Source organism: Bradyrhizobium sp. 76 (assembly GCF_023073025.1).
Lineage (GTDB): Bacteria > Pseudomonadota > Alphaproteobacteria > Rhizobiales > Xanthobacteraceae > Bradyrhizobium.
This window is the reverse complement of the sequence record NZ_JADPIS010000103.1, coordinates 112,376-170,046: the sequence shown is the minus strand read 5'-3', so window position 1 is coordinate 170,046 and position 57,671 is coordinate 112,376. Positions and strand designations below refer to the sequence as shown.

The 57,671-nt window shown below is 64.3% G+C and carries 48 protein-coding genes (2 of these 48 running past the window's edge); 18 read left to right on the top strand and 30 right to left on the bottom strand.

Annotation, left to right across the window (positions count from 1 at the left end):
• The 4 genes from IVB48_RS27160 to IVB48_RS27145 form a co-directional block, all read right to left on the bottom strand.
• A protein-coding gene (locus IVB48_RS27160; RefSeq protein ID WP_247404678.1) for an acetate--CoA ligase family protein crosses the window boundary here: on the bottom strand, positions 1 to 1,386 show its 5' portion. 834 nt of this gene lie to the left of the window's left edge; only the first 1,386 of its 2,220 coding nucleotides appear in the window; the start codon lies at positions 1,384 to 1,386; the stop codon falls past the left edge of the window.
• Positions 1,387 to 1,545: 159 nt separating this feature from the next.
• Positions 1,546 to 2,526: a glycosyltransferase family 2 protein gene (locus tag IVB48_RS27155; protein WP_247404675.1), complete on the bottom strand. Its 981-nt coding sequence runs from the start codon at positions 2,524 to 2,526 to the stop codon at positions 1,546 to 1,548.
• Positions 2,527 to 2,677: 151 nt separating this feature from the next.
• A complete protein-coding gene (locus tag IVB48_RS27150; protein ID WP_247404672.1) occupies positions 2,678 to 3,247 on the bottom strand; it encodes a class GN sortase in 570 nt (189 codons plus the stop codon).
• Positions 3,248 to 3,416: 169 nt separating this feature from the next.
• Positions 3,417 to 5,678, bottom strand: coding sequence for a marine proteobacterial sortase target protein (locus IVB48_RS27145; RefSeq protein ID WP_247404670.1), 2,262 nt, complete (start codon positions 5,676 to 5,678; stop codon positions 3,417 to 3,419).
• A gap of 183 nt (positions 5,679 to 5,861) precedes the next feature.
• On the opposite strand from IVB48_RS27145, the gene IVB48_RS27140 reads away from it, so the two are divergent.
• A complete protein-coding gene (locus IVB48_RS27140; protein WP_247404667.1) occupies positions 5,862 to 6,632 on the top strand; it encodes a helix-turn-helix transcriptional regulator in 771 nt (256 codons plus the stop codon).
• Positions 6,633 to 6,680: 48 nt separating this feature from the next.
• Positions 6,681 to 8,186, top strand: coding sequence for a hypothetical protein (locus IVB48_RS27135; protein WP_247404664.1), 1,506 nt, complete (start codon positions 6,681 to 6,683; stop codon positions 8,184 to 8,186).
• 47 nt (positions 8,187 to 8,233) lie between these two features.
• On the opposite strand, the gene IVB48_RS27130 is transcribed toward IVB48_RS27135, so the two are convergent.
• Positions 8,234 to 9,454: an ABC transporter substrate-binding protein gene (locus tag IVB48_RS27130; RefSeq protein WP_247404661.1), complete on the bottom strand. Its 1,221-nt coding sequence runs from the start codon at positions 9,452 to 9,454 to the stop codon at positions 8,234 to 8,236.
• Between the two features lie 83 nt (positions 9,455 to 9,537).
• On the bottom strand, positions 9,538 to 11,088 hold the full coding sequence (locus IVB48_RS27125) for a long-chain fatty acid--CoA ligase (RefSeq protein ID WP_247404657.1): 1,551 nt from the start codon (positions 11,086 to 11,088) through the stop codon (positions 9,538 to 9,540).
• A gap of 264 nt (positions 11,089 to 11,352) precedes the next feature.
• Between IVB48_RS27125 and IVB48_RS27120 the strand changes: the two genes are divergently transcribed.
• The 7 genes from IVB48_RS27120 (at position 11,353) to IVB48_RS27090 (ending at position 20,073) form a co-directional block, all read left to right on the top strand.
• Positions 11,353 to 12,489, top strand: a complete 1,137-nt coding sequence (locus tag IVB48_RS27120) for an acyl-CoA dehydrogenase family protein (protein ID WP_247404654.1) — start codon at positions 11,353 to 11,355, stop codon at positions 12,487 to 12,489.
• Positions 12,490 to 12,504: 15 nt separating this feature from the next.
• Positions 12,505 to 13,671, top strand: a complete 1,167-nt coding sequence (locus IVB48_RS27115; protein WP_247404651.1) for an acyl-CoA dehydrogenase family protein — start codon at positions 12,505 to 12,507, stop codon at positions 13,669 to 13,671.
• A complete protein-coding gene (locus IVB48_RS27110; RefSeq protein WP_247285245.1) occupies positions 13,668 to 14,324 on the top strand; it encodes a glutathione S-transferase family protein in 657 nt (218 codons plus the stop codon). Before IVB48_RS27115 ends, IVB48_RS27110 begins: the two co-directional genes overlap by 4 nt.
• Positions 14,325 to 14,505: 181 nt before the next feature.
• Positions 14,506 to 15,306, top strand: a complete 801-nt coding sequence (locus IVB48_RS27105; RefSeq protein WP_247404649.1) for an AraC family transcriptional regulator — start codon at positions 14,506 to 14,508, stop codon at positions 15,304 to 15,306.
• A 197-nt stretch (positions 15,307 to 15,503) separates the two neighbouring features.
• Positions 15,504 to 16,370 carry a 3-keto-5-aminohexanoate cleavage protein gene (locus tag IVB48_RS27100; RefSeq protein WP_027514515.1) on the top strand — a complete coding sequence of 289 codons (867 nt, stop codon included), beginning with the start codon at positions 15,504 to 15,506 and terminating at the stop codon, positions 16,368 to 16,370.
• 113 nt (positions 16,371 to 16,483) lie between these two features.
• On the top strand, positions 16,484 to 18,100 hold the full coding sequence (locus IVB48_RS27095; RefSeq protein ID WP_247404647.1) for a carboxyl transferase domain-containing protein: 1,617 nt from the start codon (positions 16,484 to 16,486) through the stop codon (positions 18,098 to 18,100).
• Positions 18,097 to 20,073: an acetyl-CoA carboxylase biotin carboxylase subunit gene (locus tag IVB48_RS27090; RefSeq protein ID WP_247404645.1), complete on the top strand. Its 1,977-nt coding sequence runs from the start codon at positions 18,097 to 18,099 to the stop codon at positions 20,071 to 20,073. Before IVB48_RS27095 ends, IVB48_RS27090 begins: the two co-directional genes overlap by 4 nt.
• Before the next feature lie 105 nt (positions 20,074 to 20,178).
• On the opposite strand, the gene IVB48_RS27085 is transcribed toward IVB48_RS27090, so the two are convergent.
• From IVB48_RS27085 to IVB48_RS27055, 7 genes are all read right to left on the bottom strand, one after another.
• Positions 20,179 to 21,174, bottom strand: coding sequence for a dipeptide ABC transporter ATP-binding protein (locus tag IVB48_RS27085; protein ID WP_247404642.1), 996 nt, complete (start codon positions 21,172 to 21,174; stop codon positions 20,179 to 20,181).
• On the bottom strand, positions 21,171 to 22,178 hold the full coding sequence (locus IVB48_RS27080; protein WP_247404640.1) for an ABC transporter ATP-binding protein: 1,008 nt from the start codon (positions 22,176 to 22,178) through the stop codon (positions 21,171 to 21,173). Before IVB48_RS27080 ends, IVB48_RS27085 begins: the two co-directional genes overlap by 4 nt.
• On the bottom strand, positions 22,178 to 23,071 hold the full coding sequence (locus IVB48_RS27075) for an ABC transporter permease (protein WP_018455966.1): 894 nt from the start codon (positions 23,069 to 23,071) through the stop codon (positions 22,178 to 22,180). Before IVB48_RS27075 ends, IVB48_RS27080 begins: the two co-directional genes overlap by 1 nt.
• Before the next feature lie 9 nt (positions 23,072 to 23,080).
• On the bottom strand, positions 23,081 to 24,028 hold the full coding sequence (locus tag IVB48_RS27070) for an ABC transporter permease (protein WP_027565975.1): 948 nt from the start codon (positions 24,026 to 24,028) through the stop codon (positions 23,081 to 23,083).
• A gap of 35 nt (positions 24,029 to 24,063) precedes the next feature.
• Complete coding sequence (locus IVB48_RS27065; RefSeq protein ID WP_027565974.1) at positions 24,064 to 25,662, bottom strand: ABC transporter substrate-binding protein; 1,599 nt, start codon at positions 25,660 to 25,662, stop codon at positions 24,064 to 24,066.
• Positions 25,663 to 25,924: 262 nt separating this feature from the next.
• Positions 25,925 to 27,475 (bottom strand): AMP-binding protein, encoded by a 1,551-nt coding sequence (locus IVB48_RS27060; RefSeq protein WP_247404638.1) that lies wholly within the window; start codon positions 27,473 to 27,475, stop codon positions 25,925 to 25,927.
• 18 nt (positions 27,476 to 27,493) lie between these two features.
• Entirely contained in the window at positions 27,494 to 28,648 is a 1,155-nt protein-coding gene (locus IVB48_RS27055) for an iron-containing alcohol dehydrogenase (RefSeq protein WP_247404636.1), read from the bottom strand.
• 392 nt (positions 28,649 to 29,040) lie between these two features.
• Between IVB48_RS27055 and IVB48_RS27050 the strand changes: the two genes are divergently transcribed.
• From IVB48_RS27050 to IVB48_RS27040, 3 genes are all read left to right on the top strand, one after another.
• Complete coding sequence (locus IVB48_RS27050) at positions 29,041 to 30,258, top strand: efflux RND transporter periplasmic adaptor subunit (RefSeq protein WP_247404633.1); 1,218 nt, start codon at positions 29,041 to 29,043, stop codon at positions 30,256 to 30,258.
• Positions 30,255 to 33,422 (top strand): multidrug efflux RND transporter permease subunit, encoded by a 3,168-nt coding sequence (locus IVB48_RS27045; protein ID WP_247404630.1) that lies wholly within the window; start codon positions 30,255 to 30,257, stop codon positions 33,420 to 33,422. The genes IVB48_RS27050 and IVB48_RS27045 overlap by 4 nt, the downstream gene beginning before the upstream one ends.
• Before the next feature lie 285 nt (positions 33,423 to 33,707).
• A complete protein-coding gene (locus tag IVB48_RS27040) occupies positions 33,708 to 34,901 on the top strand; it encodes an ABC transporter substrate-binding protein (protein ID WP_247404627.1) in 1,194 nt (397 codons plus the stop codon).
• Positions 34,902 to 35,078: 177 nt separating this feature from the next.
• Here IVB48_RS27040 and IVB48_RS27035 read toward each other — a convergent pair whose 3' ends face one another.
• From IVB48_RS27035 to IVB48_RS27020, 4 genes are read right to left on the bottom strand one after another with little or no spacing between them, the layout of a single operon-like run.
• On the bottom strand, positions 35,079 to 35,465 hold the full coding sequence (locus tag IVB48_RS27035; protein WP_247404625.1) for an MAPEG family protein: 387 nt from the start codon (positions 35,463 to 35,465) through the stop codon (positions 35,079 to 35,081).
• A gap of 27 nt (positions 35,466 to 35,492) precedes the next feature.
• A complete protein-coding gene (locus IVB48_RS27030; RefSeq protein ID WP_247404623.1) occupies positions 35,493 to 36,575 on the bottom strand; it encodes a lipocalin-like domain-containing protein in 1,083 nt (360 codons plus the stop codon).
• The gene (locus IVB48_RS27025; protein ID WP_247404620.1) at positions 36,565 to 39,027 is read right to left on the bottom strand and encodes an FtsX-like permease family protein; all 2,463 of its coding nucleotides are present in this window, start codon (positions 39,025 to 39,027) and stop codon (positions 36,565 to 36,567) included. The genes IVB48_RS27030 and IVB48_RS27025 overlap by 11 nt, the downstream gene beginning before the upstream one ends.
• Positions 39,024 to 39,677, bottom strand: a complete 654-nt coding sequence (locus IVB48_RS27020; protein WP_247404618.1) for an ABC transporter ATP-binding protein — start codon at positions 39,675 to 39,677, stop codon at positions 39,024 to 39,026. The genes IVB48_RS27025 and IVB48_RS27020 overlap by 4 nt, the downstream gene beginning before the upstream one ends.
• A gap of 145 nt (positions 39,678 to 39,822) precedes the next feature.
• On the opposite strand from IVB48_RS27020, the gene IVB48_RS27015 reads away from it, so the two are divergent.
• Positions 39,823 to 41,169, top strand: coding sequence for an MFS transporter (locus tag IVB48_RS27015; RefSeq protein ID WP_247404615.1), 1,347 nt, complete (start codon positions 39,823 to 39,825; stop codon positions 41,167 to 41,169).
• Positions 41,170 to 41,245: 76 nt separating this feature from the next.
• On the opposite strand, the gene IVB48_RS27010 is transcribed toward IVB48_RS27015, so the two are convergent.
• The 10 genes from IVB48_RS27010 to soxX all read right to left on the bottom strand — a co-directional run bounded on the left by IVB48_RS27010 (position 41,246) and on the right by soxX (position 48,955).
• Positions 41,246 to 42,454: an MFS transporter gene (locus IVB48_RS27010; RefSeq protein WP_247404612.1), complete on the bottom strand. Its 1,209-nt coding sequence runs from the start codon at positions 42,452 to 42,454 to the stop codon at positions 41,246 to 41,248.
• Positions 42,455 to 42,752: 298 nt separating this feature from the next.
• The gene (locus tag IVB48_RS27005; protein ID WP_197031101.1) at positions 42,753 to 42,926 is read right to left on the bottom strand and encodes a hypothetical protein; all 174 of its coding nucleotides are present in this window, start codon (positions 42,924 to 42,926) and stop codon (positions 42,753 to 42,755) included.
• Positions 42,927 to 43,012: 86 nt separating this feature from the next.
• Positions 43,013 to 44,050, bottom strand: a complete 1,038-nt coding sequence (locus IVB48_RS27000; RefSeq protein WP_027565962.1) for an MBL fold metallo-hydrolase — start codon at positions 44,048 to 44,050, stop codon at positions 43,013 to 43,015.
• Positions 44,051 to 44,322: 272 nt separating this feature from the next.
• Positions 44,323 to 44,778, bottom strand: a complete 456-nt coding sequence (locus IVB48_RS26995; RefSeq protein ID WP_247404610.1) for a hypothetical protein — start codon at positions 44,776 to 44,778, stop codon at positions 44,323 to 44,325.
• Complete coding sequence (gene soxB / locus IVB48_RS26990) at positions 44,775 to 46,526, bottom strand: thiosulfohydrolase SoxB (RefSeq protein ID WP_247404607.1); 1,752 nt, start codon at positions 46,524 to 46,526, stop codon at positions 44,775 to 44,777. Before soxB ends, IVB48_RS26995 begins: the two co-directional genes overlap by 4 nt.
• Before the next feature lie 54 nt (positions 46,527 to 46,580).
• Positions 46,581 to 46,886, bottom strand: coding sequence for a hypothetical protein (locus IVB48_RS26985; protein ID WP_247404604.1), 306 nt, complete (start codon positions 46,884 to 46,886; stop codon positions 46,581 to 46,583).
• Positions 46,883 to 47,746 (bottom strand): sulfur oxidation c-type cytochrome SoxA, encoded by an 864-nt coding sequence (gene soxA / locus IVB48_RS26980; RefSeq protein ID WP_247404601.1) that lies wholly within the window; start codon positions 47,744 to 47,746, stop codon positions 46,883 to 46,885. Before soxA ends, IVB48_RS26985 begins: the two co-directional genes overlap by 4 nt.
• Positions 47,746 to 48,057, bottom strand: a complete 312-nt coding sequence (soxZ, locus tag IVB48_RS26975) for a thiosulfate oxidation carrier complex protein SoxZ (RefSeq protein ID WP_027565957.1) — start codon at positions 48,055 to 48,057, stop codon at positions 47,746 to 47,748. Before soxZ ends, soxA begins: the two co-directional genes overlap by 1 nt.
• A gap of 15 nt (positions 48,058 to 48,072) precedes the next feature.
• A complete protein-coding gene (gene soxY, locus IVB48_RS26970) occupies positions 48,073 to 48,564 on the bottom strand; it encodes a thiosulfate oxidation carrier protein SoxY (RefSeq protein ID WP_247285267.1) in 492 nt (163 codons plus the stop codon).
• 37 nt (positions 48,565 to 48,601) lie between these two features.
• Positions 48,602 to 48,955 carry a sulfur oxidation c-type cytochrome SoxX gene (gene soxX, locus IVB48_RS26965; protein ID WP_247404598.1) on the bottom strand — a complete coding sequence of 118 codons (354 nt, stop codon included), beginning with the start codon at positions 48,953 to 48,955 and terminating at the stop codon, positions 48,602 to 48,604.
• Positions 48,956 to 49,213: 258 nt separating this feature from the next.
• Between soxX and IVB48_RS26960 the strand changes: the two genes are divergently transcribed.
• A complete protein-coding gene (locus IVB48_RS26960) occupies positions 49,214 to 49,885 on the top strand; it encodes a DUF938 domain-containing protein (protein ID WP_247357566.1) in 672 nt (223 codons plus the stop codon).
• Between the two features lie 114 nt (positions 49,886 to 49,999).
• Here the strand turns inward: IVB48_RS26960 and IVB48_RS26955 are convergent, their stop codons facing one another.
• Positions 50,000 to 52,069, bottom strand: a complete 2,070-nt coding sequence (locus IVB48_RS26955) for a prolyl oligopeptidase family serine peptidase (protein ID WP_247404595.1) — start codon at positions 52,067 to 52,069, stop codon at positions 50,000 to 50,002.
• A 218-nt stretch (positions 52,070 to 52,287) separates the two neighbouring features.
• On the opposite strand from IVB48_RS26955, the gene IVB48_RS26950 reads away from it, so the two are divergent.
• Together IVB48_RS26950 and IVB48_RS26945 are read left to right on the top strand one after the other, a co-directional pair.
• Entirely contained in the window at positions 52,288 to 53,535 is a 1,248-nt protein-coding gene (locus tag IVB48_RS26950; protein WP_247404593.1) for an MFS transporter, read from the top strand.
• A 141-nt stretch (positions 53,536 to 53,676) separates the two neighbouring features.
• Positions 53,677 to 54,909 (top strand): MFS transporter, encoded by a 1,233-nt coding sequence (locus tag IVB48_RS26945; RefSeq protein WP_247404590.1) that lies wholly within the window; start codon positions 53,677 to 53,679, stop codon positions 54,907 to 54,909.
• Positions 54,910 to 55,033: 124 nt separating this feature from the next.
• Here IVB48_RS26945 and IVB48_RS26940 read toward each other — a convergent pair whose 3' ends face one another.
• Together IVB48_RS26940 and IVB48_RS26935 are read right to left on the bottom strand one after the other, a co-directional pair.
• The gene (locus tag IVB48_RS26940; RefSeq protein ID WP_247404588.1) at positions 55,034 to 55,528 is read right to left on the bottom strand and encodes a VOC family protein; all 495 of its coding nucleotides are present in this window, start codon (positions 55,526 to 55,528) and stop codon (positions 55,034 to 55,036) included.
• 91 nt (positions 55,529 to 55,619) lie between these two features.
• Positions 55,620 to 56,165 carry a carboxymuconolactone decarboxylase family protein gene (locus tag IVB48_RS26935; protein ID WP_027565949.1) on the bottom strand — a complete coding sequence of 182 codons (546 nt, stop codon included), beginning with the start codon at positions 56,163 to 56,165 and terminating at the stop codon, positions 55,620 to 55,622.
• Between the two features lie 137 nt (positions 56,166 to 56,302).
• On the opposite strand from IVB48_RS26935, the gene IVB48_RS26930 reads away from it, so the two are divergent.
• The gene (locus IVB48_RS26930) at positions 56,303 to 57,517 is read left to right on the top strand and encodes an acyl-CoA dehydrogenase family protein (protein ID WP_247404586.1); all 1,215 of its coding nucleotides are present in this window, start codon (positions 56,303 to 56,305) and stop codon (positions 57,515 to 57,517) included.
• A 143-nt stretch (positions 57,518 to 57,660) separates the two neighbouring features.
• On the top strand, positions 57,661 to 57,671 hold the beginning of the coding sequence (locus IVB48_RS26925) for an acyl-CoA dehydrogenase (protein ID WP_247404584.1). The gene runs 1,129 nt beyond the window's last position; the window shows 11 of its 1,140 coding nt (coding positions 1–11); it begins with the start codon at positions 57,661 to 57,663; the stop codon falls past the right edge of the window.

Below are 57,671 nucleotides of genomic sequence, written 5' to 3'. Positions count from 1 at the left end.
ATGCGGCAGCGATTTGCGCAAGCTCTTGGTGAACTCGGTAAAGCCGATCGACATCGCGCTGATATAGATCACCGGCTTGCCGGCCCGGCTCGCCATCTCGTCGACGATGCGCAGATTGCGCTCGCGCAGCTCGTGCGGCGCTTTCGGCAGCTCGGCATCGATGATGACGATGTCGATATCGGGGTCGTCGATCATGAGTCCGATCGTTTTCATGTAGACGGAGGGATCGACCACCGCGGCAAAGCCAGCGTCGAGCGGGTTGCCGACGATCGAGCCCGGCCCGAGCATCTTTGCCAGCTCCGAACCGACGTGCGAGCTGAGCGGTGCAAAATTCAGGCCTTCTGCATCGAAGGCGTCGATCAGCATGCCGCGCTTGCCGCCGGATAGCGTCACTGCAGCGAGCCGGTCGCCCCTGGGCACAGCGGCGTGGACGAAGCATTCGGTGGTCTCGATCAGTTCGTCGAGCCCGCCGACCCTGATGACGCCTTCGCGCGTTGCAATGGCATCGAATGTCTCGATCGAGCCCGCGAGCGCGCCGGTGTGTGCCATCGCCGCCGCGCGGCCACCCTCGGACGCCCCGAGCTTGAGCGCGATCACCGGTTTGCTCGCGGCGCGGGCCGCCTTGCAGGCGTCCCGGAATGCCTTGGTGTTGCGCACGCCTTCGAGGTACACCACGATCACCTTGATGCTCGGATCCTCGGCGAAATAGCGCATCAGGTCCGGCGTCTCGAGCCCGGCCTCGTTGCCAGTCGTCACCATGTAGCCGACCCCGACGCCGCGATCTTCCAGGGCCTGGCGGATCGCCATGACGATGGCACCGGATTGTCCGGCAATCGCCACCGCGCCCTGTTCCATGGTGACGATACGGTCGTCGATATTGGTGAAGAGCTTTTCGCCGGCGCTCAAATTGCCGAGGCAGTTCGGGCCGGTGACCGCCAATCCCGTCTCGCGCACGGCCGCTTGCAGTTCGGCGGCGAGCTTCTGGCTTTCCTCGTCCTGCAACTCGCTGAAGCCCGAGGTGACGATGGTGGCCGAGCGCGCGCCGGCCGCGGCGGCATCGCGGATCACCTGCACGGCAAAGCGCGCCGGGACCAGCACCAGCACGTGGTCGGGCTTTTCCGGGAGGCTTGCAAAGTCCTTGTAGCAGGGGACACCCCAGACGGTGTCGCGTTTGGCATTGACCGGATAGAGCCCGCCTTCGTAGCCGTATTTGACCAGATTGTTCCAGATGCGCTCGGCATAGTTGCCGGGCTTGTCGGTCGCGCCTACCAACACGATGTTGCGCGGATGCAGCATGGCGTGGATGCCCTTGACGATGTCGCTGGCATCGGGCGGCGGAGACCATGGGCGCGATGAAGCGGATGCGGCAGATGCGCGAGCTTCCATGGTGTGACCTCACCTGTTGTTCTTGTTGGCGGTGCGTCGCTCTGTTCTATGGCGAGTTCTTCGGACTGGCAACCAGGTGGGCGGGTATGCCGTGCGGTGGAATGAGCGCGCGTCAAGCCCTGGAGATCGACATCCTCGGATCACTGCTTGCGCGGTCGTTCAATATCTCAGCATGCCGAGCTTGTAGGCGTAGTGATAGGCCAACTGCTTCGCCAGATAAGGAGCGATGGCGCGCCGGATCTGCATCTGTGTCGGATCGAAGCCGAGACCGCGCCGCCGCAGGATGCCCATTTCCCTGACGCCGACCGCATAAGTAGAGGCCGTCTTTTGTGCATCATGGATTCGGAAGCAGGCGAGAAATCGCGGCAAGCGTGCGAATTTGAATCCCGCGGCCTGCGCTCGCAGGATGAAGTCCCAGTCCATCGCGTAGTGCAAGCTCTCGTCGATCGGTCCGATGCTGTCCCACACGCGCTTGCGCCAGAACATCGTCTCTTGGGGAATGTAGTCGGCATATCGCAACGCCTTGCCGTCATGGGGCGGCAGCACGGCGCGGCCGACCTCGAGTCCCTCGCGATCGATGAAGATGCGATGGCCGTAGACGACGTCGACATGCGGATGTGCGATGAAGTAATTTGCGACGTAGGCAAGTGTTCCGGGCAGCAGGATGTCGTCGCTGTTGAGATAGGCCATGATCTCGCTCTCGACGCCGGCGAAGCCGAGATTGATGGCGCTGGATTGCCCCTTGTCCGGTACGCTGCTCCAGCTCAGGCTATCGCCGCGGCTCTTCAGGAGATCGAGCGTGCCGTCGATCGAGGCGCCGTCCTGCACGTGATAATACAGGTCCGGATAGTTCTGGCTGACGATGCTGTCGATCGTGGCGCCGAGATATTGCGCATGGTTGTAGCTCGGCGTGACCATCGCGATCCGTGGCGCGCCCGAATGGATCGCAGGTGCTGGCAGGAAAGCCGTCAGGTTGAGCAGGCGCGGCGGATATTGCTCGAAGGTCCACATCGGCGGGCGGCGCCAGAGGCTCCGAAGCGAGGAACGTCTTTGCCCGGCGGCAATGAGATCCTGATTCCTCTCCAGGAGCGCGACGCGGTTCTCGAGCTGTTCGAGACGCTGCCTGAACTCCTCATCCATCACCGTTCTTCTCGCAAATTGCAGCGAAAATGCCCAATGGGCCGTTCTGATAGTCTCCGGTCGACGGCGCCGGTTCAGCGGTTCCATCAAGCGGGATTGTCCCTACAGGTCGGGCGGATTCAAGAGGGGGGTGCGGATCGATTGCGAACCGCTATTCATCGGCTCCGATCAGGGTGGCATGCAGGATATAGCGCTCGGGGCCGGACGCGACGGCATCGAACGGCCAGCAGGTCGCGAGCACGAGTTCGGCAGTCCGTGCCGCAGGATCGATGCCGGAGGCATCGAAGCGAACCACAGCGGAGGAATCCGCGCGAAAACGAAAGTGCTTGCCATCACTGCGTGTAACATCGATCAGGTCACCAATGGCGACATTCCGCAGGAAGCGGAAATGAGTGTCGCGGTGCGCTGCATATACGGCAACACCCCGTTCGCCCGCGTCAGCCGTTTGGCGGATATGGCCGGGCCCGAAAGCGAGCGCCTGGCCGCTCGCGCCTTCCAGCACGATCGCGCTGGCGCCGATCCGCTTCACCTCGATTCGCGCGACCGGCCAGGTATCGGCCCATGACCATGGCCTGACCACTTCGCCGGTTGCAACGCTCCGGTCGAACGCGCGCTCCAGCAGCACCTGCGCGAGCCACGCTTTGGCATGGATGTAGGCGCCGTCGCCGAAAAGGATGATGCCGATCAGGGCGAGAGCCAGGGGAGAGATGAAGCGGGGCATTGTTTCCACACTCGTCATGCGAGCGAAGCGAAGCAATCCAGAATCTTTCCGCGGAGGCAGCCTGGATTGCTTCGCTGCGCTCGCAATGACAACAAAAAAGGCGCGCGCGGCCGTTGGTGTGGGACGGGCAGCCGCGCGCGCTAACAGAGGAGTTCGGGGGACTCCTCTCTCAAGCGGCGTCAGTGAGCAAGGTCTGACGCCGGTTGAACACGAACAGGAACAGGGCGAGCACGATCAGGATCAGGCCTGCGGTCATTTTCAGCTCTGCTGAGGTCGCGGTCTTGGGCAGGCGGATCGTATCCGGTGCAGCGGGCGTCGGCCGCCTCGTGGCCGGCTGGTTGCGTGCATCGGCGTGACGCTCGCGGAGCTGCGCCGGGACTTGCTGTCGTTCGCCAAAGACCTTCGCGAAATCCCAACCGGCCGGCAGGTTGATCGGCAACTCGCTGGGCTTGAGCGGCTCGCCTTCGGGACGGCTCGGCGTCTTGTCGACCGCGACGAGGCTGGTGAGCCGGGTGACGATCTGATGGTCGAGTGCCAGTGCCAGGATCGCCTTGTCGGAGTCTTCGGGCGTCATCTCGCGCAGGGTGCGCGCCACTTCGGCATCATCGATCTTGCGCTTGGCCCAAAGCTTCGACAGGCCTTTGCCTTCGGCCGCATTTTGCAGCGGCAGCGTCACCGACCATGGGCGGTCGCCGACGCGGCCCTTGATCTCGACCGAGCCCGCCAGCGTGTCGAGCTTTGCCGCCAGCACCAGCGGCTCGTCGCGATAGACGTCGGGAATGATCGTCGGTGTGACGTCGGCCTTGGCTTCGGAGAACTTGGCGCTCAGCCCGGTCACGGCCGGGTTCTCGAGCTTGGCAAACAGGACGCGCATGCGCTCCTCGACCTGCTCGACGGAGCCGATATGGGTGAAGGCGCCGCGGCCGAGCTCAGCGGCGCGCGTCATCAGATAGGTGTTGGGCGCCGACCCGATGCCGACCATGAACACGCGCGAGCGGCCGCGCATCGCCGTGATCGTTTCGAACAATTGCTGCTCGTTGCCGATCGCACCATCGGTCAGGAATACGACCTGGCGAACCATGCTGGCGTCGCCGAGCTTGTCGGTCAGCGCGGCCCGCATCGCCGGCACCATCTCGGTACCGCCACGCGCCTGCAACGCGCTGACGAACGAGGTGGCTTCACCGACACGCTCGGCATCCGCCGCCACGGAAGCCGGAAACAGCACGTCCATGGTGTCGTCGAAACGGATGACGTTGAAACGGTCGGACGGCTGGAGACGGGAGAGCGCGTAGGTGAGGCTCGCCTTGGCCTGAACGATCGACGTGCCGCCCATCGAGCCGGAATTGTCGATCACGAACACCACCTCGCGCGGCCGTGGCTTCTGCGTCGCCTGCTCGGCGGCGGGCGGGGTGACGAAGGCGAGCAGATAATCGGCGTCGCCGACGCGCTCGCGGAACAAGCCGACCGACGGCGCCTTCACGGCAGCCGGCTTCCAGGTCAGTTCAAAATCGCGGTCGGCAGGCACGGCACCGTCGGCAAGCGTGACAATTCGCGTCGTATTGTCCGGGCTCTCGACCTTGAAATTATGGTGGAGGCTCTTGACCTCGCCGAGCGCAAAGCCGGCGTTCAGGCGCACCGTGATGCTGGTCGGATTGACCGGCGCATTCCGGGCGGGATCCAGCACGGGTGACGAGATGCGGTCGCGGTCCGGCACCGGATCCGAATTCGTCGCGCCCCAGCCGGAACCGTCGTTGCGGAAATCGACGCTCTGGACGATCGGCGCCGGATTGTAGCGCGGCCCCACCACCAGCGGCAGGCGCAGGGAATATTCGTTGCCGGATTGGTGCACCGGTTCCTGATATTCGATCTGCACCAGCACGGTTTCTCCGGGACCGATATTGGCGACCGAGTTGGTGAAGATGTTCGGCCGTTCCTGTTCGGTGAGCGCGGCCTTCTGGCCGGCCCGGCGCGCCTCTTCGTAGATCACGCGCGCCTGCTGCCGCTCCTTGATGTCGCCCACGACGACGCGGTTGCCGACCACCATCTTCAGCGAATCGACGGCACCGCCGGCGGGGAGCGGATAGACATAGGTCGCCTCGACCCAATCCTTGGTCGGATTGCGGAAGATCTGGGTGACGCGGGCGCGCAGCGTCGGGCCTGATACCGTGATGTCGACGTCGATGCCGAGGCGGATCGCTTCCGTGTAGGCGCCGTCCTCCTTGAGGAGAAGAGACCCGGATTTGGCATCGCCGGGCTGGAGCAGGCTGGCCTGCTCCGTCGTCGCCGACCAGCCCGGCTCCAAGCTCACCAGCAGCGCCACGAAGGCGACCAGCATCACCGCGATGCCCTGCGCCAGAAGGAAAAGTCCGACCACGATCAGTCTGCCCAGCCAAGGGTGTTCGTTGCTGTCCATCGTGTCGTAGGTATCCATTTTGCCTGCTCCCGAGGATGTTTGCTGGCTATGAGCATCCGCCGGGACGGCCCGATTGCGCGAGCAGAATGATCGGCAATGATCCGTCGCGGCCGGCCCGCGCGGGCCGCCGCCGGGGGGCGAAGTGCGGTTTTGTGCTGGTTTGTCCGCCCTGCTAGGATGTCGTCCTGGAGCAGGGCCACGATGCAGACGCAGGACAAATTCACCGACAAGCAGCTTTCGGACGAGCAAAGTCGCGAGATCGCAGAGACCATTCGCGAGGAGCTCGCCAGGCGCCGGATCTCTCGGCAGGCGCTGGCCGAGCAGGCCAAGCTCAGCCTGTCGACTCTCGAGAAGGTGCTCGGCGGCCGACGGCCGTTCACGCTGGCGACCACGGTGCGACTGGAGCAGGCGCTCGGCGTCTCCCTGCGCAGAAGCGCCGCTGCGGTGACGCCTCCGGCCGCAAACGATGTCGCGCCCGACAGCCTCGGCTCCTATGCCCATCGCGCGGTGACCTGGCTCGAGGACGTCTACATCACGTTGCGGCCGTCGTTCGGCGACAAGGACGCGATCTTCGCCTACCGCACCGAGATCGTCTGGGAGCCGAAAGTCTCTGCACTGGTGTTCCGCGAGGGGGAACGGACCGATGCCGCCTATGAACACACCGGCGAGGTCGCCGTGCCGCATCAGTCCGGCTTCATCTATCTCGTCATCATCAAGCACGGCCAGCATCGCGTGATCACGGTGTCGCGGCCGACGGTCGCCGGCGAAATGTACGGGATCATCTCGACACTCCGCGCCGGCCCCGGCTCGCAGCTGACGCCGATCGCAGCGCCGATCGCCTATGTGCCGCTCCGAAACTTCGCGAAGCCCTCGCTGGGTCGGGTCGCGCCCGGCGATGCCAACCACGAACTGTACCAAAAGCATCTGCGCCGAACGGTGGAAGAATCGTTCGCGCTGTTTCTGTCGGTATAGTCCGCAAGAAATTAGCCGGAATGACGCAGCATGCGTCTATAAGGGGACATGCAGGACGCGCCCGCACTCGACGACGGCGAATCTCCGCTGTTCTCAATCATTATCCCGCTCGAATCTCACCGCGGGCAGTGGGAGCTGTCCTGGCTCGGCTGGACGTCGCAGACTGCCGACAAATCGCTCTACGAGATCATCTTGGTCGTGCCGCCGGATTTCACGGCACGCGAACAGTTGAAGGCGTTGGCCGGCAACAGGGCTCGCCTCGAATTCGCCGATTCCGAACACGACATCGGGCTCTGCGCATTCGGCGCGACGAAGGCGCGCGGCAGCTATCTGTTCTTCACGGAATCGCACTGCCGGCCCGAACCCGAGGTGATCGAACTCTGCATTCGCGCGATCGATGCTCATCCCGACTGGGCCGGCTTTTCCTGCCGTTCGATCCCGATCTGCCATAACCGGCTATCCGTGGCAGAGGCCGCCATGTACCAGGCCGACATCGAGTTCGGTATGAAGCAGCATCCCTGGCGCAAGATCCTGGATCAGTGTTTCGTGACGCGGCGCGACATCTACCGGGAATGCGGCGGCCTGCGCGAGGAGTTCGGTCATTTCGCCGAATGGGTGCTTGCCGCCGCCTATCACGCGAGAGGCTATTCCCTCGGCTATCTCGAGGAGGCGCGCTTCCATCACTACTATGTCGGCGAGCTCGACGAGCTGAAGCAATTCACGCTCGACTTCGTGCAAGGCGAGATTCGCTATCTGAGCGAGGCTCGCAACGATCCCGGCAGCGAGCTGCTCGACATTCCGATCGAGTGGAGCTCGCGGAGCGAGGCCGGCACGTCGCTCGCCCGCAATGCATTGAACGCGCTCCTGCGCTACAGCCTCGCTGGCGGCGGCTGGAGACGGCCTGGCGAGAAATTGCTGGCGTTGTGGCGTTGGTCCGTGCCGGCGCTGCTCGGCGATCTCGGCGCGCGCGGCTTCGCGCGGCTGGGGGCATGGCACGCGCTGGCCGTGCTGGTCGTTCTGACGGCCGCTGGATCGAGCGAGGCGATCGCGCGATGGATGCGGCGATACATCGCCGCGCTGATCCGGCATCAGAGACTCGATTGCATTCATCGTCTCGGGCGAGATGCGCGGTCTGCCGGCGGGCTTCTTGGGGAGCAGATTATCGCGCAGACCGGATTCCATGCCGAGGAGTTCTCCGCCGGTCACACGTTCCGCTGGAGCGAACCGGAGGCTGCCGTGCGGATCAAGGGGATGCCCGGCCGCACCATCGTCCGCGTTCGAAGCCCGGCGCTTCGCGCGCCGCTGCATACGATCGACGCGCGATTCTATCTCGACGGCAAGCCCGTCGCGCCCGAGGCGGTCGTGACCGGTTATGATGGCTACACGCTGAGCCTCGATCTGCCGCCGTCAGGCATCGTCACCCTCGCCTGGGCATGCCCCGCGTTCAGGGGCGTCGGCGATTCGCGTCGTCTCGGCCTGTCCATCGCGGGCATCGACGTCGGCCACGACATGATCGAGGTCGAAAGCGCGGGAATAGCGTCGTCGCTCGCTTGAAAGGAATAGCGGCCCTTCGGCCGCTATTCGGTGGTTTTTCAGTCGAACTAGCCGCCGGTTTCGGCGCTGATGATGTCGCCGAACAGCTCCCACTGGCCCTTCTTGAATCGCCACATCTTGAGCTGCTCGATCGGCGCGAAGTCCGTGGCCGAAGTGTTGATCTTGATGCCCGGGATCAGGGTGTCGGGGACGAAGTCCTTGAGGCTCGCTGCCTGCTTCATCACATTCTCACGGGTCAGATTGTCGCCCGCCTGCTTCAGCACCTGCACCATGGTCTGGGCTGCGGCATAGGCGTAAACCAGATTGGCGTCCGAAATATTTGCGCCGGGTATGTATTTGTCGACGAAGACCATGAACTTCTTCATGCCCTCATCATCCTTCCACTGCGGGTCCGACGCGTCCTTCAGATAACCGGCCGACAGCACGCCTTCGGATGCCTCGAGGCCGGCCGGCTTCATCACCGCGCCGATCGAGACCGAGACATCGGTCATGAGATGCATCGGCTTCCACTCCAGCTCGGCAATCTTCTTGATCGCCTGCGCCGCAAATTTCGGGGTCGCGATGTTGACGAAGACGTCGGCGCCGGTCCCCTTGAGCTTGACGATATGGGCGTCGATCGAAGGCTCCGACGTCTCGTAGCTCTCTTCCGCCACGATCATTTTCGATGCCCTGTCGCCGAACACGTCCTTGATGCCGGCGAGGTAGTCCTTGCCGAAATCATCGTTGGCATAGAAGATCGCAACCTTCCCGTCCGGCTTCTCCTTCAAAATATACTTGGCGAAGATCTGTGCCTCGACGCGGTAGCTGGGCTGGAAGCCCATGGTCCAGGGAAAATTCTTCGGGTCGTTCCACTTGCTGGCGCCTGTGGCGAGGAACAGCTGCGGCACCTTCTTGGAATTGTGATACTTCTGCACGGCGGTCTGGGTCGGCGTGCCCAGCGCGTTGAACACCAGGAAGACCTCGTCGCTCTCGATCAGCTTGCGGATCTGCTCAACCGTCTTCGGCGGCGAGTAGCCGTCATCGTAGGAGATCCAGTTGATCTTGCGGCCGTTGATGCCGCCCTGGTCGTTGATCATCTTGAAATAGGCTTCCTCGGTCTTGCCGATGACGCCGTAGGCGGAAGCCGGCCCGGAATAGGCCTCGACATTGCCGATCTTGATCTCGGTGTCGGTGACGCCGGTGTCGTACGCTTTTTGGGCATACGCGGAGTGGGTCGCAAACAGCGTCATCGCCGTTGCCGCGGCAAGCAGGGAGAGTTTCTTGTTCATGTAAATTCCTTGGGGCTTCTTTGGGGTTTCTTCTGACTTTGGCACTTCAAAAAAGAAAAGCGCCCGCGAGAGGGGCGCTTTGATCAGGCGTTGGCGGCTTTCTTGTCGACTTCGGAAGTGATCGAGAATTCCTTGCGCAAGGTCGGCTTGTGGATCTTGCCGGTGGCATTGCGTGGTAACGCATCGACGAAGCGGACCTGGCGCGGACATTTGAAGCGCGCGAGATTCGCCGCGCAGTGCGCGAAGACATCTGCCTCGGTCAACCGCTGGCCCGGCTTGGCCGCGACGATGGCGAGGCCAACCTCGCCCCATTGCGGATCGGGAATGCCGATCACGGCGGCTTCCGCGATGGCGTCGAGTTGGTGCAGGACGTTCTCGACCTCAGCCGGATAGACGTTCTCGCCGCCGGAGATGTACATGTCCTTCCAGCGGTCGACGATGTAGTAAAAGCCTTCCTCATCGACGCGTGTCGCGTCGCCCGTGTGCAGCCATCCGTCGGTGAACGACGTCTTGTTCGCCTCCGGCCTGTTCCAGTAGCCGGGCGTGATGTTTGGTCCCTTGACCCAGAGCTCGCCGAGCTCGCCGACATCGGCGTCGCTGCCATCAGGACGCACGATGCGCACTTCGGTGTGCAACACCGGCTTGCCGGCGGAGCCGGCTTTCCGTGCAGCATCCTCGCGGTCGAGCACCAGCACGGCTGGCGAGGTCTCGGTCATGCCGTAGCCCTGCTGAAGCGCGACGCCACGCGCCTCCCACACCTTGAGCAGCGGCACTGGCATTGGTGCGCCGCCGACACCGCCGACGATCAGCCGGCCGAGGTCGGTGGTCGCGAAGGCCGGATGCTGGGCCATGAACTGGTAGATCGCGGGCACGCCGAAGAACACGTTGATGCCCTGTGCGGGGTCGTTGATCAGGCCGAGCGCCGGGCCGGGATCGAAGGCGCGCATGATCATCACGGTGCCGCCGGCATGCAGCACCGGATTGGTGTAGCAATTCAAACCGCCGGTGTGGAACAGCGGCAGCACGGTGAGCAGCACCGAGGATGGCCCGATGCAGGCGGGGCCGCCGAGATTGACGCAATTCCAGAAGGTCATGCCATGGGTGATGGTGGCGCCCTTGGGATGACCCGTCGTGCCGGAGGTGTACATGATGGTCGAGACATCATCGAGGGTGACCTCCTCGATTTTCTCGAGTGGCTTTGCAGCGGCGATGCCGGCCTCGTAAGGCCCGCCGGGACCAAGCAGCAGGCTCGTCTCAATCCCACAGAGCTTCGCCACGGCAAGCGCCGTTTCGGCGAGATCGGTGTCGTGGATCATCACCTTCGGGGCGCAATCGCCGGTGATGAACTGGAGTTCGGGAACGGTGAGCCGGGTGTTCAGCGGCACGAAGATCGCACCTAACCGGCCGCAGGCGAATTGCACCTCCAGCGTATCGGTCGTGTTCAGCGCCAGCACCGCGACCCGCTCGCCGCGCGAGACCTTCAGCGTATGACGCAGAAATGAGGCGAGACGAGAGATGCGCGCATCGAGCTGCGCATAGCTGAAGCGGCGCTCGCTCGCGAGGTCGATCACCGCGACCTTGTTCGGCGTGCGGCGGCCATGGTGGGCGATCCAGTCGTAGTAACGAACGGCCAAAAATTCCTCCCTCGGCGGTCTGGTGCCGCCCGCGTCCCTATTGCCATGCACCATGCCCGGCATGGCCCTGAGGCCAGCCGGAGTTTGTGCACCACGCCTTTTTTTGATCCGGAGTTGGCGCGCGAGCGATGAAAATCGTCTTGCGTTGAGTTGCTAGAGCGAGCCTGCTTGGAGGGGAGCCTTGGCCAGCCACTCCGCGCAAGTGAGCTGTCAAAGTTCCGGCCATGGTGCACGAGACGAATCCGCCAGCAGGGCGAGAGTGCGATGATGAGCCCGTTCTATACCGCCGAACATGACGCCTTTCGTGACGTGATGCGCCGCTTTGTCGACAAAGAGATTGCGCCCTTCGCCCACGAGTGGGACGAGGCCGGCGAATTCCCCCGCGCCCTCTATCGCAAGGCGGCCGAGATCGGGCTCTTGGGGCTCGGTTTCCCCGAGGAATATGGCGGAATCGCCGCCGACCAGTTCATGAAGATCGTCGCCAGCCAGGAGCTGGCGCGGGCCGGCGCCGGCGGCGTCAGCGCCAGCTTGATGAGCCATACGATCGGTTCGCCGCCGGTCGCGCGGGCCGCGCGCCCGGAGGTTAAGGCGCGCGTGCTGCCTCAGGTGCTCGCGGGAGAGAAAATCTCGGCGCTCGCGATCACCGAGCCGGGCGGCGGATCTGATGTTGCGAGCCTCCGGACCAAGGCGCGTCGCGACGGAGATCACTACGTCGTGAGCGGCGAGAAGACCTTCATCACCTCGGGTATGCGCGCCGACTATCTGACCGTTGCGGTGCGTACCGGGGGTGAGGGCGCCGGCGGCGTCAGCCTGCTCCTGATCGAGGGGGATACGCCGGGCCTGTCCCGGACAAAGCTGAAGAAGATGGGCTGGTGGGCCTCTGACACCGCGACCCTGCATTTCGACGAGTGCCGCGTACCGGCGGAAAACCTGATCGGCGAGGAAGGCCAGGGCTTCAAGATCATCATGCGGAATTTTAACAGCGAGCGCATGAGCATGGCGGCTGGCTGCACCGCGTTCGCGCGCGTCTGCCTCGACGAAGCCATTGCCTACGCCAAGGAGCGCAAGACCTTCGGCAAGCCGCTCGCGCAGCACCAGGTGATCCGCCACAAGATCGTCGACATGGCGCAGAAGGTCGCCGCGTCGCAAGCGATGCTGGAGATGCTAGCCTGGCGGCTGGAGCAGGGTGAAAGCCCGGTCGCCGAAATCTGCATGATGAAGAACCAGGCGACCCAGACCATGGCATTCTGCGCCTCTGAAGCCGTGCAGATTTTTGGCGGCGCCGGCTTCATGCGCGGCATCAAGGCCGAGCGCATCTACCGCGAGGTCAAGGTCAACGCCATCGGCGGCGGCACCGAGGAGATCATGAAGGATCTGGCGTCGCGGCAGATGGGATTGTGACGACGAGAGGAAGCAATGCTGTTTACCGCCGACCACGACGAGATCCGTCGTTCCTTACAGAAATTCATTGCCAACGAGATCAATCCGCACGTCGATGAATGGGAGAAGGCCGACATCTTCCCGGCGCATGAGCTGTTCAGGAAGATGGGCAGCCTCGGCTTTCTCGGATTGAACAAGCCGGTCGAATTCGGCGGATCCGGCCTCGACTATTCCTACGCGCTGATGATGGCGGAGGAGCTTGGGGCCATCAATTGCGGCGGGGTGCCGATGGCGATCGGGGTGCAGACCGACATGGCGACGCCGGCGCTGGCGCGGTTCGGCTCCGACGAGGTGCGGCGCGAATTCCTGGCGCCCTCGATCTCTGGCGACTATGTGGCCTGCATCGGCGTCTCCGAGCCCGGCGCGGGCTCCGACGTCGCCTCGATCAAGACCAATGCGCGCGCCGACGGCGACGATTACGTCATCGATGGCGGCAAGATGTGGATCACCAACGGCACTCAGGCCGACTGGATCTGCCTGCTCGCAAACACCGGCGACGGGCTCGTTCACCGCAACAAGTCGCTGATCTGCGTGCCCATGAAGATCAAGGGCGTCACTGTCGCGCGCAAGCTCGACAAGATGGGCATGCGCTCGTCGGATACCGCACAAATCTTCTTCGACAATGTCCGCGTGCCCAAGCGCAACCGGATCGGCGAGGAGGGCAAGGGCTTTACCTATCAGATGATCCAGTTCCAGGAGGAGCGCCTCTGGGGCGCGGCCGCCTGCCTGAAGGCGCATGAATACATCATCAACGAGACCATCGAATACACCCGCAACCGCAAGGCCTTCGGGAAGTCGATCCTCGACAACCAGGTCGTCCATTTCAAGCTTGCCGAGATGCAGACCGAGGTCGAGCTGTTGCGCGCGCTGATCTACCGTGCCGGCGAGGCGCTGGTGGCGGGCGAGGATGTCACAAAACTGGCGACCATGGCCAAGCTAAAGGCCGGCCGGCTCGGCCGCGAGCTTACCGACGCCTGCTTGCAATATTGGGGCGGAATGGGCTTTACCAACGAGACGCCGGTCAGCCGAGCCTATCGCGACAGCCGCCTGACATCGATTGGCGGCGGCGCCGACGAGGTCATGCTGATGGTCCTGTGCAAGATGATGGGCACGCTGCCCGGCAGCAAAGGAAGTTCCTGTTGATCACGCTCTATCACTGCGACGGCGCGCGCTCGTTCCGTCCGCTCTGGATGCTGGAGGAAATGGGGCTTTCCTACGAGCTCAAGATGCTGCCGTTCCCGCCCCGGGTCTTCGCCAAGGAATACCTCGCGCTCAATCCGCTCGGCACGATTCCCTTCATGGTTGATGGCGAGACCAGAATGACGGAATCGTCCGGCATCTGCCACTATCTCGGCGTCAGACATGGACCGACGCCACTGATGGTCGGGCCGGAGGATCCCGCCTATGGCGCGTTCCTGAACTGGATGTATTTCAGCGACGCCACGTTAACCTTCCCGCAGACGCTGGTGCTCCGATACACCCAGCTCGAGCCGGAAGAGCGCCGCAATCCGCAGGTCGCCGGCGACTATGCCAAATGGTTCTTGGGCCGGCTGCGCGCCGTCGAGGCAGCCACCGCAAATACCGAGGCCTTGTGTGCTGGCCGCTTCACCGCCGCCGACATCGTGATCGGATACGCGCTCCGCCTCGCCGATACTATCGGGCTTGCCAAGGATTTTGGGCCAAATGTCGCAGCTTATTGGACGCGCTTGCAGCAGCGCGATGGTTTCAAGCGCGCGGTTGCTGCGGAGCAACAGGCCGGCGTCGAGCAGAACGTGGCGCCAAGAGTAAGGGCTTAACTGTCGTCCTGGCGAAAGCCGGGACGACGATATTGCCAGGAGTTCCGTCTCGTCCACCACCCTCGCGGGCTGCCGACCTTTTGCGCTTCATGATAGCGCTATCCCGCCGTGACAGCGCCCAGATTTCCGCTAAGGTGACCTCCGTCCGCAGCGGCCAAAGAGCCGCGCGAGGAGGATCCCAATGGAAGATAACGGTCGCGAATCCGACCATTTGATGCTGATCACGCCGGAGCGGGTATTCTATGCCGGCCTGCTCGGCCGCCCCCGCAAGCGGACCCCCGGCTGCTGTCACGTCTATGTCGCGGTCAAGGGCAGCCTGCATCTGACGATCGATGATGCCCTCGCCACTGGCGAGCTGTTCGTCACCCTGCCGAACCAGCGGCATTCCATTGCCAGCGACTACCGCACCGCGATCAGCGTCACGCTGGAGCCGGAGAGCATGCCTGATGGCGTGATCGAGGTCCTGGCCGAGCGGCTCACCGGACCCGACAAGGCCGTCTATGCCCGCAAGATCCTCGCCGCCTACACGCTGCTGCGCCAGCGCCGCTACGGCGACATCACCACCGCCGAATTCGACGAGATGTGTTTTGGCGAAGCGCTGCCGCGCCGGGTGCTCGACCCCCGCGTGACGCGTGCGGTCGCCCGTATCGGCCGCTTCACAGGTGAGCCCGTGACGGCGGACACTTGCGCGGCGGACGCCGGACTTTCCGCTTCGCGTTTCCTGCATCTGTTCAAGGAAGAGACCGGCATCTCGTTCCGCTCCTTCCGCGCCTGGAAGCGCGCGCGGCATCTGCTGCACTTCGCCAACCAGGACCTCAACCTCGCCCATCTCGCGCAGGACATCGGCTATCCCGATTCCACCCATTTCAGCCATTCGATCCGCCGCTTCTACGGCCTGAAGCCGCGCGCGATCTTCGTCGGCTCGCGTGATCTTGCGATTTATCGCAGCACCGAGACGGTGAGGCTCGCGGAGGCATCGTAGGATGCTCTCGTAGGGTAGGCAAAGCGCAGCGTGCCCACCATCTTCGATCCACGCTGAGACATGGTGGGCACGGCGCAAGAGCGCCTTTGCCCACCCTACGACATCTGGCCCATTCCAGCTTCTCCGCGCAAGAAGCCGCATGCCGCCCATCACATGATCGCAAGCGTTGAATTATCAACGTGCGAGACATTCAAGGCATGAGCGACAAGGCCGTCATCACCTGCGCGCTGAACGGCGTGCTCACCGACCCGAAGCAGCACAACGTGCCTGTGACGCCCGAGCAGATGGCGCGCGAGGCCAAGGCTGCGTTCGATGCCGGCGCGTCCATCATGCACATCCATCTGCGTCAGCAGGCGCCGGACAAGGGGCATCTGCCGTCCTGGGAGGTCAGCGTCAGCAAGGAGATCCAGCAGGCGATCCGCGAAGCCTGCCCCGGCGTGATCATCAACCACACCTCCGGCGTCTCCGGGCCGAACTACAGCGGTGCGCTGGATTGCATCCGTGAGACCAGGCCGGAGATCGCCGCCTGCAATGCAGGCTCGCTGAACTATCTGAAGGTGAAGGCCGACAACAGCTGGGCCTGGCCGCCGATGATGTTCGACAATGCGGTCGAGAAGGTGAAGGACTATCTCGACGTCATGAACGCGGTCGGTACCATCCCCGAATTCGAATGTTTTGACGTCGGCATCGTCCGCTGCGTCGGCATGTACCGCCAGGTCGGCATGTACAAGGGCCCGCTCGAGTATAACTTTGTGATGGGCGTCGCCTCCGGCATGCCGTCGGATCCCGATCTGCTGCCGATCCTGATCAAGCTGAAGCGTCCCGAGGCGCAATTTCAGGTCACCGCGATCGGCCGCGAAGAGATCTGGCCGCTGCACCAGCGCTGTGCGGAGCTCGGCGGTCATCTGCGCACCGGTCTCGAAGATGCCTTCTATCTCGCCGACGGCAAGAAGGTGACGTCGAACGGCCAGCTGATCGAGGCCATCGCCGCCTGCGCCCGCCGTGCGGGCCGCGAGATAGCGAGCCCGGCGGAAGCGCGAAAGATTTTTGGGACGAATAGGTAAATTATCGCCTCAACCGTCATCGCGAGCAAGCGAAGCAATCCAGAATCTCTCGATGGATGCAGCCTGGATTGCTTCGTCGCTTCGCTCCTCGCAATGACGAGCAGGATTGAGTTATGTCCATTCTCGAAAACGCCATCTCCCCCGGCAGCGCCGCCTACCGCGCCAATCGCGACGGCATGCTTGGCCTGATTGACCGCATGCGCGCGCTGGAAGAGCGCACGCGTGCGGCATCAGCCGCGGCGAAAGACCGCTTCCACAAGCGCGGCCAGCTGTTGCCGCGTGAACGCGTCGCGCTGGTGCTCGATCCCGGCGCGCCCTTCATCGAGCTGTCCACGCTCGCCGGCTTCATGTTCGACGTATCGGATCCGGACAAAAGCGTGCCCGGCGGCGGCGTCATCGCCGGCATCGGCTTCGTCTCGGGCATCCGTTGCATGGTCAGCGCCAACGATTCCGGCATCGATGCCGGCGCGCTCCAGCCCTACGGCCTCGACAAGACGCTGCGGGTGCAGGAGCTCGCGTTAGAAAACAAGCTGCCCTATGTCCAGCTGGTCGAAAGCGCCGGTGCCAATCTGTTGCGCTATCGCGTCGAGGATTTTGTTCGCGGCGGCAACATCTTCCGCAACCTCGCGCGGCTCTCGGCGGCGGGGCTGCCCGTCGTCACCGTGACGCATGGCTCCTCGACCGCCGGCGGCGCCTATCAGACCGGCCTGTCCGACTACATCGTCATGGTCCGTGGCCGCACCCGCGCCTTCCTCGCCGGCCCGCCGCTGCTGAAGGCCGCCACCGGCGAGATCGCAACCGAGGAGGAGCTTGGCGGGGCCGAGATGCACACGCAGGTGTCGGGACTTGGCGACTACCTCGCCGAGGATGACCGCGACGCCCTGCGCATCGCGCGCGAGATCATGGCGGCGCTGGAATGGGAGCGGCCGGGCAGGGCGAGCGCGGAATATAAGCCGCCGCGCTACGACCAGGACGAGCTGCTCGGCATCATGCCGATGGACCACAAGCGCGCCTTCGACATGAAGCAGGTGATCGCACGTATCGTCGATGATTCCGACTTCACCGAGATGGCGCCGAACTACGGCCCGGCCACCGTCTGCGGCCATGCCCGCATCGAGGGCCAAGCCATCGGCATCATCACCAACAACGGTCCGCTCGATCCGGCCGGTGCCAACAAGGCGACGCATTTCATCCAGGCGTGCTGCCAGACCCGCACGCCGCTGCTCTATCTGAACAACACCACCGGCTACATGGTCGGCAAAGCTTACGAAGAAGCCGGCATGATCAAGCACGGCTCCAAGATGATCCAGGCGGTGACGTCGGCGACGGTACCGCAGATCACCATCTATTGCGGCGCCTCGTTCGGCGCCGGCAATTACGGCATGTGCGGGCGCGGCTTCCATCCGCGCTTCTGCTTCTCCTGGCCCAACGCCAAGACCGCCGTGATGGGCGGTGAGCAGGCCGCCGAGACCATGGCGATCGTCACCGAAGCCGCCGCCGCGCGCCGCGGCAAGCCGGTCGAAAAGGAAAAGCTCGATGCCATGAAGGCGCAGATCGTCGGCGTGTTCGACGGCCAGATGGACGTGTTCTCGACCAGCGCGCGCGTGCTCGACGACGGCGTCATCGATCCGCGCGACACCCGCGCGCTGCTGTCGGAAGTGCTCGCGATTTGCCGCGAGGGCGATGCGCGCACGCCCCAGCGCATGCAGTTTTCGGTGGCTCGGCCATGAGGAACGGATCAACGCAGCACCGACCGTTCTTCAGGGTCTTGATTGCCAATCGCGGCGAGATCGCGTTACGGGTGATGCGCAGTGCGCGGAAGCTCGGGCTCGGTGTCGTCGCGGTCTATTCGGATGCGGATCGCGACGCGCTCCATGTGCAACAGGCAGACCAGGCCGTGCGCATCGGCGAGCCGCTGCCGAGGCAATCCTACCTCAACATTCCCGCAATCGTTGCGGCCGCAAAGGCCAGCGGCGCGGATGCCGTTCATCCCGGCTATGGCTTCCTCGCCGAAAACGAGGAGTTTGCGCAGGCCTGCAAGGATGCCGGCCTCGTCTTCATCGGCCCGTCGCCGCAGGCGATCGAAACAATGGGCAACAAGGCCGGTGCCAAGGAGATCATGAAAAAGGCCGGCGTGCCCGTCGTGCCCGGCTATCAGGGCGCCGATCAGGGCGATGAGGTCATGCTCGCGGAGGCGAGAGAGATCGGCTTTCCCGTGATGATCAAGGCGGTCGCCGGCGGCGGTGGACGCGGCATGCGGCTCGTGACGGACGCGTCGTCGTTTCCTGATGCGCTGCGTAGCGCGCGGTCCGAGGCGAAGGCGGCGTTTGGCGATCCGACCGTGATCCTCGAACGCGCCATCCAGAATCCCCGTCACATCGAAATTCAGGTGTTCGGCGACAGCCATGGCAACGCCATCCATCTCGGCGAACGCGATTGCTCGGTGCAGCGGCGCCACCAGAAGCTGATCGAGGAGGCACCGTCGCCCGCTGTGACGCCGGAACTGCGCGCGAAGATGGGCGACGTCGCGGTCGCCGCGGTGAAGGCGCTGCGTTACGAGGGCGCCGGCACGCTCGAATTCCTGCTCGATTCGAGCGGCGAGTTCTACTTCATGGAAATGAACACGCGCCTCCAGGTCGAGCATCCCGTGACCGAGGCGATCACCGGGCTCGATCTCGTCGAATTGCAGATGCGCGTTGCGCGCGGCGAGCCGTTGCCGGTGAAGCAGCAGGACATTCGCTTCACAGGCCACGCCATCGAGGTGCGGCTGTGCTCGGAGGACGCCGCGCATGATTTCATGCCGCAGTCCGGGCGCATGGCGTGCTGGCAGGTGCCGGATGGCATCCGCGTCGAACATGCGCTGCAATCCGGCTCCGAGATTCCGCCGTTCTATGATTCCATGATCGCCAAAATGATCGGCCATGGCGCGACACGCGAGGAAGCGAGGGGACGGCTGATCGTCGGCCTCGAACAGCTCACCGGTTTCGGCGTGACCACCAACCAGGCGTTCTTGATATCGTGCCTGCGTCATCCCGGCTTTGCCAAGGGCGAGGCGACGACGGCGTTCATTGGTGGGCATCGCGACGAGTTGCTGGCGCCGGGCACGGACGCCGCATTCGATGTCGCTTTGGCCGGCCTGCTGCTCTACGTCACGAACCCGCAGGCACCGTCGTGGCGCCGCGGACGGAGCCTCGCGGCAACGTTCCCGCTACCGGCGAAGATCGAGATCGCAGGCCGGGCGTATGAGCTAGAAGTCTGGCGCGAACGCGATGGCAGCTACGTTGTCGCCAGCGACGGCCGGCAGGACAAGTTCGAGATCGACCGGCTCGATCTCGACATGATCCGCTTCCGTCATGACGGCGTGATGGACAGGGCCAAATTCCTACGCGATGGCGACCGGCTCCACCTCCAGCGCCGCGGCATCCCGCTCGCGGCGTCCGATCTCACGCTCGCCGCGCCGAAGGCCGCCGCAAGCAACGGCGGCGACGGCAAGGTTCGTGCCGCCATGAACGGCCGCGTCGTTGCCGTCCTGGTCCAGCCGGGCGACCGCGTCAGTGCCGGTCAGCCGGTGATGACGCTGGAAGCGATGAAGATGGAGCACGTCCACAAGGCCGGCATCGACGGCGTGGTCGCCGCGATCGACGTCGCCGAGGGCGAGCAGGTGACGACGGGCCGGATCGTGGCCGAGATCGGGCCGAGGTAGAGCGGCAATCGTAGCTATCGTAGGATGGGCAAAGGCGCGCAGCGCCGTGCCCACCATCGTGCGGCAATTGCGATTGAATGGTGGGCACGCTTCGCTTTGCCCACCCTAGGGCATCGCATTTGGTCGCCCCGTCCCGTCATTGAGCAAACACGCGACCTGGTGCACCTCGCCCGCCTCCATCAACGCCGGCCGCTCCGTCCTGCATCGCTCCATCGCAAACCGGCAGCGGGTGTGAAACGCGCATCCCGGCGGCGGATTGACCGGGCTTGGCACGTCGCCGTCGACCAGCGGTACGAGCTTTTTGGCAAGCGGGTTGGCGACCGGCACCGAGGCGAGCAGGGCCTGCGTGTAGGGATGGCGCGGATTTGCAAACAGCTCGTCCTTGTCGGCAATCTCGACGATGCGGCCGAGATACATCACGGCGACGCGGTGACTGATATGAGCGACCACGGCGAGATCATGTGCGATGAAGAGATAGGAGAAGCCGTGCTCGCGTTGCAGATCGATCAGGAGATTGATCACCTGCGCCTGGATCGAGACGTCCAGCGCGGAGACCGGCTCGTCGCAGACGATCAGCCGCGGCCCCAGCGCCAGCGCGCGGGCGATGCAGATGCGTTGGCGCTGGCCGCCGGAGAATTGATGCGGGAAATTGCGCATCTGGTCGGGCCGCAGGCCGACCTGCTCGAACAGGTTTGCGGTACGCGCCTCCAGCGCTTTGCCGGTCGCGAGCCCGTGCACGAACAGCGGCTCGCCCACGATGTCCCCGGCAGTCATCCGCGGATTTAAAGAGGCGAACGGATCCTGGAACACGATCTGCATCGAACGACGATGTGGCCGCAACGCGGACTTGGACAGATGCGTGATGTCTTCGCCTTTGAGGCGGATCTGGCCCGAGGTCGGCTCGACCAGCCGCAGCACGCTGCGCGCCACCGTGGACTTGCCGCAGCCGGATTCGCCGACGAGGCCCAGCGTCTCGCCCACCCCAACCGAAAATGAGACGCCGTCGACTGCATGCACTGTGCCGATTTGTCGGCGCAACACACCGGCGCGCACCGGATAGTGCTTCTTGAGATCGGTGACTTCGAGCAGCGCCTCGGTCATGCCACCTCCGCCACTTCGGCCGCCCGCCAGCATGCCGCGAGATGGCCACCGCCCCAATCGGTGAGCGGCGGATATTCGGCCTCACAGCGCTTGATCGCGAGCTTGCAGCGAGGCGCAAACGCGCAGCCCTTGGGCAGCCGCACCAGCGACGGCACCGTGCCGGGAATTTCGTTCAGCCGTGCTGGCGCGGCGACGCCCGGCGCCGGCACCGACGGGATCGAGGCCATCAATCCGCGCGTGTAGGGATGTTTCGGCGCGGCGAACAGTGCCTCGACGCTCGCTTCCTCGACCTTCCGTCCCGCATACATCACGATGACCCGCTGCGCGGTCTGCGCGACGACGCCGAGATCATGGGTGATCAGCACGAGCCCGGTGCCGAGCTCTTTCTGAAGGTCCAGGATCAGCGCGAGGATCTGCGCCTGGATGGTGACGTCGAGCGCGGTCGTCGGCTCGTCCGCGATCAGCAGCGCCGGCCGGCACGCCAGCGCCATCGCGATCATGGCCCGCTGGCGCATGCCGCCGGACAGCTGATGCGGATATTCCCGCGCGCGCCGAGCCGGTTCGGGGATGCGCACCAGGCGCAGCATCTCGATCGCGATGTCCCGGGCCTCTTTACTCGACATGTTCCGGTGCAGCCGCACGGCCTCGACGATCTGGTCGCCGATCCGCATCACCGGATTGAGCGAGGTCATCGGCTCCTGGAAGATCATCGAGATGCGGTTGCCTCTGACGGCGCGCATCTCTGTTTCGTCCAGCGTCAGAAGATCAGTGCCTTCAAGCGTGACGGAGCCGCCGACGATGCGGCCGGGGGGATCAGGCACCAGCCGCATCAGCGACAGCGCAGTGACGCTCTTGCCGCAGCCGGATTCGCCGACGATCGCCAGCGTCTCGCCGCGCTTTACCGTGAAGGACACATCATCGACGGCCTTGAACAGACCGGAGTTGGTGAAGAACACCGTCTTCAGGTTTTTCACCTCGAGCACGAGATCGGATTTGTCAGTCATCAGCCGCGCTGCCGGGGATCGAGGATGTCGCGCAAGGCGTCGCCGAACAGATTGGCGCCGAACACCGCGAGGCTGATGGCGATGCCCGGGAAGATCACCAGCCAGGGCGCGGTGCGGACATATTCGGCGGCGGATTCAGAGAGCATGCGGCCCCACGACGGGTACGGCTCGGGAATGCCGAGGCCGAGGAAGGAGAGCGAGGCTTCGGTGAGGATGGTCGAGCCGAGCTGGGCGGTCGCAAGCACGATCAGCGGCGCCAGCGTGTTCGGCAGCACGTGACGGAGCGCGATGCGTACCTCGCTCATGCCGATCGACTTGGCGGCCTCGATGAATGGCAGCTCGCGCAGCGCCAGCGTGTTGGCGCGGATGACGCGCGAGACGGTCGGGATCAGCGGAATGGCGATCGCAATGATGACGTTCGGCAAGGACGGCCCAAGCGCCGCGGTCATGATCAGGGCCAGCACCAGCAGCGGCAGCGCCTGCAGAACATCGGAGACACGCTGAAACACGAGATCGACCCAGCCCGAGAGATAACCGGAGGTGAGGCCGACGATCACGCCGATGCTGCCGCCCAGCGCCGTCGAGCCGATGCCGACCGCGAGCGAGATCCGCGCGCCATGGATGATGCGGCTGAAGACATCGCGGCCGAAGGAATCCGTGCCCATCCAGTGTGCCAGGCTTGGACGCGCCAGTGCCCGGGCGGCATCGATCGTCAGTGGATCGTAACGCGCGATGAAGTCGGCGAAGATCGCGGTGAACACGAACAGGGTCATGATGACGAGCCCGGCCGCGCCCAGCACATGCCGCTGCGCCAAAAACAGCACGCGCCGCCAGCCGACGGTCGCGTGCGCCCCGGCGCGCCTCAGTTCAACGTCATAGTCGATTGCGGCCAACAGGTTCTCCTAATCCGTGTACCTGATGCGCGGGTCGAACACGGCGTACAGCATGTCGACGATGAAGTTCGCGCTTACCACGACGATGGCAATCAGCATCACCAGGTTCTGCACGATCGGATAATCGCGCCAGCGAATCGCCTCGACCAGGAAACGCGCGACGCCGGGGATGTTGAACACCGTCTCTGTCACGATGAGGCCGCCGATCAGGAACGCCGCCTCGATGCCGATCACGGTGATGACGGGCAGAATCGCATTCTTCAGCGCATGCTGGTAGTTCACGGCGGCATCCGATGCGCCCTTGGCACGCGCGGTGCGGATATAGTCCTGCCGCAGGACCTCCAGCATCGAGGACCGCGTGATGCGCATGGTCAGCGCCGCGCTGCGGAAGCCGACGGCGGCGGCGGGCACGGCATAGGTCGCGAAGGCTTCCAGCCAGGTCGCCGGATTCGGATTGAAGATCGGCATCTGGTTGAACATCGCGACCGAGGCGGTGAGGATAAGCAGGCCCAGCCAGAACGATGGCAGCGACAATCCGCTGAGGCTCACCACACGTAACGCGTAGTCGAGCCTCGTTCCCTGCTTCACTGCGCTGATCACGCCCAGGGGAATGCCGATGGACGCCGAGAACAGCAGCGCCAGCCCGGCGAGCCGTGCGGTGATCGGAATCCGTGGCAGGATCTCCTGGAGCGCCGGCTTCTCGGAGACGTAGGAGTAGCCGAAATCGCCGCGCAGGAAGCCGCTGATCCAGTGCCAATATTGCACCACCAGCGGCTGGTCGATGCCGAGCTCTTTTTCCAAATTGGCCTTGTCGGCGGGATCGACATAGCCGGCCGCGGCAAACAGGATGTCGACGATGTTGCCGGGGACGATGCGCAGCAGGAAGAAGATGACGATCGAGATCCCGAACAGGGTCACGAGCATCAGCAACAGGCGCCGCACCAGATAGGCAAACATACATCGCCTCCCGTCGAACCCGTCAGTCGCCCGCGCTACTTGTCCATCCAGACATCCTCGTAACGATAGCCATTGTAGGAGCTGTTGGACATCACCGTCACGCCCTTGACGTAAGGTTGCCAGCAACTGCCGGTCCGTGCGTGGAAGATGATCGGGCGGGCGACGTCCTCCTGCAACTTCTTGTCGATGTCCCACACCAGCTTCTTGCGCTTGTTGATGTCGGTCTCCTGGGACTGCACATCGAACAGCTTTTCGATCTCCTTGTTGCAGTAATTAGTGTAGTTGCGCTCGGAGCCGCAGGAATAATTCTCGTAGAAGGACTGGTCGGGATCGTCGACGGCATTGCCGGTCAAATTGAGCCCGAGCATGTAGTCCTTGCGCGCGATCTTCGGGAACCAGTTTGCGGTCTCGACCACGTCGAGCTCCCCGTCGATATAGATGCTCTTGAGCTGGTCGATCAGGATCACGGCGGGATCGCGATAGACCGGGATGTTGCGGGTCGAGACCTTGACCGCGAGATGCTTGTCCGGTCCGTAACCGGCCTTCTGCATCAGCTTCTTGGCCTCTTCGCGGTTGGCGTTGATGTCGGGGCCGTAGCCCGGAATGGTCTCGAGCATCTCCTTCGGCATGCCCCACAGCCCATTCGGCGGCGGCAGCATGGTCCCGCCGACGTCGCCCTGGCCCTCGAACATGATCGAGATGAAGGCCTTGCGGTCGAGCGACAGCGCCATGGCGCGGCGGATGTCGATATTGTCGAACGGCGGCGCAGACGAATTGACGATGATGTTGGTCGCGACATTGTTGGGTTCGACCACGCAGACCGCGTTCGGCGCCTGCGATTTGACGTCCTTGAGAAGCGGGATGCTCACTTCGGTCGGGAAGGCCATGTCGAACTTGCCGGCGACGAAGGCGAGAATGGCGGTCGAGCGGTTCGGGATGATGGTGAACTCGATGCCGTCGAGATAGGGCCGCCCCTTGCGCCAATAATCGGGATTGCGAGTCAGCTTGATCGATTCATTGGCCTTGAACTCGACGAACTTGAACGGGCCAGTGCCGATCGGGTGCGTGCGCATGTCGCCGGGTGAGACGTGGCAGGGATAGACCGGCGTGTAGCCCGAGGCGAGCAGTGCAATTAGCGAAGGCTGCGGCCGCTTCAGGTTGAAGGAGACCTCGAGATCGCCGTTGGTGGAGACATCGTTGACCTGTTCGTACCAGCTCTTGCGCGGGTTCTGCCGGAACTTCTGCTGCGACTTGCCCATCAGCATGTCGAAGGTGCATTTGACGTCCGCCGAGGTGAACGGCTTGCCGTCGTGCCACTTCACGCCCTGGCGCAATTTGAAGGTCAGTGTCTTGTTGTCGTTGACCCAGGCCCAGCTCTCGGCGAGCTCGGGCACGATGGTGTCCATGCTGTTCTGCGCCACGTCCTGCTTGTAGATGACGAGGTTGTTGAACACCGGCATGAAGGGAACGTTGAGCGAGTAGGTCGCGCCTTCGTGGATCGAGGCGTTGCCGGGACTGTCGCGGTGGTACATCCGCAAAATGCCGCCCTGCTTGGGCTCGCCGGCGAGTGCAATGGTCGAAAACGCAAGCAAAGATAGCGCCGCCGTCGCGGCGAGCGCTCGTACGCTCCGCATCCTCGTCCTCCCTGGACATCTTGTCTTTTAGGCCTTTTGCGGCCTGTTTGAGGGGACGATAGCGACGCGCGCGCGGTGAGGCAACCGGCAAGGTCTGCTACTCTCTTGGCAATTCGGATGACGGACGGCCGCAGGGGTTTTCTCTCACAAAGTGAGGGAGCCCAATCTCTGGCCACTAACTCCACCGTCGTCCCGGCCTAGTGCGCAATTGCGCACTAGGCCGGGACGACACCAAGTGTGTGGCGCGCGTCGGCCAAGCCCCTCACACGATCCTGGACGCCTTGTTCCCCCAATAGCGGTCCCGCAGCAGCCGCTTGTACAGCTTCCCCGTCGGCAGCCGCGGCAACTCCTTTTCGAAATCGACCGAGCGCGGCACCTTCTGCCGCGACAGCGACGCCCCGCAGAACGCGATCAGCTCTGCGGCGAGCGCCTCGCCCGGCACGATGCCGGGCATCGGCTGCACCACCGCCTTCACCTCTTCGCCGAGGTCGGGATTGGGCACGCCGAACACCGCGGCGTCCGCAACCTTTGGATGGGTGATCAGTAAATTCTCGCACTCCTGCGGATAGATGTTCACTCCGCCGGAGATGATCATGAAGGTCGCGCGGTCTGTTAGATGAAGGAAGCGGTCCTCGTCGACATAGCCGACGTCGCCGACCGTGCTCATGCTGCCGTCGGCCGATCGCGCCTCCTTGGTCTTCTCCGGGTCGTTGAAATATTCAAAAGGCGAGGCCGTCTTGAACCAGACCTGTCCTGGCGTGCCGGTGGGGCATGGTTTCATGGTCTCGTCGAGAATATGGAGCTCGCCGAGCAGCACCTTGCCGACGGTGCCGCGATGGGCGAGCCATTCCGCGCTGTCGCAGGCGGTGAAGCCAAGGCCTTCGGTTGCGCCGTAATATTCGTGGATGATCGGTCCCCACCATTTGATCATGTCGTCCTTCACCAGGGCCGGGCAGGGGGCGGCGGCGTGGACCGCGATTTCGAGCGACGACAGGTCATAGCGCGTGCGCACCTCCTCCGGCAGCTTGAGCATGCGCGAGAACATCGTCGGCACCAACTGGGTATGAGTAATGCCCCATTGCTGCACGAGCTGGAGGTAACGCTCGGGATCGAACGTTTCCATGATGATGACGGTGCCGCCCATCCGGATCGTGAGGTTCACGGCGGCCTGCGGCGCGGAGTGATAGAGCGGCGCCGGCGAGAGGTAGATCATGCCCTCGCGGTATCGCCAAAGCTTGGTCAGGAAATCGAACAACGGCAGATTGTGCTTTGGCGGCTCCTCCGGAAGGGGTCGCAGAATCCCTTTTGGCCGTCCCGTCGTGCCCGATGAATACAGCATGGCGGTGCCGAGCCATTCGTCCGGGATCGGCGTCTTCGGCAGATTGGCGGTCACCTCGGTGAGGCCGACGATGCGCTCGCTCTCGCCCGGGCCGTCGGCGACGATGCACAGTTTGATGTCGGGGCAGACCTTGATCGCCTCGCGCGCGATCTCAAGCTTCGCAACCGACGTGATCAGGATTTTCGACTGGCTGTTGACCAGGAGATAAGCGAGCTCGCCCGGCGTCAGGAACGAGTTGATGCAGGTGTAGTAGAGGCCGCAGCGCTCGCCCGCGCCGCAGGCTTCGAGGTAGCGCGAATTGTTCTCCATGAAGATCGAATAATGGTCGAGCCGCTTCAAGCCGTGCTTGCGGAACAAATGCGCCAGCCGATTGCTGCGCGCATCGAGCTCGCGATAGGTGATGGCCTCGCCAGTCGCCGCCATGATGAAGGCGGGCTGGAGCGGGCGCAGGCGGGCATGCTGACCTGGGTACATCGGTCCTCCGGCTTTAGATCATGCGGCAAGAAGCAGGATTTCGCGCACCTGCGCGGGGCCGTCGATCTTGCGCGGGTTGCGCGGAATCCAGTTCGTGCGCATCGCAGCGTCCGCGATGGCGTCGAAATGCTCCGGCGAGACGCGTACATCGGCGAGGCTGCGCGGCATGCCGAGCGAGCGGATGAAGGCATCCAGCACATCGGCCGCCTTGTGACCCGGAAAGCCCATTGCGGCCGCGACGATCATCTGGCGCTCGGCATTGTCGGGCGCATTCCAGCGCATCACGGCCGGCAGCATGATGCAGGAGGTGTAGCCATGCGGCACGTCGAAGGCTGCACCCAGCACGTAGCCGATGCCGTGGCTCGCCCCCATCGGCACGCCGGCGGCGAGCGCGCCCATCGACAGCCAGGTGCCGATCTGCGCATCCATGCGCGCGTCGAGATCGCCAGGGTCGGCCTTCACCCGCGGCAGCGCGTCGGCGAGCATGGCGAGGCCCTTCACCGACTGCGCGTCGGCATAGGGATGCGTCTCGCGCGAGCAGATCGCCTCGACGCAATGATCGATGGCGCGGATGCCGGTCGAGAGGAACAGCCATTCCGGCGTGTGCACGGTGATGGCCGGATCGAGGATGGTCGCCCGCGGAACGCTGAGCGGATGCCGTAGCATCTGTTTCACATGGGCGGTGCGGTCGGTGACGCCTGCGATCGAGCTGAACTCACCGCCGGCGATCGTGGTCGGGACGCTGATCTGACGCACGGTCGGCGCATTCATCTCAGGCGCGACGCCCTTGTGCACGCGGATACTCTCGATGCCGTCGACATCGTCGATGCCGTTGGCGAGGCAGAGCTGCACCGCCTTGGCCCCGTCGGTGATCGAGCCGCCGCCCACGGTGACGATCAGGTCGGCGCCCGCGTCGCGCGCCGCATTGGTGGCGGCGATCACCGCCTCGCGCGGTGTGTGCGCCGGCATGGCATCGAAGACGCCCGCGCAATTTGTGCCCAGGGCCTGTTTGATCTTGGCAATTTCGTCGGTCTGGCGGTTGAGCGTCCCGGAGACCATCAGGAAGGCGCGGCGCGTCCCCAGCCGGTCCATCTGCGCGACCACGGCTTCGGCCGCGGGATGCCCGAACACGACTTCCTCGATCGCGCCGTAAACGACACGTCCCTGGTGCACGCCTGTCCTCCCCGGACAATTCGACTTGTTTTTGTGGGGGGTAGTCTAGCCGCGCTGGCGGCATTCGTCATGCGTGAAGACGCTGGCCGAGAGGTCGTCATGCCCGGCTTGTCCCGCCTGCGCGGCCGAAGCCGCTTCGGCGAGGCGGGACAAGCCCGGCCATGACGCTGTGGAAGTGTCAATGCCCCAAGTTTTTTTGTCAGATGCAATAGCTCTCGCCGCAGGCGGGGAGAGGCGAAGAAGGACCTGTCAACCCATCATCCGGCTAGGGCATCTCGCCGAGCCTTGCGCGCGCTTTGGTCTTGAAGAGTTCATCATTGCGACCCATCTTGTGGCGCCCGCGGGTACAGGCGTACCCTGCTATTTCCGCGGTTTTTATGCGAGGACCTGGGATGACTGGACTGGACGGAAGCGAGCAGTTTGTCAAAAGGCACGATTTCGTTTCGCCTCGACCTCGCGTGATCGCGGGGCTTCTCGCCGCGGCATTCGGTCTTGCGGGCTGTGGCCAGCCGACCCCGCAAGCGGCCGCGCCGCCGCCCGCGCCGGTGACCGTCGCCCAGCCGGTCAAGCGCACCGTCACCGATTGGGACGAGTTCACCGGCCGCTTCGAGGCGATGGAGGAGGTGCAGGTTCGCCCGCGCGTCGGCGGGTTTGTCAACTCTGTCGAATTCCAGGATGGCGCCATCGTGCGTCAGGGCGATCTGCTCTATGTCATCGACCCACGTCCGTTCGAGGCGGTGGCCACGCAGGCGGAGGGGCAGCTTTCCGATGCGCGTGCCAAGGTGGAGCTTGCAAAGCGGGAGCTCGATCGCGGTTTGAGCCTGGTGCAGACCAGCGCCGTCTCCGAGCAGGTTGTCGATCAGCGCCGTCAGGCCTTGCAGGCCGCGCACGCTGCCGAAACACAGGCTGAGGGTGCGCTCAAAGTCGCCAAGCTCAATATCGAATTCACGCATGTGACGGCGCCGCTGACCGGCCGCGTCAGCCGCCATCTCGTCAGCCCTGGCAATCTCGTGCAGGGCAGCGATACCGGAACGTCGACGCTGCTCACCTCGATCGTGACGCTCGACCCGATCTATATCTATTTCGACATGGATGAGGCGACCTTCATCAAATACAGCAAGCTGTGGTTCGAAGGCCGCCGCCCGAGCTCGCGCGATACGGCGAACCCGGTGCAGGTGACGCTCGCCGGCGAGACGAAACCATCCCGTGAAGGCAGCATCAATTTCCTCGACAACCGCCTCGATGTCTCCACCGGCACGCTGCGCAGCCGCGCCGTGATCAAGAACACCGATCTGTCGATCCTGCCGGGTCAGTTCGGTCGCGTCCGCCTGATCGGCAGCGCGCCATATGAGGCGCTGCTGATTCCCGACGTCGCGGTTGCGACCGACCAGTCGCGCAAGATCGTGTTCGTGGTGAAGCCGGACGACACTGTCGAGGCGCGTCCCGTGACGCTAGGGCCGCTCGATGACGGCTTGCGCGTGATCCGCGAAGGGCTGAAGGCTGACGACCGCGTCATCATCAACGGCATCCAGCGCGCCCGTGTCGGCGCCAAGGTCGCCCCGCAGACTGCGCCAGCACCAGCCGGTGGCAAGCCCGGTGACAAGTCATGAATCTTGGCCGCCTCTCCATCAATCAGCCCATCCTGGCGATGGTGCTGTCGATCGTGCTGCTGATCGTCGGCGCGCTCGCGTACACCACGCTGCCTGTCTCCGAATATCCGCAAGTGGTGCCGCCGACCGTCGTCGTCACCACGCAATATCCTGGCGCCTCCGCGCAGACCGTGTCCGACACGGTTGCAGCTCCCATCGAGCAGGAGATCAACGGCGTCGAGGACATGCTGTATCTCTACAGCCAGGCGACCTCGAACGGCCAGCTCACCATCACCGTCACCTTCAAGCTTGGCACCGATCTCGACAAGGCCCAGGTGCTGGTGCAGAACCGCGTCGCAATCGCGCAGCCGCGTTTGCCTGAAGAGGTTCAGCGCAACGGCGTCACCACACGCAAGAACTCGCCCGACATTTTGATGGTCGTGTTCATGCTGTCGCCGGACGACACTTTCGACCAGCTCTACATCTCCAACTACGCGCTGCTCCAGGTCCGCGACCAGCTGCTCCGGATCGACGGCGTCGGCGACATCCAGATCTTCGGCGCACGCGATTATTCGATGCGGCTATGGCTCGATCCGGATAGAATCGCCAATCTCGGCTTGACCTCGGCCGAAGTGCTCGCCGCGATCCGTGCGCAGAACGTGCAGATCGCGGGCGGCCAGATCGCCGAGCCGCCGATCGCGGATCGCGCTTTCCAGCCGAACCTCACCTTTACCGGGCGATTGAAGGACCAGAAGCAGTTCGAGGACATCCTGATCAAGGCCGGCTCCGACGGCCGCACGGTGCGCCTGCGCGACGTCGCCCGCATCGAGCTCGGTGCTCTCGCCTACTCCACCAACAGCTTCCTGCTGCGCAAGTCGGCGGTCGCCATGCTGGTGACGCAGCGGCCGGGATCGAACGCGCTCGCGACCGCGAAGAACATTTCGGACACGATGACGAAGCTGAAGGAGACCTTTCCGAAGGGCCTCGACTTCAATATCGGCTACAACCCGACCGAGTTCATCGCGCAGTCCGTCCATGAGCTGATCAAGACCATCTACGAGGCCATGTTGCTCGTGGTCATCGTGGTCCTGGTGTTCCTGCAAGGGTGGCGACCCGCGATCATTCCGATCATCGCGATCCCGGTTTCGCTGGTCGGCACCTTCGCGGTGATGGCGGCGCTCGGCTTCTCCATCAACAATCTCACGCTGTTCGGGCTCGTTCTCGCCGTCGGCATCGTGGTCGACGACGCCATCGTGGTGGTCGAAAATGTCGAGCGGCATCTCGAGCATGGCATGAGCCGGCGCGATGCCGCGCTGAAGACCATGGAGGAGGTCGGCGGCGCACTGGTGTCGATCGCGCTGGTGCTCTGCGCGGTGTTCGTTCCGACTGCGTTTCTGGGCGGCATATCCGGGCAATTCTTCCAGCAATTCGCCGTCACCATTGCGGTCGCGACCGCAATCTCCTGTTTCTGCTCGTTGACGCTATCGCCGGCGCTGGCCTCGCTTCTCCTCGTCCCGCACGAGGAGAAGCGGCCGCCGGCGCGCTGGAATATCCTCGCCCGCGGCTGGAGCGCTTTCACGGGCGTCTTTAACCGCGTGTTCGACCGTCTGGCGCATGGCTATGCCGGCCTCGCCAATTTCGTGATCCGGCATTCCGCGGTGATGATCCTGATCTACGTCGTGCTGATCGGCAGCGCCGGCTGGCTGATCGCCACCACGTCGCAAGGCTTCATTCCGGCGCAGGACCGCGGCTACGTCATCATCTCCGTGCAATTGCCGGGCGCCGCTTCGCTGGCACGCACCACCGAGGTCGTGCGCGAGATCGAGCGGATCGCGCTGGATACGCCGGGTATCATCCGCGTCGCCGCTTTCGCGGGCTTCTCCGGCGCGACGCGGACGCAGGCCGGCAACGCGGCGGCGCTCTTCCCGGTGTTCGACGAGCCCGAGGCGCGGATCAAGAAGGGATTGTCTGCGAACGCCATCACGGTCGAGCTGCGCAAACGCCTGGCCGCGATTCAGGGTGCCTTCATCATCGTGATTCCGCCGCCGGCCGTGCCCGGCATCGGCACCGGCGGCGGCTTCACCATCCGCATCCAGGACCGCCAGGGCCGTGGGCCGGAGATGCTCGCCGCAGCTACTGACGAGCTTGTCGCCGCGGCGCGCAAATCGCCCTCGCTGCTCGCTCCCTCCGTGTTCTCTCCGTTCTCGGCCAATACGCCGCAGCTCTTCGTCGACATCGACCGCACCAAGGCGCAGAAGCTCGGCGTTCCCATCGCCGGCATCAACGACACGATCCAGACCTATTTCGGATCGACCTATGTCAACGACTTCAACCTGTTCGGTCGCACCTATCACGTCACCGCACAGGCGGACTTCCCGTTCCGGAAAGAGCCGAGCGACCTGTCGCGCCTGCGCACGCGGAACGCCTCCGGCGACATGGTGATGCTGGGCAGCGTGGTCGAGTTCAAGGACGTCTCGGGCCCCGACCGCGTTGCGCGCTACAATCTCTATGCGGCGTCCGAATTGCAGGGCGAGCCGGCGCCGGGCACCAGCTCGACCACCGCGCTCAACACCATCAAGAAGCTCGCCGACGATACCCTGCCGAGCGGCTTCACCTTCGAATGGACCGACCTGTCGTACCAGCAGATCACGGGCGGCAATGCGGGTCTCTACGTGTTCCCGATCTGCGTGCTGTTCGTCTATCTCGTGCTCGCTGCGCAATATGGCAGCTGGACCTTGCCGTTCGCGGTGATCCTGATCGTGCCGATGTGCCTGTTGGCCGCCACCATCGGCGTGCGCATCATGGGGCAGGACGTCAACATCCTCACCCAGATCGGTTTCGTCGTGCTGGTGGGGCTGGCGGCAAAGAACGCGATCCTGATCGTCGAGTTCGCCCGCGACATCGAGAAGGAAGGCAAGCCGCGGCTGGAGGCCGTGATCGACGCCTGCCGCCTGCGCCTGCGGCCGATCCTGATGACGTCCTTCGCCTTCATCCTCGGCGTGCTGCCGCTGGTGATCTCGTCCGGCTCGGGCTCGGAGATGCGGCAAGCGGTCGGCGTCGCCGTGTTCTTCGGCATGATCGGCGTCACCCTGTTCGGGCTGTTGTTCACGCCGATCTTCTACGTGGTGGTGAGGAACCTGGCCGAGGGGAAGAACGAGGGGAAGCCGACGGCGGTGGCTCCATAAGTATCAGTGGCAGCAACCGACGCTCCAATATTCACGCTGTCGTCCCGGCGAAGGCCGGGACCGATAACCACCGAACGTGGTTTGGCGAAGACTCGTCGTTCGGTGCTCCTGCCGAATGCAACCGATGGATTCCGCGGTATGGGTCCCGGCCTTCGCCGGGACGACAGCATTGGGTTGGACGCCGATCTTTCCTACTAACGGCCTAGGCCGAAATGGATGGGCACCGCCGGGGTTCTTCACTAGTATCCGCGCGATTTCAAAACAGAAAACTGCTGGGAGCAACCTATGAAATCAGCACTTTTGGCCGCTGTCGCAATTTCGGCCTTGCTGGCGGCCGCGCCGGCCTATGCGCAAGGCGTCAAGATCGGCATTCTCAACGACCAGTCCGGCGTCTACGCCGATTACGGCGGCAAATGGTCGGTCGAGGCCGCCAGGATGGCGATCGAGGATTTCGGCGGCGAGGTGCTGGGCCAGAAGGTGGAACTCGTCACCGCCGACCACCAGAACAAGCCGGATCTCGCGACCTCCATCGCGCGGCGCTGGTACGATGTCGAGAACGTCGACATGATCACGGAGCTGACGACCTCATCGGTCGCGCTCGCGATCCACGAGCTCTCCAAGGAAAAGAAGAAGATCGACATCGTGGTTGGCGCTGCGACCTCGCGCCTCACCGGCGATGCCTGCCAGCCCTATGGTTTCCACTGGGCCTATGACACCCGCGCGCTCGGCGTCGGCACCGGCGGCTCGCTAACCAAGGCCGGCGGCGACAGCTGGTTCTTCCTCACTGCGGACTATGCCTTCGGCTACGCGCTGGAGAAGGACACCAGCGAGATCGTCACCGCCAATGGCGGCAAGGTGCTCGGTTCGGTGCGCGTGCCGCTCAACTCCTCGGACTTCTCCTCCTTCCTGCTCCAGGCGCAGAGCTCGAAGGCGAAGATCGTCGGCCTTGCCAATGCCGGCCTCGACACCACCAACTCGATCAAGCAGGCGTCCGAGTTCGGCATCGTCTCCGGTGGCCAGAAGCTCGCGGGCCTCTTGATGACGCTCGCCGAAGTGAACGGTCTCGGCTTGCAGGCCGCGCAAGGCCTGGTGCTGACCGAGGGCTATTACTGGGACATCAACGACCGCACCCGCAATCTCGGCGAACGCTTTCTCAAGCGCACCGGCCGGATGCCGAACATGATCCAGGCCGGCACCTATTCGGCGACGCTGAGCTATCTCAAGGCGGTCAAGGCCGCTGGCACCAAGGATCCGGATGCGGTCGCCAAGAAGCTGAAGGAGTTGCCGGTCGACGACGACTTCGCGCAAGGCGGCAAGGTGCTCGAGAACGGCCGCATGGTCCACGACATGTATCTGTTCGAGGTCAAGAAGCCCTCCGAATCGAAGAAGCCCTGGGACTATTACAAGCAGCTCGCGGTCGTTCCCGGCGAGAAGGCGTTCTTCACGGCCAAGGAGAGCGGCTGTCCGCTGACGAAGTAGGGGTCTCTAAGTCGTCTTGGCGAAAGCCAGGACCCATTAGCCCGACAGCGGCTTGTTGAAACGAGCCGTGGCCATCATCGTGCCCATAACCACGCCCTGTGGTTATGGGTCCTGGCTCTCGTGCGCAATTGCGTACTAGGCCAGGACGACGGCGGCGAAAGTCTTCGCAGTTCGACCTCACACCAGCCGCAGCACCGCCGCTCCCAGCGCCCCGGCCCACAGCGCAATGGCCGCAATACCCTGAATAAAAAATCCCGGACCGCGTTTTGCGGCGGCTTTGGAATAGCCGATGAAGTAGACGATGCGGCCGACGATCCAGAGCGCGCCGATCGCCGCCGCGCCGGCATCGCTGATGTAAATCGCAAACAGCCAGAGCGACGGCAGGAAGATCGGCATCCATTCCAGCGTGTTCATCTGGATCCGGAACGCGCGCTCGAAATCCGGATGGCCCGACATCGCAGGCACCTTGACGCCGGTTTTGGTGCGCGAGCGTGACACGTTGATGGTGGTGAAGAAGTAGAACAGGATCGCCAGCAGCGTGACGAGGGCGGTGAGGTGATACATCGATAGTCCCTTTGAAGAGGTCCCGGTTCAATACCCGGTCAGCTCGAGATAGCCAACGCCGTCATGCGTGCCGGCAAAGCTGATCGGCCCCTCCCAATAGGAAAAGCCGGTCCCCATCCACGCCTTTGGATTGAGCGGCTTGCACAGGATCGAGAACGACCGCGAGGGGATCGCGATCTGCCATTCCACCGGCAGCTTGTGTCCCGCGACCTCGGCAGTCGCCTTCGGACTCATCTGGATGTCGTCGCCCGCAATCATGTGCGTGTCGCCGGCGGCGGAGATCCAGTTGCCGAACGGATGATTCCGGCCGTCCTTCTGGCGCAGCCGGTACAGCATCAGCTTGTCGCCGGAAGCGAGATGCAGCGACAGCCAGTCCCAGCCGGTCTGGTCGGTGTCGAGCGGCTGGCTGCTCCATTCGCGGTCCATCCAGGCCTGGCCGGAAACATCGACCGGCCTGTCGTCGATGGTGAGCGTGCCGCGGGCGCGGTAGAACGGCTGGCTGTAATAATAGGAGGCCTGTCCGCGCTCCGACTTGCGGCTGTAGCCGCGATCGCCCTGCAGCACCACCGGACGATCGGCCTCCAACGTTAGCGCATAACTGAAGTCGGCGCCCGCGGCCGTCAGCGTCAGCGGCGCCAAAGTGCGATCTTCGGTGCGCTCGGATCCGTTCATCGCCCAATCGTCGATCCAGGCCGAGAACGGTTTCGCGGTGACGCCGGCCTGCCCCACACCGCCGCGGGAAAACAGCTCATTGAAGCGGTGGGTGTCGGCGCGCGTCACCGCCGCATGCGCCATCCACACCTGCTGATTGGCCCAGCCTTCGCTCTGCGGCCCCGGCTGCGTCGCCTGGCGAAACAGCGTCCATTGCAGGCCGCAAGCCGCGCCGCTGCTATCGACGAGATTCGCCGTGAGATACCACCACTCGATGCGAAACTCCGGATGCGGCCCGTGATCGTCCGGAAAGGCGAACGTCTTCCCCGGCGTGACCTTGGCAAAGCCGTCGGCTGTCTCGCCGAGCCCGGCATAGCCTTGCGCGCCCGCGCGGCGGACTGCCGCGAGCGCGGCGATGCCGCCGGCGAAGGTGCGCCGCGATATCCTGTCAGCGCTCATTGGCAAACACCTTGACGAGGCTCGCCGGCTGCATCCGGGCCAGTCGGATCATCGGCAGCAGGGCGGCAAGCAACGAGGCGAACAGCGCGACCGCGACCAGCTCGACCAGTTGCAGCGGAAACACGTGGAACGGCAGCCGCCAGCCGAACGCCTTCACGTTGACGATCGCGATCAGGCACCACGCCACCAGCAGGCCGAGCGGCACGGCCAGGAGCGAGGTGAACAGCGCAACCGACAGCGTCTTGGTCAGTTCGATTGCGGCGAGGCGCGGCCGTGTGATGCCGATCGCCCAGAGCGGCGCAAGCTGCGGCAGGCGGGAATTCGCCAGTGTGAGAAGGCTGGTCAAAAGCGCGATGCCGGCGACGCCGAGCGTGAACGCGTTCAACGCCGACGTCACCGCAAAGGTGCGGTTGAAGATCCGGATCGATTCTGCCTTCACCGTCGCCTGGTCGGCGACGCTGCGCTCGTCGAGCGCAAACTGCTTCTGCAGCGCCGTGATCAGGCCGGGGATATTCTCCTTCGCGACGATGAGACCGATGCGCGTCTGCGGCGTCTGCGGAAACTGCCGGATCAGTGCCGCGACGTTCACCGCAAGCTGTCCCTTGGGGTTGCCGTAGTCTGCATAGATGCCGACGATGTCGAGCTCCCAGGTCCCGCCCGCCGCCGGGACGTCAACGACATCGCCGACGCGGACGTTGAGGCGGCGGCTCAGCTGCTCGCTGATGAACGCGGCATTACCGGGCACGAGCCGGGTCCAGGCACGGGGCGCGGCTTCCAGCAGCGGCCAGCGCTCGCGATAGAGTGCGTGATCGGGCAGGCCGAGCAGCTCGACCGGCTGGCCCTGAACCTGCGTCTCGGCGCGTCCGCCCGACAGGATCGCCTGGACGTCGCTGCGCTCCTTTAGCCAGTTGCGGATCGCGACGCCTTTCGCATTGTCGGAGGCGCTGATGTAGACGTCGGCTGCGAGCCGCCCGTTGAGCCAGCCGACGAAGGTGCGGCTGAACGTTTCCACCATGGTGGACACCCCGACATTGACGGCGAGCGCGAGCAGCAGCGCCATCAGCGCCAGCGACAAACCCGAGAGCTGCTGCCGGTTGTCCGCCCAGAACCACAGCGCGAGCGGTTTTCGCGCGAAACGCTGCCCGGTTTGCAGGATGATGTCGAGGAAGGCCGGCAGGATCAACGCGGCGCCGAGCATCAGCGCTGCCAGCACGCCAAAGCCCGCGATCAGCGATTGCCCGTACTGGAGAAGCAACAATGCGACCGCGAACACGGCGCCGGCAGCCCCGCTTTGCAAGATCAGCCAACGGCGCTGCCGCTGTTGCCAGGCGCGCGGCTGCGCGGTCGCCAGCACCGGCATCCTGACAGCCTTGACCAGGCTGGTCGCCGCGGCCACCAGCGCGCCCACAATGCTGATGCCGATGCCGGCGAGCCACCATTCGGGTCGCAAGCTGAGCTGCCCCGGGATTTGCGCGCCATAGAGTCCCCGCAGGGATGCTGCGACGTCTGGCAAGAGCGCGGCCGCAATGAAATAGCCGCAGGCAAGCCCGATCAGGCCTGCGATCAGCGACAGCGCCACGAGCTCGACCACCAGCACGGTGTTGACCAGTCGTGCCGAGGCACCGCAGGCCCGCAGCGTACGCAGCATCGGCAGCCGCTGCTCGAAGGCGAGGCCGACGGCTGAATTGACGATGAAAAGACCGACGAAGAACGACAGCAGGCCGAACGCAGTGAGGTTGAGATGAAAGCTGTCGGTGAGGCGCTCCAGCTCAGTCTCCGCATCCGGCTCAACCCGCTGCAAGCGGTCGCCGACGACGCTCGCCAATGGCGCAGGCTTGCCCTTCGGTTTGCCGATCAGAAGCCGCGAGATCTGGTCCGGCTTGTTCAGCAGCCGCTGCGCCACGCCGATATCGACCACGAGCACGTCGGGCACGAGCTGCGGCAGCACCCGCAGCGGCGGCAGTTTTGCGCCGTTGCTGATCGCTGGTGCCGCGCCCTCCTGCTCCTGCAAATCGCTCAGCGTTTCCTTCGCCACCAGCGTCTGGCCCGGCGGCGCGACGAAGCTGCTTAGATCGGCGGCGCCGAGCCGAGGTGCATTACCGACATCGACCGGCAGCGTCACCGGCTCGATGCCGAGCAGCCGGACCGAGCGCCCGTTGACCTGGACCCGGCCCTCCAGCATCGGCGAGACCGGCCAGCCGGCGCGGCGGAGCTTGACGAACAATTCCTGCGGAAAGGTCGCGGCATCAGGCGCGACCAGCATCGGCGTGCGCGCGCCGCCGAAGGTTGCCGCGGCGCGGTCATAGGCGTTGCGGGCCTGCTGGTTGATCGCCTGCACGCCGCTCCACAGCGCAGTCGCCGCGATCAGCCCGATCAGGAGCGTCGCGAACTGCATCTTGTGGCGCCGCCAATGACTGAGCAGCACGGCGAGGACCCAGAGCGCGCGCCTCATGCGATCCGCCCGGCATGCAGGTTGACGTGGCGATCGAGTGTCGCGGCCAGATGCAGGCTGTGCGTCACCATCAGAAAGCCGCAGCCGGTGCGCGTGACGAGGTCGCGCGTCAGGGCCAGCACGTCCTCGGCGGTGGCCTCGTCGAGATTGCCGGTCGGCTCGTCCGCCAACAGCAAGGACGGCTTTGTCGCCAGCGCCCGGCCAATCGCGACCCGTTGCTGCTGTCCGCCCGATAATTGTTCTGGATAACGCTTGAGCAGGCCGCCAAGCCCGAGACGTTCGATCAGCTCTTTGTACCAAGCTGCGTCGTACCGGCCGGCGATCCGCGCCTGAAACACCAGATTGTCTCTGACCGACAGACTCGGGATCAAATTGTACTGTTGAAACACCAGGCCGATCCGGTCGCGCCGCAGGCCGGCGCGTCCCGCATCGGACAATTTGGTGACCTCGGTATCTTCCAGTCGGATCGTGCCGCCATCGGCGGCATCGAGCCCTGCAATCAGGTGCAACAGCGTGCTCTTGCCGCTGCCGGACTCGCCGGTCAGCGCGACGCGTTCGCCGGCCTTGAGGTCGAGATCGACGCCACGCAGCACATGGACCGGCTCACCGGCCGAAGAGAACGTCTTGGAGAGGTTTCGGATGCTCAGCACGATGAATGGCGCCGGACGGAATTAGCGGAATTGCTGCGTAGCACACTTGCTGCGGAAATGCCGGGTTGCGTTGGTCTTGAAGCCGTTGTTAGCTCCTAAGAGGACCAAATCAAAAAAGTGCCAAAAAGGGACGACGGGGAGAACGATGAGCGCTCAGGCAATGCAGCCCGCGGCGGGCAAGATGACGGGGATGTCCAAGGAAACGTCCAAGGAAACGCCAAAGGGTGCCTGGACCGTTACATTTCTCCTGTTTCTTTTCATGCTGGTGAACTTCGCAGACAAGATCGTCGTCGGTCTCGCGGGCGTTCCGATCATGACCGAGCTGAAGCTCGAGCCCGAGCAGTTCGGTCTGCTCGGCTCGTCGTTCTTCTTCCTGTTCTCGATCTCGGCGATCGTGGTCGGCTTCATCGTCAACAAGGTACCGACCCGCTGGGTGCTGTTGACGCTCGCGGTGATCTGGGCGCTGACGCAGTTTCCGATGGTCGGCACCGTCTCTTTCACCACACTCCTGATCTGCCGCATCGTGCTCGGCGCGGGCGAAGGCCCGGCGGCCTCGGTGGCGATGCACGCAGTCTACAAATGGTTCCCTGACGAGAAGCGCACGATGCCGACCGCAATCCTGTCGCAAGGTTCGGCCTTTGGCGTGATCCTGGCGGTCCCGGCGCTGAACTGGATCATCGTCAATCATTCCTGGCACTATGCGTTCGGCGCGCTTGGAATCGTCGGCCTGATCTGGGTCGCCGCCTGGCTCGCACTCGGCAAGGAAGGCCCGCTGGACACCCACGCATCGGCCGTGATCGAGCCGAAAATACCCTATCTCCAGCTCCTGACATCGCGCACCTTCATCGGCTGCGTGACCGCGACCTTCGGCGCCTATTGGGCGCTGTCGCTCGGGCTCACCTGGTTCACGCCCTTCATCGTCAAGGGCCTCGGCTTCTCGCAGTCTCAGGCCGGCTTCGTCTCGATTCTTCCCTGGGTGTTCGGGGCGACCATCGTCATTCTCACGGGCTGGATCTCGCAGGTGATGCTGGCACGCGGCTACACGTCGCGGATCTCCCGCGGCGTGCTCGGCTCGGTGCCGCTGATCGTCGGCGGCCTGATCCTCGCGATGATGCCACACGTCCAAGGCGCCGGCCTTCAGATCGCCCTGCTCGTGGTCGGCTCGGGCCTGTGCGGCGCGATCTACGTCGTTTGCCCGCCCATGCTTGGCGAGTTCACGCCGACGTCGCAGCGCGGCGCGGTTCTCGCGATCTACGGTGCGCTCTATACGCTTTCGGGCATCATCGCGCCGCTGGTGATGGGCAGCGTGATCCAGCGTGCCGGCAGCATGCTCGACGGCTACATGACCGGCTTCACCATCAACGCCGCGATCATGGTCGGCTCCGGCCTCCTCGGGCTGCTCCTGCTCTGGCCCAACACGGAAAAGGCCAGGCTGACCGGTGGAGCTACGCCGCAGGCCGCGCCGCTGAAGAGCGCGGTGTCGCCGACGTAAGGGGTGGGCTCCGCCAAACCCAATTACAATCGTCGTTCTGGCCTGGCGCGCAACTGCGCTCCAGGCCGGGACACGATTAGGTTTGCGGCCGCCGCTTCCGCTCCGTGAACGGCGACAGCACCACCGTCGCGACCATGAAAATCACGGACGCCCCGAACACCCAATGCGGCGCGCTCTGGTCCATGATCCAGCCGAACAGCAGCGGGCTGACGATGCCGCCGAGATTGAATCCGGTGGAGACGATGCCGAAGGCGCGCCCCGCAGCGCCGGGCGGCGCTGCATTGCGCACCAGCATGTCGCGCGAGGGCGCGATCACGCCGGAGAGGAATCCCGCGGTCGCCATCGTGGCGATCAGCGCCCAGCCCGGCAGCGTGACCAGCGCGATCAGCAGCACGATCGCCGCGTTCGCAGCAAAGCAGGCGGCGGCGACATAGCCGTGGCGCTCGGTGTGGTCGGCAAGGAAGCCGCCCGCGAGCACGCCGGCGGCGCTTGCACCGAGGAAGGCGGTGAGCGCGACATTGGCCGCGGAATAGGTGACGCCATAGCCACTCATCAGCGCTACCACGCCGAAATTGTTGATGCCGGCGACCGACAGGCTGAGCAGCATGAACAGCGCCGTCAGCGTGATCAGCGCCGGCGTGATCACGGCTTGTTTAGGTGCGTTCTCGGTGCCCGGCTTGGTCTTGTGCGCGCCGGCATCGGGAATGTTCATCGTCACCAGCAACAGCGCGACCAGAACGCCGATCGCGCCCGATGCGATCAGCGCACCGGCGCCGCCGGACACGATGACCATCGCGGCGACGATCGCCGGCGCCACCGCGCCGCCGAAATAGCCGGCAAAGGTATGGATCGAGAAGGCGCGGCCCATCCGCGCTTCGTCCATGTGCTCGGCAAGGATGGCGTAATCGGCGGGATGGTAGACGCTGTTGGCGAGCCCAAGCAGCACGGCGCAGGCGATCAGCGAGGCGTAGCTGAGATGCAGGCCGAGCAGGATCAGCGCGAGGCCGCCGAGGGTGAGGCCGCCCAGCAGGATCCGTCGCGCGCCAAAATGGTCGACGAGATAGCCGGTCGGCGCCTGCGTCAGCCCCGACACCACGGCCGACACGGTGAGCGCAAAGCCGAGCTCGACATAGCCGACGCCGAGTTGATTCTTGAGGAACGGAAACAGCATCGGCAGGACCAGCAGATGGAAATGGCTGACCCAATGCGCGATCGAGATTCCCGTCAGCGTGCGTAGCGCGCTGTCCGCCTTGCCTTGCTGCGGTGCGGCGAGAACGTCGACCATTGCAGTTCCGTTTTATGTCCTTTGGAGACGCGCAAACTATCGGGCAGAGCGGTTATTTGTCCATGAACGCAGGCGCATGGCTGGTAGTGGGGGCGGGGCGAGAGGGGGGTCATGAGAATGGCGAGGACGGTGGCTCCACATTGTCGTCCTGGCGAAAGCCAGGACCCATTACCCCAAGGGGCAGTTTGGCGGAGGATCATCGTCCGGGACTGCGATCCGTCATAATCGAGAGATCACGCGGTATGGGTCCTGGCTTTCGCCAGGATGATAGTTGAGAGCGTGGCAAGAGCCGAGCCCCTCAAAACGGCTCGTCATCCGGCCCGTAGCGGTCGCGCTTCGGGGTCGCCATGTCGCCGTCCTCGTAATCATCGTCGTCGGTGTCGAGCGGAGGCGGAGGCTTCTTCGCCTTGTCTTTTGCTGGCGTGTCGTCCGCAATTTTCGGCGGCGCGCTCGGCTTGCCGATCTTGGCCATGGCTGGTCCCGGATGGTGATGCTGCATCCGTCTAGCCTGAATATATGGGCAGCTGCTGATTTATCTCAAGAACGGCGGCAAGACGGTCAGTGCACCACCGGCCCGCCGGCCTTCTTCCAGGCATCGATGCCGCCGGCGATGTGGGCGGTGTTGGTGAGCCCGGCCTCCTTGGCGGCGGCGACCGCCATCGCAGAGCGTTCGCCGAAGGCGCAGAAGAACACGACGCGGCGGCCGGTGGCGGCCGCGACCTCGCGCAGCATGCCGCCGGGCTTGAGGCTGTCCTCAACGGACGGATAGGGCGTATGCAGCGCGCCTTCAAGCATGCCGTGCTTCATCCGCTCGTTGGTCTCGCGCAAATCGACCAGCAGGATATCGGGACGGCCGAGGCTGCGGATCGCCTCGACGGCGCGGAGCGCGCGGCCCTCTTTCTCCAGCTCCTCCTGATGCAGGCCGACATGCATGTTGGCGGGCACCGCGACGTCCATCATCTTCGGATTGGGCAGCTTCAGATTGGCCATCAGCTCGATATAGTCGTCGACCGAGCGGACCTGGAGCCGCGGATTGTAGCGCTTCTCCTCGCCGATGGTGGAGACGGTGTCGCCCTTGTAGTCATGCGCCGGGAACACCATCGTCTCGTCCGGCAGCTTGAGCAGGCGGTTGAAGATCGAATCGTATTGCGCGCGCGACGAGCCGTTCTGGAAATCGGTGCGGCCGGTGCCGCGGATCAGCAGCGTGTCGCCGGTGAAGACGCGGTCGCCCATCAAATAGGAATAGGAATCGTCAGTGTGGCCGGGCGTGTACATCACGTCGAGCGCCAGGCCTTCGATCGTCACCTTGTCGCCGTCGGCAACCCGCATCGCCACCACGTCGGCCTTGGTCTGGTCGCCCATCACGGTCATGCAATGGGTGCGGTCGCGCAGCTCGCCGAGGCCGGTGACGTGGTCGGCGTGCAGATGGGTGTCGACGGCCTTAACCAGCTTGAGGTCGAGCTCGCGCAGCAGCTGGCAGTAGCGGTCGACCTTCTCCAGTACGGGATCGAGGATCAGCGCCTCGCCGCCGGGGCGGCTCGCCAGGAGATAGCTGTAGGTACCCGAAACACTGTCGAAGAGCTGGCGGAAGATCATGGCGAGGCCCGGCGTGAATTACCCGGAGATTCTACTACATTTCGGGCTCACAAGAGAAGCAATTCACTGTGTAAGCAACAAAATTTGGAAGATTTTTATTCCTGTGACGAGCGAGTGGGCGTCACCTGGCCACCGCTGTCATTCCCCGCGAAGGCGGGGAATCCAGTACGCCGCGCCCTTTCCGTACCCCTCGCCGTCTCGGAGTACTGGATCGCCCGCCTTCGCGGGCGATGACACCGGCTGTGCCGCGACGCCTTGCCCCGACAAAAGGCTCAGGGCCTCACCAGCGTGTACCCGTTCTCGCTGAGAAACAGGATCTGCCCGACCCCGACCTGCACCGGCGTGGCGGCGGGGATGAACTCCGGCCGCTTGCCGGTCTCCCGCTCGATCGTGTCGATGGTGTTGAGGCAGATGTCGAAGCGTACGCCTTGCGCGATCAGGCTTTCGACCTGCTTGCGGCGTTCGCTGCCTGACAACAGGAGATCGATGCCGGGACCGAACGCCACCACCTCGATCGCGACTTTGTCGGGGTCGTAGGCTTTCAGCAAATTGTTGGCGACGCTGAGCACCAGAGCCTGCTTCCTGGCATCGCCATCGGAGAGCTGCAGCACGATCTTGTGCTCGGCGAACGGCTTGTCCTGGAGCGGCACCTGCTGCGCGAAAGCCGGCGGCACCGCCCAGGCGAACAGCGCCAGCAGCATCGCGGATAGGGTTTGCGACCGCATCATCCCTGTCCTGCAATGCCCGGATTACCCTCGACGCCCTTTAGCGTGACGCCGGAGCCGAGCCGCTCCTGAAACATCCGGCCCGAGCGCAGATATTTTGCCACCACATCCCACACCGGCGCGCCTTGCTGGCTGTTGACCGAGGCCCAGCCCGCGACCTTGTATCGGTGGCTGGCACTGAGCGCCTTGCCGCCATTGAGCTTCAGCTCCGAGATGCGGCTGCCGATCGGCGCTGTCGGCATGCAGGTGTAGCTGAGCCCGCCGGCGCGCACCATGTCGCCGCCCTGCTGGTAATAGGGATCGGTGTTGAAGAGGTTGTCGCAGACGTCTTCCAGCACGTCCTTGATCTGGGCGCCGGTCATCTCCTGCACATAGGTCTCGGGATAGCTGATCGCGGTTTCCGCGAGCAAATCCTCCATCGTCAGCGCTTGGCCGGACAGCCCGGTGACGCCCCAGCGGAAGCCCGGCGACAGCGCGATCTCGGCGTTGAGCTCGGTGCGCAGCGCGCTGCAGATCAGCTCGTCGACCGGGCCGGCGAAATTGTCGCGGCGATACAGCAGGCGATCGGGCGTCGCGATCTTCTCCAACCAGTCGGTGACGAAGGGCGCCCGCAACCGGCCGATCAGTTCCGCCATTGCGGGATCGGGCTTCAACAGCTCGGAATAGACCGGCAGCAGATGATATTTGACGTCGCCGACCTTGCCCTTGTCGAGCGCGAGATCGAGCACGGCAAGGAATTTCCCGTTGGAGCCAGCATTGGTGACCAGCGTCGTGCCGCTCGCATTCTTCACTGCGATGGGCTGCGGGATCGCATCATGGGTATGGCCGCCGAGGATGACGTCGATGCCGGTGACGCGGCTTGCGAGCTTGAGATCGACGTCCATACCGTTGTGCGACAGCAGGATGACCGCATCGACCTTGTCGGCGCCGCGCAAGCCGTCGACATGCTTCTGGAGTTCCTCCTCGCGGATGCCGAAGGTCCAGTCCGGTGTGAACCGCTTGGGATGCGCGATCGGCACGTAAGGGAAGGCCTGGCCGACGATCGCGACGCGGTGGCCGCCGAGCTCCTTGATCACGGAGGGCTTGAACACGCGCCCCGTCGTCTTGTCGAAGGCGGCGGCGTCGTTGAATGCCGCTTCCTCGGTCAGAAAAACATTCTGCGCCAGGAACTCGCCCTTGAAGCGCGCGAGATTGTCGCGCAGCGCCTGCTCGCCGTAGGTGAATTCCCAATGCCCGGTCATCGCCTCGATACCGAGCAGGTTTGCGGCCTCGACCATGTCGCGGCCCTGCGTGATGTTGGCGAGTCCCGAGCCCTGCCAGATGTCGCCGCCGTCAACGAGCACGGAGTGTTTTTCGCCGACATCGCCGCGCAAGCGGTCGATCAGCGTCTTCAGATGGGCGAAGCCGCCGAGCTTGCCGAAGCGGCCTGCGGACTTCTCGAACTCGAAGCAGCTGAAGGCATAGGCGTCCGCGCTGTCGGGCCTGATGGCGAAACGGTCGAGGAAGGCGCGCCCGACCAGATGCGGCGGCCGTCCGGCCATCTCGCCGATCCCAATATTGACGCTGGGCTCGCGAAAATAGACCGGATTGAGTTGCGCATGGGTGTCGGTGAGGTGAAGGATCCGCGCATTGCCGAACCGTTCGAGGTCGTAAATGCTCGCGGCCTCAGCACCGCGCGCAAGCCGTGGCAGGCTGAACGATGCGGCAGCAAGGCCTGCATTCTTCAGGAAATCGCGGCGGCGGATCGCCATCCAGAAATTCTCCGCGCCCTCTCGTGGCCGCAAGCTGTTGCAGGAGCGAACAGTCTAGCGGATTTCCATCGCCTTCCAGGCTTCTTTTTCGGAAATCGCCTGGAAGACTGACGCTTTCGCCAGCGCCTCGGCCTCCCTGGCTGCGGCCACGGCGCGGTCGAAATCGCCGCCATCGGCCGCCTTCTTTGCGGCGGCCAGCGCCGAGACGGTCACGGTCCATTGGTGGCGCAAGCCGGCAGCCTCCTTCGCGGCAGCTTCGGCGGCGGAATAGGCGGTCTTGTAGTCTGCCTCATTTGCCGCGTGGGCCGCCGGCGCGAGGCTCAGGGCAAGCAGCATGGCGAGAGCAAGTGACCGCTTCATGGCCGCGCTCCCGGTCCCGATATCGGCAGGCCGTTGGCGACGTAGGACAGGAAATATTCGACGTCGCGATATTCATCCGCCTGCGGCTCCAGCGGAACCGCGCGGGTCTGGCTGTTGCAGGTGACGAAGCGGCGGCTGGTCGTTCCCATGCCGCTCCATTCGGAGCGGTAGATCGGCATCGCGTTCAGAATGCCGAGCGCCGGCGCCAGGATCTCGGCGCGGATGCGCTCGCCCGGGCTCTGCACATGGCAACTCGCGCAGGAGAAGTTCAACTGGCCGCGGCGGGTGTAGAAATAGCGCTTGCCGTTCTCCAAGGCCGCGAGCGCGCGCGGATCGTCGGGGATCTTGATGTCCATCGGCTTGCCGCGCGATGTGAAGGCCATGTACGCGGTGAGCGAGGCCATCTCGTCCTTGACGTAGGAATAGGGCGCCTCGCCATTGGCCTCGCGGCAGCGGTTGAGGGCCAGCTCCAGCGTGACGACCTTGCCTTCCTTCTCGTCGAAATAAGGATAGTTCTGGCGGATGCCGATGCCGCCGTTCGGGAAACAGTCGGCATAGGTCTTGCCGTTCTTGAACGGGGTGGCGAACATCTCCTTGCCGGCGTCGAGCGCGAACTCGTAGGGCGGGAATTCCTCCTTCTCCTGCCACTGCCGCTTCATGTCCTCGTTCATGGAATAAGGACCGTTGACGAAGCCCTCGTGCTTCACGGTCGGGAATTTCTGGAAGAAGAAGTTCTGGAACGCCTTGGCATCGGCGACGGGATCGACCTTGTCGGCCGCCACCACGCGCGGAGAGGTGAGGGCCAAGGCGACGAGCGCGGCGCTCAACGAACCAAGCAGGATGGAGGTGCGGGCGTTCATCACGAGATCTTCGCGGTGGTGGTGTCCGACGTACCCTTGTTATCGGTCCAGGAGACCTTGAGATCGTCGCCCTTCTTGGCCCCCTTGAAGCTGAACTTGACGTAGGGGTCCTTCGAGACCGCGGTGCCCCAATCGGCAACGAAGACGTCCTTGCCGTTACATTCGAATTTCAGCTGCTGGATGTAATGCGCCGGGATCAGCTCGCCCTTGGCGTCCTTGACGAAGCCGGTATCCATCGGGTGCTGGATCAGCGCCTGCACCTCGGTGATATCGCCGTTGGCGGTGGCGCGGACGCGAATGCTGGATGCCATATCGATCTTCCTCGCTTAGCCGCCGCAACCGCCGACGGTGACCTTGACCTCTTTGGTCGCGCTGTAGAGCTTGCCGTCGGCCTCCACGATCGCGACCACGTTGGTGGTCTTGGCCATCTTCAGCCGGTTGGCGACAGCAGGGATCGTGCCTTCGGGAATCCTGTAGGACGCGGCCAGCGCGCTGGGATTTTCGGCCACGAAGAACGAGATCGAGCTGACCTTGTCGAGCGTCGTCGTCACCGAGATCGGCACCACGCCGCCGTTCTCGGCGATCTCGGGGGCGTCCAGCTTGACCTTGTCGGACGGCTCGGCGGTTTTGCCGTAGAGCGCCTTGATGGCGTCCGCCTCGCTCTTCTGCCTGAAGGCCTCTTCCGGATATTTGTCGTTGGCCGCGGCGCGCGCGGGCGCGGCGCCGAACGGCAGATTGCCGAGGCCGAGCAGCGCGACCGAGGCTGCGCCTTGAAGAATCAGCCGGCGCGTCGCGCTTGGGCCGGTGAGTGTGGTCATTTCGGGTCTCCCAACCAATCTCTTGGCGCGCCTGAAGTCACAGGGTCTGCAGGAAATCAACGATCGCGCTGATCTCCTGTTCGGTTAAAATCCGGTTCCGGCCGAACGGCGGCATCATGGTCTGCGGATTGCGTTTGGTCTCGTCGAAGATGATCGCGGCCAGCTCGTTGCGATCGGGGTACTTGGCCTTGAGGTCCTTCAGTTCCGGCCCGATCGTTCCCGGCAGGTCGCCACCCTTAATCACGTGGCAGGTCAGGCAATTGCCCTTGCCGCGGTCGAAAGCGAGTTTCTGGCCGTCGGCCACAACGGACTGCGCCCACGCCGGGCTGGCGAGGCCGGCGGCAATGACCAGCAAGATGAACAGAACGGGCGTCCGGGAAAAGGCGGTCAAGGCGTCATTCCAAAGCGTTATATCCATGGTCTCGATCGCGAAATAGAAGCGTTCCAAAGCACAAAGGGCACCGCCTGACAATCCAGACTATGCACGCGACAAAATGAAGTTAATATCTTCCCCATTGCAACTAATGAGATTATTTGTTCAGCCGATTTGGACCGAGAGTTAAGGGTCGTGGCGCGGGCCGGCTGTTTCCTGAGCGTTTGGGCGCTCATCCTGTTTTCAACGCGTTCTCGTTTTTCAAGGGGACCTCACTTGGCTGAATATGTCGTCGAATTCGGCAGGGATGGCGGTCGGGTCGAGTCCGACGGGCGGCTCGACGCGCCGGCATTTCATCGCAATCACGAGCCGCTCTGGGCGGCACTGGAAAAACATCTCACCGGCTGCACCGGCAACGTGGTCGAGCTCGGCAGCGGAACCGGCCAGCACGTGGTCCACTTCGCCCGGCACACGCCCGGCCTGATCTGGTGGCCCAGCGATCTCAACCAGCGCCACCTCAAGAGCATCGAGGCGTGGCGCGTTCATTCAGGCCTGAAGAACATCCGCTCGCCGCTGCGGATCGATCTCACCGATCCGGACTGGTGCCCGGAGATGAAAAGCGGGCAGGCGCCGTCAAGTCTTGCCGCATTGTTCTGCGCCAATGTCATCCACATCGCGCCATGGAGCGTCGCCGAGGGCCTGTTCGCCGGCGCCGGCCGCTATTTGCGCGCCGACGGCAAGCTGTTCCTCTACGGCCCTTTCAAGCGCGACGGCAAGCACATCGCGCTCAGCAATGCCGTGTTCGACACGTCGTTGCGTGAAGGCAATCCCGACTGGGGCGTGCGTGATATCGCCGACGTCGAGGCGCTCGCCCGCGGCGCAGGTCTTCGCCTCGTCGATACGATCGACATGCCCGCGAACAATCTGACTTTGGTATTCGCGCGATAGAAGGTCGTCATGCCGGGCTTGTCCCGGGCATCCACGTTCTTCGTGCACCAGCCAAGGCGTGGATGGCCGGGTCAAGCTCGGCCATGACGATCCGAAGACGTCAGCGCCGCAACGCTAGCCCTCGCCATCCCTCCAGCCGATCTTGTCCTTCAAGAACCGAAAGCCAATCACCTCGAACGCGGCGCGCTCCTTGTTGTCCTTGCCGTAGCCGTGGCCGCCCGCTTCAGGCTCGTAGAACCAGGCCTCGTAACCCATGGCCTGGAGCTTTGCCGCCATCTTGCGCGCGTGCCCGGGATGGACACGGTCGTCACGCCGTGTGGTGGCAAGCAGGATCGGCGGATAGGGCTGGCCGGCCTTGACGTTGTGATAGGCGGAGTAGGTCTTCAGCCAGTCCCACTCCTCCGGCTTGTCGGGATCGCCATATTCCGCGATCCAGCTCGCGCCGGCGAGCAGCTTCGTGTAGCGGCGCATGTCGATCAGCGGGATGGTGCAGAACAGCGCGCCGAAACGTTCGGGGTAGCGCACCAGCATGTTGGTGATGAGGATGCCGCCGTTCGATCCACCCTGCGCGGCGATGCGCTTTGCTGTCGTCACGCCGCGGCGGACGAGATCGGCGGCAACGGCTGCGAAATCGTCATGCGACAGTTTCTTGCCGGCGAGCCGGCCGGCATCGTGCCAGCGCGTGCCGAATTCGCCGCCGCCACGCAAATTCGCCTGCACTGTCGTGCCGCCGCGCTCCAACCACAGCTTGCCGAGCGACGGGTTGTAATACGGCTTCACCGAATGGGCGAAGCCGCCATAGGCGCTCATATACACCGGTGCATCGCCGGTCTCGCCGCTGGGGCCGGTCTGCACATAAGGGATACGCTCGCCGTCGATCGAGATCGCCTCGTGCTGGGTCACCACGAGGCCGTCGGCGTTGAATGTTTTCGGCGCCTGCTTCAGCACGGTCGGGCTCGCGACGCCGCGCTCCATCAGCAGCAGCGACGGCGGCGTGAGCGGATCCTGCACATTGGCAAGCAGGTCGCCATTGCTCTCGGAGGGATGGCGATCCAGCGGCCAGATGTCGACCACGCCGATCTGCGGCAGGCCGCCGAGTGACGCGCGGCTCCAGCTCGTGGCGCACGGCGTGCAGATCTCGAATTGCGGCTGGAGCTCGTCGAGGATCGACAGCACCAGCCTGCCGCCGGCCCAGAACAGACCTTGCAGGGCGCGGCGAGATTCCGGCTCGAACAGCACCGCGAAATCGCGGCTGCCGGCGAGGAACGCCGAGAGCGACATGCCGAGCACGGTGTCGGCGGCATAGGTTTTCCCCTCGATCGACCAGGCTTCGCGCAGCTTCATCGCGAACCAGTCGCCATGCGCCTGCAACCAGATGCCGGTCGGCAGATCGAGCTTTGTCGTCGTGCCGTCCGCGCCGCGCAGCCAGAGCGCATGATTGAAGAAATCGATCTGGTCGACGATCCAGCTGCGCGGCGCCGCCGCGGTGTCGTCGACGATGCCGGAGATCGCCATATGATCGGCCGTGGTCTCGATGATTATTTGCGCCTGATCGACAGGCTGGCCGCGCCGCCACAGCCGAACCGTCCGCGAATATCCCGAGCTCGTCGCCATGCCTTCGCCGTGGGCACTCGACAGCAGCAGCGTGTCGGCATCGAGCCAATCGGCGCCGCCCTTGGCTTCCGACAGCGCAAACCCGTCGGCAACGAAACTCTTGGTGTCGAGGTCGAATTCCCGCAAGGTCACGGCGTCGCTGCCACCGCGCGACAGGCCCAAAATGGCGCGCGCGCTTCCCTTCTGTGTGGTGATGCCGCTCAGCAGCCAGTCCTCGCCTTCGCGCGCGGCGAGCTGGTCGACATCCAGCATGATCTCCCACGTGGGATGCAGTTTGCGAAACTCCGCGAGCGAAGTCTTTCGCCACAGGCCGCGCGGGTTGGTGGCGTCCTTCCAGAGGTTGTGCAGTTCGTCGCCGCGCCGGCTGACATAGGGAATGTTGTCGGGACGATCGTAGATCGCTGCGAGCAGGTCACGGTCGCGCGCGAAGGCCGCTCCGCCGAACGCCTCGAGCGTCAGGCTGTTCTGCCGCGTGACGAAATCGAGCGCCTGCTTGCCTTCGATCTCCTCCAGCCAGAGCCAGGGATCGTCGTCGGGAGCGCTGAGCGTAGGCCTGTCGTCGACGGACATGAACGAAACTCCGGAAGGTCGCGGCGGATAGGATTTGATCGAGCGCAAGCCGTCAAGTGCGCGGCCCATTATCATCGGCCCGATTGCGTCAGAGACATGGCCTGCGCCCGTTTGCGCCGGTTGCCCGGCCTCCCGCGCCCCGCCATAGTGCCGGGAATCAAGCGAGCCCTTGAAAGCCTTTAAAAGCCCCTCGAAAGCCCGTTGGGGCGGAAATGCCGATGCTGGATGTGACTGCAGCCGATGAGATCGCCGCCGACGCCCGCGTGCGCGCCAATGTGGTGCGCCTCGCCGCCGCGCAGGCGCTGACCGGCGCCAACTCGGCGGTGATCTTCGCCACCGGCGCGATCGTCGGCGCGACGCTCGCGCCCGACGTCTCGTTCGCGACCGTGCCGATCTCGATGTATGTGCTCGGCCTCGCCGCCGGCACGCTGCCGACCGGCGCGATCTCGCGCCGCTTCGGCCGCCGAGTGGCTTTCATCGTCGGCACAGGTCTGGGCGCGCTGACCGGTCTGCTCGGCTCGTTCGCGATCCTGCACGCTTCGTTTCCGTTGTTCTGTCTGGCGACTTTTCTCGGCGGCCTCTACGGCGCGGTGGCGCAGTCCTATCGCTTCGCTGCGGCCGACGGCGCCAGTGTTGCCTATCGACCCAAGGCGGTATCCTGGGTGATGGCGGGCGGCGTGTTCGCCGGCGTGCTCGGTCCGCAACTCGTGCAATGGACCATGGATGTCTGGCAGCCTTATCTGTTCGCTTTCAGCTTCCTGGTCCAGGCTGCCGTCGCGCTCATCGCGATGGGCATCGTCGCCGGGGTCGACATGCCGAAGCCAGCACCGGCCGATCTTCACGGCGGGCGGCCGCTGCTCGAGATCGTGGCCCAGCCGCGTTTCATTGCGGCGGCGCTGTGCGGCGTCATCTCCTACCCCATGATGAATCTGGTGATGACCTCGGCGCCGCTCGCCATGAAGCTGTGCGGCTTGAGCGTTTCCGATTCAAATTTCGGCATTCAATGGCACATCGTCGCCATGTACGGGCCGAGCTTCTTCACGGGCGCGCTGATTGCCCGCTTCGGCGCGCGCAAGGTCGTTGCCGCCGGCCTGCTGCTGGAGGCTGGCGCAGCCTGCATCGGCCTGTCCGGCATCACCGCGATGCATTTCTGGGCCACGCTGGTCGTGCTCGGTGTGGGGTGGAATTTTTCCTTCATCGGCGCCTCCGCGCTGGTCTTGGAGACGCACCGGCCGCAGGAGCGCAACAAGGTGCAGGCCTTCAACGATTTCCTGGTGTTCGGGATGATGGCGATCGGCTCGTTCTCGTCCGGCCAATTGCTCGCCAGTTACGGCTGGTCCGCGGTGAACATGGTGGTGTTCCCGCCGGTGCTGCTCGGCCTCGCCGTGCTCTCGCTGGCGTCCTTTGCCCGCCGTCGCAAAGCGCGACTGGACGCGGCGATGGGCGAGTTCCCGGATGCGATCTGAATTGGCGGGAGGCTGTCAGCAGCGTTGATAGTTCGATCCAGGTCGAAGTGATTTCCGGGGCTTGGGTTGTTACATGATGCTCGTCATGAACAGGCGAGCGTGAAGCACGGCGCTCGCGGGGGAAACGAAGGACAAGCGCAAATGCTCGATAATCCCCGGCACGACGCATCCATCGACGAATCCTCCCTCCGCTACGAAGGTTGGCGCATCGTTGCGGTCTGCTTCCTGCTCGCGACCTTCGGCTGGGGGCTCGGCTTCTACGGCCAGAGCGTCTATGTCGCCGAGCTCCAGCGTGCGCACGGCTGGTCGGCCTCGCTGATCTCGTCCGGCACGACGTTCTTCTATCTGTTCGGCGCGCTGCTCGTCGTCTTCGTCGGCGAAGCCGTCAACAAATACGGCCCGCGCCTCGGCCTGATCGCGGGGACGCTGGCGATGTCGGCCGCGGCGGTCGCGATCGGCGCGGTGCGCGAACCGTGGCAGCTTTATCTCGCGAACGCCGTGCTCGCCTTCGGCTGGGCCGGCACCAGCCTCGCCATGATCACCAACACGATCAGCCTGTGGTTCGACCACAAGCGCGGCATGGCCATCAGCCTCGCGCTGAACGGCGCAAGCTTCGGCGGCATCGTCGGGGTGCCGCTGCTGGTGACCCTGATCGGCCACATCGGCTTCGCCAGCGCGATGTTTACCGTCGCCGGTGCCATGCTGGCGCTGCTCCTGCCGGTGATCCTGATTGTCGTCGGCCGCCCGCCCGATCTCCATGGCCGGCGCGCAGCGACGAGAGCGAAGCCGCAATCGTCGGCGCAGATCCGCAGCCAGGCCTTGCGCGACGTCGGCTTCCTCACCGTAACCATTGCCTTTGCCTTGGTGCTGTTCGCGCAGGTCGGCTTCATCGTCCACCTGATCTCGTTCCTCGATCCCGTGATCGGGCGCGAGCGCGCGGCCGTCGCGGTTGCGGTGCTGACCGCGATGGCGGTGATCGGCCGGGTGCTGTTCTCGCTGGTGATCGACCGCCTCAACCAGCGGCTTGCCTCCGCACTGTCGTTCCTGAGCCAGGCCGTGGCGCTTCTCGTCGTCATCAATTTGCACAATGATTACGTGCTGATCGCGGCCTGCGCATTGTTCGGCTTCTCGGTCGGCAATCTCATCACGCTGCCGTCGCTGATCGTGCAGCAGGAATTCGATTCCGCCTCGTTCGGCGTGCTGATCAGCCTCAACACCGCGATCAACCAGGTGACGTATGCGTTCGGCCCCGGCGTGGTCGGCCTTCTGCGCGATTTTTCCGGTGGCTATGAGCTGCCGTTCTATCTGTGTATTGCGCTGGAGCTGGCGGCGGCGGCGTTGATCATGGTGCGGGGGCGAAAATCCCAGGCGTGAGCGACGGCGCTTCAACAAGCTCCGTCATTGCGAGGAGCTATTGCGACGAAGCAATCCAGGCTGTCTCCGCGGAGACAGTCTGGATTGCTTCGCTGCGCTCGCAATGACGAGGCGAGCGCGGTGCTCAGGCCTCGCGTTGCTTCAGCAGCTCGTCCACATCCAGCCGCTTCGTGAACATCGCGAGCTTCCCATCCAGCCCGAACGGCCATTGCTCCCGCGGCTTGTCCCAGTACAGCTCCACGCCGTTCTGGTCCGGATCGCGCAAATAGAGCGCTTCGGACACGCCATGGTCGCTGGCGCCGTCGAGCGCAATGCCGGCCGAGAGCACGCGGTGCAGCGCATCCGCCAGCGCCGGCCGCGTCGGATAGAGGATCGCGGTGTGATAGAGCCCGGTCGTGCCCGCCGGTGGCGGCGAGCCGCCCTTGCTCTCCCAGGTGTTGAGCCCGATGTGGTGGTGATAGCCGCCGGCCGAGATGAAGGCCGCGCCGGAGCCCATGCGCTGCATCAGCTCGAAACCGAGCACGCCGCAATAGAAGCCGAGCGCGCGATCGAGATCGGCGACCTTGAGGTGAACGTGGCCGATCCTGGTGCCGGCGGCGACGGCTTGGTTCTGCGACATGCGGCTGCTCCGTTGATGAACTCCACATAAGTGCGGGCTTGGGACAGTGCTACCGGCCTATCCAGAAACCCAGCGTTTCCGGATAGGCAACTTACGACAGCTCCCGCACCTCGCCCTCCGGCAGCTCGAACTCAAACGTGTTCAGCGTCATCGACACCAGCGTGTAATAGCCGCAGAGACCAATCACCTCGACCACGCCGCGCTCGCCGAGCAGCTTCACCGCCTCGTCATAGAGGCCCTTCTCGACGCCGTGGCCCTCATGCAGCGACTTTGCGACGTCGTAGATCATCTTGCCCTTGGGATCGTCGAAGACGGGCGTGCGGCGGTCGCGGATGGCATCGATGATGTCAGGGGCCATGCCGCCGGCAAGCGCGAGGCGCTTGTGCGCGTACCATTCGTAATGCGCGGTCCAGTGCCGCGCCGTCACCAGGATCGCGATCTCCGAGAGCTTCGCGGGGAAGATCGTATCGTAGCGCAGGACCTCGCCGAGCCGCGTGGCGTGGCGGGCCATGTCGGGGCTGTTGAGCCAGGCCATCATCGGCGCCGGCGGCTTGCCGCGCTTGCCGGCAATCGACTCGTCATAGGTCTGCCGCTGGCTCTCGTTCATTTCGCCAGGCGAAAGAAGTTTCAGGCGCATTGTTGTTTCCTCTTTGTTTTCTAGCTTCGCCGTCGCGGCGACTATAGCGGATGCGTGACACGGAAGTGGTTGAATTCCGCGGGAGCTTGGCCCAGAGTCGCGGCCAACAAGCCGATTTAGATTGATGGAAACGACCAATGACTGACGCCAGGGCCAGCGAGACTGAGACCGCCGATCTCGAAACATTCCGCAGCGAAACGCGCGCCTGGCTCGAGGCCAATTGTCCGCCGGAGATGCGCAAGCCTGCAACATCCGATGCCGACGTGTTCTGGGGCGGACGCAATGCAAAATTCTCGTCCGAGCCGCAACGCATCTGGTTCGAGCGCATGCGCGACAAGGGCTGGACCGTACCCGATTGGCCGAAGGAGTACGGCGGCGGCGGCCTGGGCGCCGCCGAGCACAAGGTGCTGCGCGCGGAGATGGCACGAATCGGCGCGCGGCCCCCGCTGTCGAGCTTCGGCATCTGGATGCTCGGGCCGGCGCTGCTGAAATACGGCAACGATGCCCAGAAGAAGGAGCATCTGCCGAAGATCGCGGCTGGCCTGATCCGCTGGTGCCAGGGCTATTCCGAGCCGAACGCCGGCTCCGATCTCGCCTCGCTGCAGACCCGTGCCGAGAGCGACGGCGATGATTTCGTCATCACGGGGTCGAAGATCTGGACGTCCTACGCCAACTACGCCGACTGGATCTTCTGCCTCGTCCGCACCGATCCCGCCGCGAAGAAGCATGACGGCATCAGCTTCATCCTGTTCGACATGACCTCGAAGGGCGTGACGACCAAGCCGATCCTGCTGATCTCCGGCTACTCGCCGTTCTGCGAAACCTTCTTCGACAATGTCCGCGTGCCGAAATCGCACGTGGTCGGAACCGTCAATCGCGGCTGGGACGTCGCAAAATATCTGCTCCAGCACGAGCGCGCGATGATATCGGGCATGGGCGAGCGGGGCGTCGGCCGTCCGCTCGGCCAGATCGCGGCCGATTCCGTCGGCACCGATGCGCTGGGACGGCTCGACGATTCCATGCTGCGCGGCCGGATCGCCAGCTTCGACGTCGATGAAGCCGCCCTTGCAGCCTGCGCCGAGCGCGCGGTCGATCTCGCCAAGGCGGGGCAGGCGCATCCGGCGTTCTCGTCGGCGATGAAATATTACGGCACCGAGCTCAACAAGCGCCGCTACGAGATACTGATGTCGGCCGGCGGCGTCGATGCACTGGAATGGGAGAGCGAGCGTTCGAAGCAAGGCGCCCGTCCACGCGCCTGGCTGCGGACCAAGGCCAACTCGATCGAGGGCGGCACGACCGAGGTCATGCTCGGCATCGTCGCCAAGCGCATCCTCGATCTGCCGGGGGCGTAGACTTCCCGTCATTCCGGGGCGCGCGAAGCGCGAGCCCGGAATCCATTTCACCGCGTATATGCCCCCTGATGGATTCCGGGCCTGGCCCTTCGGGCCATCCCGGAATGACCAAGACAAAACAGATTTCGAATCGGAACGCACCCATGGCCCTCGT

Excerpts from the sequence above, each read along its gene's own strand:
- IVB48_RS27155 (WP_247404675.1), bottom strand. The coding sequence starts at position 2,526 with ATGGATGAGGAGTTCAGGCAGCGTCTCGAACAGCTCGAGAACCGCGTC.
- IVB48_RS27150 (WP_247404672.1), bottom strand. The coding sequence starts at position 3,247 with ATGCCCCGCTTCATCTCTCCCCTGGCTCTCGCCCTGATCGGCATCATC.
- IVB48_RS27145 (WP_247404670.1), bottom strand. The coding sequence starts at position 5,678 with ATGGATACCTACGACACGATGGACAGCAACGAACACCCTTGGCTGGGC.
- IVB48_RS27140 (WP_247404667.1), top strand. The coding sequence starts at position 5,862 with ATGCAGACGCAGGACAAATTCACCGACAAGCAGCTTTCGGACGAGCAA.
- IVB48_RS27135 (WP_247404664.1), top strand. The coding sequence starts at position 6,681 with ATGCAGGACGCGCCCGCACTCGACGACGGCGAATCTCCGCTGTTCTCA.
- IVB48_RS27130 (WP_247404661.1), bottom strand. The coding sequence starts at position 9,454 with ATGAACAAGAAACTCTCCCTGCTTGCCGCGGCAACGGCGATGACGCTG.
- IVB48_RS27120 (WP_247404654.1), top strand. The coding sequence starts at position 11,353 with ATGATGAGCCCGTTCTATACCGCCGAACATGACGCCTTTCGTGACGTG.
- IVB48_RS27115 (WP_247404651.1), top strand. The coding sequence starts at position 12,505 with ATGCTGTTTACCGCCGACCACGACGAGATCCGTCGTTCCTTACAGAAA.
- IVB48_RS27105 (WP_247404649.1), top strand. The coding sequence starts at position 14,506 with ATGGAAGATAACGGTCGCGAATCCGACCATTTGATGCTGATCACGCCG.
- IVB48_RS27100 (WP_027514515.1), top strand. The coding sequence starts at position 15,504 with ATGAGCGACAAGGCCGTCATCACCTGCGCGCTGAACGGCGTGCTCACC.
- IVB48_RS27095 (WP_247404647.1), top strand. The coding sequence starts at position 16,484 with ATGTCCATTCTCGAAAACGCCATCTCCCCCGGCAGCGCCGCCTACCGC.
- IVB48_RS27090 (WP_247404645.1), top strand. The coding sequence starts at position 18,097 with ATGAGGAACGGATCAACGCAGCACCGACCGTTCTTCAGGGTCTTGATT.
- IVB48_RS27085 (WP_247404642.1), bottom strand. The coding sequence starts at position 21,174 with ATGACCGAGGCGCTGCTCGAAGTCACCGATCTCAAGAAGCACTATCCG.
- IVB48_RS27080 (WP_247404640.1), bottom strand. The coding sequence starts at position 22,178 with ATGACTGACAAATCCGATCTCGTGCTCGAGGTGAAAAACCTGAAGACG.
- IVB48_RS27070 (WP_027565975.1), bottom strand. The coding sequence starts at position 24,028 with ATGTTTGCCTATCTGGTGCGGCGCCTGTTGCTGATGCTCGTGACCCTG.
- IVB48_RS27065 (WP_027565974.1), bottom strand. The coding sequence starts at position 25,662 with ATGCGGAGCGTACGAGCGCTCGCCGCGACGGCGGCGCTATCTTTGCTT.
- IVB48_RS27060 (WP_247404638.1), bottom strand. The coding sequence starts at position 27,475 with ATGTACCCAGGTCAGCATGCCCGCCTGCGCCCGCTCCAGCCCGCCTTC.
- IVB48_RS27050 (WP_247404633.1), top strand. The coding sequence starts at position 29,041 with ATGACTGGACTGGACGGAAGCGAGCAGTTTGTCAAAAGGCACGATTTC.
- IVB48_RS27045 (WP_247404630.1), top strand. The coding sequence starts at position 30,255 with ATGAATCTTGGCCGCCTCTCCATCAATCAGCCCATCCTGGCGATGGTG.
- IVB48_RS27040 (WP_247404627.1), top strand. The coding sequence starts at position 33,708 with ATGAAATCAGCACTTTTGGCCGCTGTCGCAATTTCGGCCTTGCTGGCG.
- IVB48_RS27035 (WP_247404625.1), bottom strand. The coding sequence starts at position 35,465 with ATGTATCACCTCACCGCCCTCGTCACGCTGCTGGCGATCCTGTTCTAC.
- IVB48_RS27030 (WP_247404623.1), bottom strand. The coding sequence starts at position 36,575 with ATGAGCGCTGACAGGATATCGCGGCGCACCTTCGCCGGCGGCATCGCC.
- IVB48_RS27025 (WP_247404620.1), bottom strand. The coding sequence starts at position 39,027 with ATGAGGCGCGCGCTCTGGGTCCTCGCCGTGCTGCTCAGTCATTGGCGG.
- IVB48_RS27015 (WP_247404615.1), top strand. The coding sequence starts at position 39,823 with ATGAGCGCTCAGGCAATGCAGCCCGCGGCGGGCAAGATGACGGGGATG.
- IVB48_RS27010 (WP_247404612.1), bottom strand. The coding sequence starts at position 42,454 with ATGGTCGACGTTCTCGCCGCACCGCAGCAAGGCAAGGCGGACAGCGCG.
- IVB48_RS27005 (WP_197031101.1), bottom strand. The coding sequence starts at position 42,926 with ATGGCCAAGATCGGCAAGCCGAGCGCGCCGCCGAAAATTGCGGACGAC.
- IVB48_RS27000 (WP_027565962.1), bottom strand. The coding sequence starts at position 44,050 with ATGATCTTCCGCCAGCTCTTCGACAGTGTTTCGGGTACCTACAGCTAT.
- IVB48_RS26995 (WP_247404610.1), bottom strand. The coding sequence starts at position 44,778 with ATGATGCGGTCGCAAACCCTATCCGCGATGCTGCTGGCGCTGTTCGCC.
- soxB (WP_247404607.1), bottom strand. The coding sequence starts at position 46,526 with ATGGCGATCCGCCGCCGCGATTTCCTGAAGAATGCAGGCCTTGCTGCC.
- IVB48_RS26985 (WP_247404604.1), bottom strand. The coding sequence starts at position 46,886 with ATGAAGCGGTCACTTGCTCTCGCCATGCTGCTTGCCCTGAGCCTCGCG.
- soxA (WP_247404601.1), bottom strand. The coding sequence starts at position 47,746 with ATGAACGCCCGCACCTCCATCCTGCTTGGTTCGTTGAGCGCCGCGCTC.
- soxZ (WP_027565957.1), bottom strand. The coding sequence starts at position 48,057 with ATGGCATCCAGCATTCGCGTCCGCGCCACCGCCAACGGCGATATCACC.
- soxY (WP_247285267.1), bottom strand. The coding sequence starts at position 48,564 with ATGACCACACTCACCGGCCCAAGCGCGACGCGCCGGCTGATTCTTCAA.
- IVB48_RS26955 (WP_247404595.1), bottom strand. The coding sequence starts at position 52,069 with ATGTCCGTCGACGACAGGCCTACGCTCAGCGCTCCCGACGACGATCCC.
- IVB48_RS26950 (WP_247404593.1), top strand. The coding sequence starts at position 52,288 with ATGCTGGATGTGACTGCAGCCGATGAGATCGCCGCCGACGCCCGCGTG.
- IVB48_RS26945 (WP_247404590.1), top strand. The coding sequence starts at position 53,677 with ATGCTCGATAATCCCCGGCACGACGCATCCATCGACGAATCCTCCCTC.
- IVB48_RS26940 (WP_247404588.1), bottom strand. The coding sequence starts at position 55,528 with ATGTCGCAGAACCAAGCCGTCGCCGCCGGCACCAGGATCGGCCACGTT.
- IVB48_RS26935 (WP_027565949.1), bottom strand. The coding sequence starts at position 56,165 with ATGCGCCTGAAACTTCTTTCGCCTGGCGAAATGAACGAGAGCCAGCGG.
- IVB48_RS26930 (WP_247404586.1), top strand. The coding sequence starts at position 56,303 with ATGACTGACGCCAGGGCCAGCGAGACTGAGACCGCCGATCTCGAAACA.